This is a genomic window from Proteus sp. Marseille-Q3619 (assembly GCF_965283115.1).
Genome location: NZ_CBDIMP010000001.1, coordinates 922747 through 980417, shown reverse-complemented (window position 1 = coordinate 980417; position 57671 = coordinate 922747). Strand labels below are relative to the sequence as shown.

55 protein-coding genes, 1 other RNA gene and 1 pseudogene (2 of these 57 only partly in view) are annotated in these 57671 nt (G+C 36.3%); 33 read left to right on the top strand and 24 right to left on the bottom strand.

Annotated features, from left to right (window positions below):
• The 7 genes from galM to ACWPWK_RS04580 form a co-directional block, all read left to right on the top strand.
• Positions 1 to 729: the 3' portion of a galactose-1-epimerase gene (gene galM / locus ACWPWK_RS04610; protein ID WP_109371030.1), read on the top strand. It extends 342 nt beyond the left edge of the window; only the last 729 of its 1071 coding nucleotides appear in the window; its start codon lies off the left edge, out of view; its stop codon occupies positions 727 to 729.
• Positions 730 to 912: 183 nt separating this feature from the next.
• Positions 913 to 1923, top strand: a complete 1011-nt coding sequence (locus ACWPWK_RS04605; protein ID WP_109371028.1) for a substrate-binding domain-containing protein — start codon at positions 913 to 915, stop codon at positions 1921 to 1923.
• Positions 1924 to 2245: 322 nt separating this feature from the next.
• A complete protein-coding gene (locus ACWPWK_RS04600; RefSeq protein ID WP_109371026.1) occupies positions 2246 to 3880 on the top strand; it encodes a sodium/sugar symporter in 1635 nt (544 codons plus the stop codon).
• A gap of 257 nt (positions 3881 to 4137) precedes the next feature.
• Positions 4138 to 6174: an IreA family TonB-dependent siderophore receptor gene (locus ACWPWK_RS04595; RefSeq protein WP_109371024.1), complete on the top strand. Its 2037-nt coding sequence runs from the start codon at positions 4138 to 4140 to the stop codon at positions 6172 to 6174.
• A 114-nt stretch (positions 6175 to 6288) separates the two neighbouring features.
• Positions 6289 to 7146, top strand: coding sequence for an alpha/beta hydrolase (locus ACWPWK_RS04590; protein WP_244184990.1), 858 nt, complete (start codon positions 6289 to 6291; stop codon positions 7144 to 7146).
• Positions 7147 to 7544: 398 nt separating this feature from the next.
• Positions 7545 to 8711 carry an MFS transporter gene (locus ACWPWK_RS04585; protein WP_109371020.1) on the top strand — a complete coding sequence of 389 codons (1167 nt, stop codon included), beginning with the start codon at positions 7545 to 7547 and terminating at the stop codon, positions 8709 to 8711.
• A 224-nt stretch (positions 8712 to 8935) separates the two neighbouring features.
• Entirely contained in the window at positions 8936 to 9517 is a 582-nt protein-coding gene (locus ACWPWK_RS04580) for a DUF1287 domain-containing protein (protein ID WP_406588764.1), read from the top strand.
• Between the two features lie 475 nt (positions 9518 to 9992).
• Here ACWPWK_RS04580 and ACWPWK_RS04575 read toward each other — a convergent pair whose 3' ends face one another.
• Together ACWPWK_RS04575 and ACWPWK_RS04570 are read right to left on the bottom strand one after the other, a co-directional pair.
• Complete coding sequence (locus tag ACWPWK_RS04575; RefSeq protein WP_109371014.1) at positions 9993 to 10376, bottom strand: YkgJ family cysteine cluster protein; 384 nt, start codon at positions 10374 to 10376, stop codon at positions 9993 to 9995.
• Between the two features lie 406 nt (positions 10377 to 10782).
• Positions 10783 to 11127, bottom strand: a complete 345-nt coding sequence (locus tag ACWPWK_RS04570; protein WP_075670926.1) for a DMT family protein — start codon at positions 11125 to 11127, stop codon at positions 10783 to 10785.
• Positions 11128 to 11524: 397 nt separating this feature from the next.
• Between ACWPWK_RS04570 and umoC the strand changes: the two genes are divergently transcribed.
• Positions 11525 to 11929 (top strand): lysozyme inhibitor LprI family protein, encoded by a 405-nt coding sequence (gene umoC, locus ACWPWK_RS04565; protein ID WP_109371012.1) that lies wholly within the window; start codon positions 11525 to 11527, stop codon positions 11927 to 11929.
• A gap of 123 nt (positions 11930 to 12052) precedes the next feature.
• On the opposite strand, the gene ACWPWK_RS04560 is transcribed toward umoC, so the two are convergent.
• The 5 genes from ACWPWK_RS04560 to ACWPWK_RS04540 all read right to left on the bottom strand — a co-directional run bounded on the left by ACWPWK_RS04560 (position 12053) and on the right by ACWPWK_RS04540 (position 18746).
• Positions 12053 to 12757 (bottom strand): LutC/YkgG family protein, encoded by a 705-nt coding sequence (locus tag ACWPWK_RS04560; RefSeq protein WP_109371010.1) that lies wholly within the window; start codon positions 12755 to 12757, stop codon positions 12053 to 12055.
• A gap of 1 nt (position 12758) precedes the next feature.
• Positions 12759 to 14180 carry a LutB/LldF family L-lactate oxidation iron-sulfur protein gene (locus ACWPWK_RS04555; RefSeq protein ID WP_075670932.1) on the bottom strand — a complete coding sequence of 474 codons (1422 nt, stop codon included), beginning with the start codon at positions 14178 to 14180 and terminating at the stop codon, positions 12759 to 12761.
• A gap of 12 nt (positions 14181 to 14192) precedes the next feature.
• The gene (locus ACWPWK_RS04550; protein WP_099659343.1) at positions 14193 to 14912 is read right to left on the bottom strand and encodes a (Fe-S)-binding protein; all 720 of its coding nucleotides are present in this window, start codon (positions 14910 to 14912) and stop codon (positions 14193 to 14195) included.
• A gap of 119 nt (positions 14913 to 15031) precedes the next feature.
• Positions 15032 to 16558 (bottom strand): L-lactate permease, encoded by a 1527-nt coding sequence (locus ACWPWK_RS04545; RefSeq protein ID WP_109371008.1) that lies wholly within the window; start codon positions 16556 to 16558, stop codon positions 15032 to 15034.
• Positions 16559 to 18317: 1759 nt separating this feature from the next.
• The gene (locus ACWPWK_RS04540; protein ID WP_109371007.1) at positions 18318 to 18746 is read right to left on the bottom strand and encodes an MFS transporter; all 429 of its coding nucleotides are present in this window, start codon (positions 18744 to 18746) and stop codon (positions 18318 to 18320) included.
• A 114-nt stretch (positions 18747 to 18860) separates the two neighbouring features.
• Here ACWPWK_RS04540 and ACWPWK_RS04535 point away from each other — a divergent pair, with 114 nt between their 5' ends.
• The 3 genes from ACWPWK_RS04535 to ACWPWK_RS04525 all read left to right on the top strand — a co-directional run bounded on the left by ACWPWK_RS04535 (position 18861) and on the right by ACWPWK_RS04525 (position 21232).
• The gene (locus ACWPWK_RS04535; protein WP_109371006.1) at positions 18861 to 19151 is read left to right on the top strand and encodes a putative quinol monooxygenase; all 291 of its coding nucleotides are present in this window, start codon (positions 18861 to 18863) and stop codon (positions 19149 to 19151) included.
• A gap of 245 nt (positions 19152 to 19396) precedes the next feature.
• Positions 19397 to 20296 carry a DNA-binding transcriptional regulator YafC gene (gene yafC / locus ACWPWK_RS04530; protein ID WP_109371005.1) on the top strand — a complete coding sequence of 300 codons (900 nt, stop codon included), beginning with the start codon at positions 19397 to 19399 and terminating at the stop codon, positions 20294 to 20296.
• Positions 20297 to 20653: 357 nt separating this feature from the next.
• Positions 20654 to 21232, top strand: a complete 579-nt coding sequence (locus ACWPWK_RS04525) for an NAD(P)H-dependent oxidoreductase (RefSeq protein ID WP_109371004.1) — start codon at positions 20654 to 20656, stop codon at positions 21230 to 21232.
• Positions 21233 to 21341: 109 nt separating this feature from the next.
• Here ACWPWK_RS04525 and ACWPWK_RS04520 read toward each other — a convergent pair whose 3' ends face one another.
• Entirely contained in the window at positions 21342 to 22892 is a 1551-nt protein-coding gene (locus ACWPWK_RS04520) for a methyl-accepting chemotaxis protein (protein ID WP_109371003.1), read from the bottom strand.
• A gap of 505 nt (positions 22893 to 23397) precedes the next feature.
• On the opposite strand from ACWPWK_RS04520, the gene ACWPWK_RS04515 reads away from it, so the two are divergent.
• From ACWPWK_RS04515 to ACWPWK_RS04500, 4 genes and pseudogenes are all read left to right on the top strand, one after another.
• Positions 23398 to 23979 (top strand): histidine phosphatase family protein, encoded by a 582-nt coding sequence (locus ACWPWK_RS04515; RefSeq protein ID WP_109371002.1) that lies wholly within the window; start codon positions 23398 to 23400, stop codon positions 23977 to 23979.
• 67 nt (positions 23980 to 24046) lie between these two features.
• Positions 24047 to 24934 (top strand): PhzF family phenazine biosynthesis protein, encoded by an 888-nt coding sequence (locus tag ACWPWK_RS04510; RefSeq protein WP_109371001.1) that lies wholly within the window; start codon positions 24047 to 24049, stop codon positions 24932 to 24934.
• Between the two features lie 769 nt (positions 24935 to 25703).
• A pseudogene (locus tag ACWPWK_RS04505) lies at positions 25704 to 25793 on the top strand (hypothetical protein); the annotation flags it as partial.
• Positions 25794 to 26049: 256 nt separating this feature from the next.
• Positions 26050 to 28206, top strand: coding sequence for a TonB-dependent hemoglobin/transferrin/lactoferrin family receptor (locus tag ACWPWK_RS04500; protein ID WP_454208402.1), 2157 nt, complete (start codon positions 26050 to 26052; stop codon positions 28204 to 28206).
• A 113-nt stretch (positions 28207 to 28319) separates the two neighbouring features.
• Here ACWPWK_RS04500 and ACWPWK_RS04495 read toward each other — a convergent pair whose 3' ends face one another.
• The 6 genes from ACWPWK_RS04495 to smpB form a co-directional block, all read right to left on the bottom strand.
• Positions 28320 to 28931, bottom strand: a complete 612-nt coding sequence (locus ACWPWK_RS04495; RefSeq protein WP_109370999.1) for a protein-methionine-sulfoxide reductase heme-binding subunit MsrQ — start codon at positions 28929 to 28931, stop codon at positions 28320 to 28322.
• A complete protein-coding gene (gene msrP, locus ACWPWK_RS04490; RefSeq protein WP_109370998.1) occupies positions 28931 to 29941 on the bottom strand; it encodes a protein-methionine-sulfoxide reductase catalytic subunit MsrP in 1011 nt (336 codons plus the stop codon). Before msrP ends, ACWPWK_RS04495 begins: the two co-directional genes overlap by 1 nt.
• Before the next feature lie 108 nt (positions 29942 to 30049).
• On the bottom strand, positions 30050 to 31408 hold the full coding sequence (locus ACWPWK_RS04485) for a heavy metal sensor histidine kinase (protein WP_109370997.1): 1359 nt from the start codon (positions 31406 to 31408) through the stop codon (positions 30050 to 30052).
• A complete protein-coding gene (gene hprR / locus ACWPWK_RS04480; protein ID WP_099074890.1) occupies positions 31383 to 32075 on the bottom strand; it encodes a response regulator transcription factor HprR in 693 nt (230 codons plus the stop codon). Before hprR ends, ACWPWK_RS04485 begins: the two co-directional genes overlap by 26 nt.
• Positions 32076 to 32577: 502 nt before the next feature.
• Positions 32578 to 32944, bottom strand: a transfer-messenger RNA (tmRNA) gene (gene ssrA, locus ACWPWK_RS04475).
• A 59-nt stretch (positions 32945 to 33003) separates the two neighbouring features.
• Entirely contained in the window at positions 33004 to 33486 is a 483-nt protein-coding gene (gene smpB, locus ACWPWK_RS04470) for an SsrA-binding protein SmpB (protein WP_109370996.1), read from the bottom strand.
• A 155-nt stretch (positions 33487 to 33641) separates the two neighbouring features.
• On the opposite strand from smpB, the gene ACWPWK_RS04465 reads away from it, so the two are divergent.
• The gene (locus ACWPWK_RS04465; protein WP_006533588.1) at positions 33642 to 34076 is read left to right on the top strand and encodes an SRPBCC family protein; all 435 of its coding nucleotides are present in this window, start codon (positions 33642 to 33644) and stop codon (positions 34074 to 34076) included.
• Positions 34066 to 34362 (top strand): RnfH family protein, encoded by a 297-nt coding sequence (locus ACWPWK_RS04460; RefSeq protein WP_406588818.1) that lies wholly within the window; start codon positions 34066 to 34068, stop codon positions 34360 to 34362. Before ACWPWK_RS04465 ends, ACWPWK_RS04460 begins: the two co-directional genes overlap by 11 nt.
• A 206-nt stretch (positions 34363 to 34568) precedes the next feature.
• On the opposite strand, the gene bamE is transcribed toward ACWPWK_RS04460, so the two are convergent.
• From bamE to nadK, 3 genes are all read right to left on the bottom strand, one after another.
• Entirely contained in the window at positions 34569 to 34931 is a 363-nt protein-coding gene (gene bamE / locus ACWPWK_RS04455; RefSeq protein WP_023581587.1) for an outer membrane protein assembly factor BamE, read from the bottom strand.
• Positions 34932 to 35044: 113 nt separating this feature from the next.
• Positions 35045 to 36706: a DNA repair protein RecN gene (gene recN, locus ACWPWK_RS04450; protein WP_109370994.1), complete on the bottom strand. Its 1662-nt coding sequence runs from the start codon at positions 36704 to 36706 to the stop codon at positions 35045 to 35047.
• Between the two features lie 87 nt (positions 36707 to 36793).
• Positions 36794 to 37693: an NAD(+) kinase gene (gene nadK, locus ACWPWK_RS04445; protein ID WP_109370993.1), complete on the bottom strand. Its 900-nt coding sequence runs from the start codon at positions 37691 to 37693 to the stop codon at positions 36794 to 36796.
• Positions 37694 to 37793: 100 nt separating this feature from the next.
• On the opposite strand from nadK, the gene grpE reads away from it, so the two are divergent.
• Positions 37794 to 38405 (top strand): nucleotide exchange factor GrpE, encoded by a 612-nt coding sequence (gene grpE, locus ACWPWK_RS04440; protein WP_109370992.1) that lies wholly within the window; start codon positions 37794 to 37796, stop codon positions 38403 to 38405.
• 118 nt (positions 38406 to 38523) lie between these two features.
• Here grpE and ung read toward each other — a convergent pair whose 3' ends face one another.
• A complete protein-coding gene (gene ung, locus ACWPWK_RS04435) occupies positions 38524 to 39204 on the bottom strand; it encodes a uracil-DNA glycosylase (RefSeq protein WP_109370991.1) in 681 nt (226 codons plus the stop codon).
• A 334-nt stretch (positions 39205 to 39538) separates the two neighbouring features.
• Between ung and grcA the strand changes: the two genes are divergently transcribed.
• The gene (gene grcA, locus ACWPWK_RS04430) at positions 39539 to 39922 is read left to right on the top strand and encodes an autonomous glycyl radical cofactor GrcA (RefSeq protein WP_023581591.1); all 384 of its coding nucleotides are present in this window, start codon (positions 39539 to 39541) and stop codon (positions 39920 to 39922) included.
• Positions 39923 to 40058: 136 nt separating this feature from the next.
• Here grcA and srmB read toward each other — a convergent pair whose 3' ends face one another.
• Entirely contained in the window at positions 40059 to 41423 is a 1365-nt protein-coding gene (srmB, locus tag ACWPWK_RS04425) for an ATP-dependent RNA helicase SrmB (protein WP_109370989.1), read from the bottom strand.
• Positions 41424 to 41687: 264 nt separating this feature from the next.
• Here srmB and trmN point away from each other — a divergent pair, with 264 nt between their 5' ends.
• The 12 genes from trmN (at position 41688) to acpS (ending at position 52272) form a co-directional block, all read left to right on the top strand.
• Positions 41688 to 42443, top strand: a complete 756-nt coding sequence (trmN, locus tag ACWPWK_RS04420; RefSeq protein ID WP_109370988.1) for a tRNA(1)(Val) (adenine(37)-N(6))-methyltransferase TrmN — start codon at positions 41688 to 41690, stop codon at positions 42441 to 42443.
• A 296-nt stretch (positions 42444 to 42739) separates the two neighbouring features.
• The gene (gene rpoE, locus ACWPWK_RS04415; RefSeq protein ID WP_006533574.1) at positions 42740 to 43318 is read left to right on the top strand and encodes an RNA polymerase sigma factor RpoE; all 579 of its coding nucleotides are present in this window, start codon (positions 42740 to 42742) and stop codon (positions 43316 to 43318) included.
• Between the two features lie 38 nt (positions 43319 to 43356).
• Entirely contained in the window at positions 43357 to 43983 is a 627-nt protein-coding gene (rseA, locus tag ACWPWK_RS04410; RefSeq protein WP_244184989.1) for an anti-sigma-E factor RseA, read from the top strand.
• Between the two features lie 47 nt (positions 43984 to 44030).
• Positions 44031 to 44999 (top strand): sigma-E factor regulatory protein RseB, encoded by a 969-nt coding sequence (gene rseB / locus ACWPWK_RS04405; RefSeq protein WP_109370986.1) that lies wholly within the window; start codon positions 44031 to 44033, stop codon positions 44997 to 44999.
• 13 nt (positions 45000 to 45012) lie between these two features.
• Positions 45013 to 45477 carry a SoxR-reducing system protein RseC gene (rseC, locus tag ACWPWK_RS04400; RefSeq protein WP_109370985.1) on the top strand — a complete coding sequence of 155 codons (465 nt, stop codon included), beginning with the start codon at positions 45013 to 45015 and terminating at the stop codon, positions 45475 to 45477.
• Positions 45478 to 45778: 301 nt separating this feature from the next.
• Positions 45779 to 47575, top strand: coding sequence for a translation elongation factor 4 (gene lepA, locus ACWPWK_RS04395; RefSeq protein ID WP_109370984.1), 1797 nt, complete (start codon positions 45779 to 45781; stop codon positions 47573 to 47575).
• Positions 47576 to 47589: 14 nt separating this feature from the next.
• Entirely contained in the window at positions 47590 to 48561 is a 972-nt protein-coding gene (gene lepB, locus ACWPWK_RS04390; RefSeq protein ID WP_109370983.1) for a signal peptidase I, read from the top strand.
• 194 nt (positions 48562 to 48755) lie between these two features.
• Positions 48756 to 49436 carry a ribonuclease III gene (rnc, locus tag ACWPWK_RS04385; protein ID WP_075673668.1) on the top strand — a complete coding sequence of 227 codons (681 nt, stop codon included), beginning with the start codon at positions 48756 to 48758 and terminating at the stop codon, positions 49434 to 49436.
• Positions 49433 to 50341 carry a GTPase Era gene (gene era / locus ACWPWK_RS04380; RefSeq protein WP_023581601.1) on the top strand — a complete coding sequence of 303 codons (909 nt, stop codon included), beginning with the start codon at positions 49433 to 49435 and terminating at the stop codon, positions 50339 to 50341. Before rnc ends, era begins: the two co-directional genes overlap by 4 nt.
• 9 nt (positions 50342 to 50350) lie before the next feature.
• Positions 50351 to 51091 carry a DNA repair protein RecO gene (gene recO / locus ACWPWK_RS04375; protein WP_109370982.1) on the top strand — a complete coding sequence of 247 codons (741 nt, stop codon included), beginning with the start codon at positions 50351 to 50353 and terminating at the stop codon, positions 51089 to 51091.
• Between the two features lie 69 nt (positions 51092 to 51160).
• A complete protein-coding gene (gene pdxJ, locus ACWPWK_RS04370) occupies positions 51161 to 51892 on the top strand; it encodes a pyridoxine 5'-phosphate synthase (RefSeq protein ID WP_075673670.1) in 732 nt (243 codons plus the stop codon).
• Positions 51892 to 52272, top strand: a complete 381-nt coding sequence (acpS, locus tag ACWPWK_RS04365) for a holo-ACP synthase (protein ID WP_109370981.1) — start codon at positions 51892 to 51894, stop codon at positions 52270 to 52272. The genes pdxJ and acpS overlap by 1 nt, the downstream gene beginning before the upstream one ends.
• Before the next feature lie 40 nt (positions 52273 to 52312).
• Here acpS and ACWPWK_RS04360 read toward each other — a convergent pair whose 3' ends face one another.
• Positions 52313 to 52573 (bottom strand): YfhL family 4Fe-4S dicluster ferredoxin, encoded by a 261-nt coding sequence (locus ACWPWK_RS04360; RefSeq protein WP_109370980.1) that lies wholly within the window; start codon positions 52571 to 52573, stop codon positions 52313 to 52315.
• Between the two features lie 330 nt (positions 52574 to 52903).
• Here ACWPWK_RS04360 and ACWPWK_RS04355 point away from each other — a divergent pair, with 330 nt between their 5' ends.
• Both ACWPWK_RS04355 and tadA read left to right on the top strand, forming a co-directional pair.
• A complete protein-coding gene (locus ACWPWK_RS04355; protein WP_109370979.1) occupies positions 52904 to 53539 on the top strand; it encodes a LysE family translocator in 636 nt (211 codons plus the stop codon).
• A gap of 107 nt (positions 53540 to 53646) precedes the next feature.
• Positions 53647 to 54177 carry a tRNA adenosine(34) deaminase TadA gene (tadA, locus tag ACWPWK_RS04350; protein ID WP_109370978.1) on the top strand — a complete coding sequence of 177 codons (531 nt, stop codon included), beginning with the start codon at positions 53647 to 53649 and terminating at the stop codon, positions 54175 to 54177.
• Between the two features lie 7 nt (positions 54178 to 54184).
• Here the strand turns inward: tadA and ACWPWK_RS04345 are convergent, their stop codons facing one another.
• The 4 genes in view from ACWPWK_RS04345 to ACWPWK_RS04330 are tightly spaced (at most 30 nt apart) and all read right to left on the bottom strand, a layout consistent with a single transcriptional unit that may run on beyond the window.
• A complete protein-coding gene (locus ACWPWK_RS04345) occupies positions 54185 to 54733 on the bottom strand; it encodes a fimbrial protein (protein WP_109370977.1) in 549 nt (182 codons plus the stop codon).
• The gene (locus ACWPWK_RS04340) at positions 54733 to 55803 is read right to left on the bottom strand and encodes a fimbrial protein (RefSeq protein WP_109370976.1); all 1071 of its coding nucleotides are present in this window, start codon (positions 55801 to 55803) and stop codon (positions 54733 to 54735) included. The genes ACWPWK_RS04345 and ACWPWK_RS04340 overlap by 1 nt, the downstream gene beginning before the upstream one ends.
• A gap of 25 nt (positions 55804 to 55828) precedes the next feature.
• Positions 55829 to 56593 (bottom strand): fimbrial biogenesis chaperone, encoded by a 765-nt coding sequence (locus ACWPWK_RS04335; RefSeq protein ID WP_109370975.1) that lies wholly within the window; start codon positions 56591 to 56593, stop codon positions 55829 to 55831.
• Between the two features lie 30 nt (positions 56594 to 56623).
• Positions 56624 to 57671, bottom strand: partial view of a fimbria/pilus outer membrane usher protein gene (locus ACWPWK_RS04330; protein WP_109370974.1) — the final stretch only. The gene runs 1439 nt beyond the window's last position; only the last 1048 of its 2487 coding nucleotides appear in the window; the start codon falls outside the window, past its right edge — the gene reads right to left on this strand; the stop codon is at positions 56624 to 56626.

The window sequence follows — 57671 nt, the reverse complement described above, 5'->3', positions numbered from 1 at the left end:
GGTAAGCAAAACTTTAGCCATCTTCGCTGGGGGATCACCGCGCAATCTTCTCAATCCGTCACTTTTTCACTAATTTCAAATGATGGTGACCAAGGTTTTCCTGGTACTGTAAAAGTAAGCGTGACCTATACACTGACAGATAATAATGAAGTGTGTATTGATTATCAGGCGATGAGTGATAAAACGACACCATTAAGTTTAACTAATCATGCTTATTTCAATCTTGCGGGTGAACATACTGCGCGCACTGCACTTGAGCATGATTTAAAAATTTGTGCGACTCATTATTTAAAAAATGGTAAAGGCAATATTCCTACAGGGGAGTTTGCAAGCGTAATAGGGACAGGGTTTGATTTTCGTAAATTAAAGCGTGTAGGTCTTGATTTTATGGCAGATGAGTGCCAAAAAGCCGCAAATGGTTACGATCATGCGTTTATTTTAGATAAGAAAGCGATTGATGATAAAACTCCTATTGCGACGGTGATTGCTCCTGAAGGCGAACTTAAAATGGATGTTTTTACAACCATGCCTTCTGTACAGTTCTATACAGGTAACTTTCTGGTAGGAACAAGAGGAAAGAGTCGTCATTACGGCAATTACTCAGGGTTGGCATTAGAAACACAATATTTCCCAGATGGCCCTAATCATCCAGAATGGCATGAAAACCAAGGTATTTTACCTGCAAATACCGCGTGGAATAGCCAAACAATCTATAAGTTTTACTCGTAACAACAAAAGGAAAGTGTAAACGCTTTCCTTTTCACTATTTATTTGATCTTTTTACTTTTTAAATTTTCCTTCTTCGCTGATAATCAAGCCACTTAAATTCTATTACTCTCTTTTTTCTTTGTTTGTAGATTAACGGTTCGTTATTTCTTAACCATGAATAAAGGTGATCCATAAGGGGTGGATATGGCGACTATCAAAGATGTAGCGAAAGAAGCGGGGGTTTCTGTCGCGACTGTATCTAGAGTCATTAATAACTCGCCGAAAGCAAGTCAGACATCTATTGAAACCGTTAATGCTGCGATGCAAAAGCTAGGCTATCGACCTAATGCAGCAGCAAGGGCTTTGGTTAGCCAAAGTACGCAAACTTTGGGTGTTTTAGTGCATGACGTTTCGGATCCCTTTTTTGGTACACTCGTTAAAGCGGTTGATAACGTTGCAAGACAATCAGGGAAACACATCTTGGTCTGTAATGGTTATCATGATGCTCAAGATGAGCGACAATCTATCGAGTTATTGATTAATAGTCGCTGTGATGGTCTGGTGATCCATTCAAAAGCACTCTCTGATGAAGAGTTGCTGGCTTATGCTCAAGAAGTTAAAAGCATGGTATTGATTAACCGTTTTATTCCTGAAATTGCCGAACGTTGTGTCGCTTTAGATAATTATAAAGGGGCATGGATGGCAACAGAGCATCTTATTCGTCAAGGTCATACTAAAATCGCATATATTTCATCTACTCATCATATTGAAGATACAACTCAGCGTCTTGCTGGTTATAAAGCTGCTTTAGAAGCTAATAATATCTCATTGCCAGAAAGCTATATTGAGTATGGTGAGCCTGAAGGTGAAGGCGGTGAAAAAGCAATGATGCATCTGCTAACGAAATCTATCGATTTTACAGCCGTAGTGACTTACAACGATTTTATGGCCGCTGGGGCTTTATCTGTTCTTGATGAAAATGAAATCCCTGTGCCTGAAAAAATCTCAGTTATTGGCTTTGATGACGTATTAATTGCACGCTATATTCACCCTCGTTTAACCACGGTGCGTTATCCCGTACAAATGATGGCAGAACAAGCCGCAACACTCGCTATCAGGCTTTCTAAAGGTGAAGTGCTTGAACAAAAACAACGTATTTTTTCGCCAACATTAGTTCAACGTAATTCCGTTTTTAATCTTAGTCACCTCTCTTAATTACCTAATTTTCTTTTTAATTTAATCGATCCTCTTAATGGTTTTTACATTAAGAGGCCATACTTAATTAATTTGTGTAATCGTTATCATTTGTAGGGCTTTTTCAACGATTATTTTAATATCTGAAATTTATAAAATAAAACTATCATCGTATTTTAAGCTTAAATTTTGCTTTACTCGTCATGCTAATTGTTTGTTTTCCTGTTTTATGATCCATTTACGTAACATAAGCGATAAATTTGTGAACAGAGTAACGGAAAAAGATTGTGAAAACGTTTACATTAAAATCCTATTCTCTCTATGGGTCTGAAAGGAAAATATTATGCATACAGAAGGTGTTGGGTTAAGCACAATAGACTATGCAATTTTTGCCCTCTATGTCGTCATCATTATTAGTCTAGGATTATGGGTTTCTCGTTCAAAGGATGGTGAGAAAAAAGGAACAAAGGACTATTTCTTAGCAGGTAAAACCCTTCCTTGGTGGGCAATTGGTTCTTCGCTTATTGCTGCTAATATTTCAGCAGAACAATTCATTGGTATGTCTGGTTCTGGTTTTTCCATTGGTCTTGCTATCGCTTCTTATGAATGGATGGCTGCACTGACATTAATTATTGTTGCTAAATACTTTTTACCTGTTTTTATCGAAAAAGGTATTTATACCATTCCAGAATTTGTCGAGAATCGTTTTAAAAGCCGTAACTTAAAAACCATTCTTGCCGTATTCTGGCTGGCATTATTTATCTTTGTTAACTTAACATCGGTACTATATTTAGGTTCATTGGCATTAGAAACCATCCTTGGTGTACCAATGATGTATGCCATTATTGGTTTAGCATTATTTGCTGTTGTCTATTCACTCTATGGCGGACTCTCTGCTGTTGCGTGGACAGACGTGGTACAAGTATTTTTCCTTATCCTTGGTGGCTTATTTACCACTGTATTAGCAGTCAGCTATATCGGTGGAGATGGCGGGATTATGGAAGGTTTGAGCAAAATGACACAAGCCGCACCTGATCACTTTAAAATGATCTTAGAAAAAGATAATCCGCAGTTTATGAACTTGCCGGGTATCGCGGTGCTGATTGGTGGGTTGTGGGTGGCTAACCTTTATTATTGGGGCTTTAACCAATACATTATTCAGCGTGCTTTAGCAGCTAAATCCATCAATGAAGCACAAAAAGGGTTAGTGTTTGCTGCATTCTTAAAACTGATAGTGCCTGTTCTTGTGGTTGTGCCGGGTATTGCTGCATTTGTTATTACGACTAACCCTGAATTAATGGCAGGTTTAGGTACAATGGCACAACAGCATATTCCAACTTTATCACAAGCAGATAAAGCTTATCCTTGGTTAACTCAGTTCTTACCAGTAGGTGCAAAAGGTGTTGTTTTTGCTGCACTTGCCGCTGCAATAGTTTCATCTTTGGCATCTATGCTTAACTCTATCGCGACTATTTTCACGATGGATATCTATAAAGAATATATTGGGCCAAAAGCTTCTGAAACCCGTTTAGTGAACGTGGGTCGTATTAGTGCAGTTGTTGCTTTAATTATTGCTTGCTTTATTGCACCATTATTAGGTGGTATCGATCAGGCATTCCAATATATTCAAGAATATACAGGCTTAGTCAGCCCAGGAATTTTAGCGGTATTCCTGTTAGGTTTATTCTGGAAAAAAACGAATGCAAAAGGCGCAATCATTGGTGTGGTTTTATCTATACCGTTTGCATTATTTCTAAAATTAATGCCATTAGGTATGCCATTCCTTGATCAAATGATGTACACCTTTATTTTTACTACTGTTGTGATTGCTTTAGTGAGTTTAACCTCGACTAAAACTGATGACAGTGTAGGAGCGATTGCATTAACAGATAAAACCTTTAAAACACAAAGCGGATTCAATATTGCTTCTTATGCCATTATGGTCATCTTGTGTGTGCTTTATGCCGTATTCTGGTAATAGCAAGATTGTAATTTGTTAATTTTCTAAATCTAAAAATACTCTACAAAACGATAAAAAGCAGATGGTTATGCCATCTGCTTTTTTTGTGCTCAAGATCCGCTATTTCTGTACTTAATCGGAATAGCACTAATTTGCTTTGATGCAGATTAAAAAAAAACACTAAATATGAAAAGAAAATCATTCTCATGAATATTTGATTAAGATAATATTAATCATTCTCATTACTATAACCGTTATTAATTCAGGGAACTGCTATGAACTTTAAAATGGGTGTTTTAACAGCCTGTATTTTATCTGCCTCTTATCCGCTGTATGCACAAGAAAACAAAGAAGAAAAACTTGTAGTATCAGCATCAGGGTTTGCTCAACAAATTACAGATGCACCAGCAAGTATTACCGTGATCAGCAAAGAACAACTCGCTAAAAAGCCCGTTCATGATTTAGCCGACGCCGTAAAAGGTGTTGAAGGTGTTAGCATTAATGGTAATGCTAATAAACAAGAAATCACCATGCGTGGTTTACCGGGTGACTACACCCTTATTCTTGTTGATGGTCGTCGCCAAAATAGCCGTGAGTCACGTCCTAATGGGAGTGGTGGCTATGAAGGTGGTTTTATTCCACCAGCAGAGGCGATTGAACGCATAGAAGTTATTCGTGGACCAATGTCATCTCTGTATGGTTCAGATGCAATGGGTGGTGTTATCAATATCATCACGAAACCAGTAACAAAAGAGTGGCATGGCTCTGTTGCACTTGGCGGTACATTGCAACATAACCGTGATGCAGGCGATTCCATTAATGGTGATTTTTATCTTTCAGGACCTTTAATTGAAGATAAATTAGGCTTACAGCTTTATGGCAGTAGCTATTTACGTGCTGAAGATAAAATCACTTATGGCCAAGGTCGTAATGACAATAAAAATATTACGGCAAAATTGGCATTCACACCGACTGATAATCAAACCATTTTATTAGAAGCGGGTCGCAATACGTTACAACGTACAACGACACCGGGTAAATCCATGAGCGAATTTACTATCCGTGGTGGAAAAGCGGATGAAAATAAAATGCTGGAAACCAATAATGACCGTAATCACTGGGCATTAACCTATAAAAATCAGTTTGATATTCTGCATTCAGAATTAAGTGTTTATCAAGAACAGACTAAACGCATCACCAAAACAGAAATGATTGATAAGGTGACAAAAGAGCGCGAGAAGTATTATGAAGATCGCCGCCCTGAAATTACCAATACTGTTTTTGATGCGAAATTTACTGCATTCTTGCCTGATAACGTGATGACTTTTGGCGGCCAATATCAATATTCACGTTTAAAAGATGAATCATCCACTGGCTCTGGTGTTAAACAATCCACCATTACCGCTGATCAAAAAGCGTTATTCCTTGAAGATGAATATAGCGTAACAGACAACCTCGCGTTAACTGGCGGTGTGCGTCTTGATGATCACGAATATTACGGTAATCACTGGAGCCCAAGAGCGTATGCCGTTTATCATTTAACGGATGAATTCACTTTAAAAGGTGGTGTGGCTAAAGCCTTTAAAGCACCAAGCTTACGTGAAATTAGCCCAGAATATGGCACTTCAACAGAGAAAGGTCGCGCGATTATGTACGGTAATCGTGATTTAAAACCTGAAACATCAGTTAGCCAAGAAATTGGTATTGGCTATGATAATGGAGATGGTGTTACTGCAAGTGTGACGTTCTTTAATACTGATTTTAAAGATAAGCTAACTAACTACGACACAGGTGAAATAGACCCAATTACAGGTTTAAAACTGTATCAATACGATAATGTCGGTAAAGCGAATATTAAAGGGATTGAAACCGCGGTTGGTTTCCCAATTACGGAAAGTTGGCATGTCAATGCAAACTACACCTATATCGATTCAGAACGTAAAAGTGATGATGAAAAATTAGCATCAGGTGAATCCTTAAAAGGCTATCCATTAGATTTAACACCAAAACATAGCGCCAATGCACGAGTTGATTGGCAGTTTGACGAAGCAACCAGTTTTTATGCCAATACCGCTTATACCGGTAAGCAAGTTTGGGCGGCACAACGTAATGGTTACACTGGGGCACGTTATCGTAGTGGGTACACAACCTTTGATTTAGGAATGACCTACAACTTTAATAAAAACACGATGTTTAATTTTGCAGTATTAAATATTACAGATGAAACAGGTCCTGCTGTAAATGATAAAGGCGGTAACTGGGTTGTCGATGAAGGTCGTCGTTATTGGGCGAATATTAAATATAGCTTCTAATCGAGCCTAAATTTAAATAAACCCCGTATAAGTATGGGGTTTATTTTTTTATGCCTCTCTATTATTTTCATCTTAATGGCTCACTTTTTAAATTACCGACAGAGTATCTGATTTATGCGAATACTAATGTTATGTGGAATGATTATGTTATCTGCGGTGGCTCAAGCTAGACCTAACCAAGAAGTTCCTGAAGTTGAGTCTCAGGTTCACTTTTATTATCAAATTACAAATAAAGAAGTGGCATATGAAGGAAAACAATATCGCCTCTTTCTTGCTATTCCTAAAAACACCACTAAGACAACGCTAATTTATAGCGTTGATGGAAATGCCCAGTTTCCGTTGATGATAAACGAAGCCATAAAGCAGAAAGACAAGCCGTTGCCTGCGATTATCAGTGTGGGATATGTGGGTGATAAAGCTTATTATATTACAGAGAGAACGCATGACTACACGCCGAGTGTAAAAGGAGATGCATTTAGCCGAGGTGGAAATGCAGAAAATTTTTATCAATTTTTCTTAACGCAAGTAAGGCCTTATGCGTTAGAGCAACTCGCTAAAGAACACGTTTCGATCACTCAGCAATCTCTGTTTGGTCACTCCTTTGGTGGCGTGTTTACCCTCTATGTTTTATTCAATCATCCAGAAACATTTCAACGTTATATCGCAGCAAGCCCATCATTATGGTGGGGAAAAGGCGAATGGGTGAAACAAGAGCAATGGCAAGCTATTCCTAATGATATTTCTATTGCAATAACCTTGGGTGAAAAAGAAGAAAACCCAGATTTAAGCCAATTAAGTGAAGAACAACAGAAAAATTATCAAGAGCGTAGTAGCTGGTTAACGCAACGTCAGTTATGTCAATATTTATCGGAAGCGGGAAAACAGTGTGAGTTTTATCTGTTTGAGGGCAAAGGTCACGGTGGTTCAATTCCTGATGCCATTAAAATTGCTTTAGAGAAAAGTGTGGAATAAACAAAAGTATCTCTTCATTTTTAGCTATCCTATCGAGTAACGATAGGATAGTAATGAATGTTTATTATTTTTATTTTATTTAGCACGTATTTACTCATAGTTTTCTTAATAAAAAATACTTATCATTTAATAAAAATAAATATTAGATTAGCGCTATTTCTTTTTGGTGGAAAAAGACGATAATCATGATTGATATAAATAAAATTGTTTTCTGACATTAGATTTTATAATTTTATTTATCATCATTTAAACGCTATATTCGCGTCTCCTGAATTTAGGGACGCCATCCACTGTTTTCACCTTTGTTTCTTTTATCTTTCCTAGATAAAAGAACCGCCTCTATCAGGCATCGAGAAAACAGCGCATCATCAACCGTTTTGACTGTGGAGACGAGGGTAGTGAAACAGAACACTACTTTGGTACGCAAAGGCGACAGTACATTAGTACCTGTGGCTGGGTTAACGGTATTTGCTATCGCGTCAGGCTATTTAATGAGTTTAATTCCACTCTCTATGAGCAGTTTTGGAATGGATACGCTCTATGCCAGTTGGTTAGCAAGTATTTATTTTATTGGATTATTAATAGGTTCAGTCATGATAGAACCTATTATTGCAAGAATAGGGCACAGTCTTTCTTTCGTTGTATTTTTATTATTGTTGGCAGTGACTGTCGGTGTGTTGCCTTTAATGCCTTATTTATCAGCATGGATGGTTTTCCGTTTTATTGGTGGTATGGCGGTTGCTGGTATATTTGTTGTTGTCGAGTCATGGCTATTAATTGGCGATAATCCTAAAGAGCGAGCTAAACGCTTAGGCTTTTATATGACCTCGCTTTATGGCGGCACAACATTAGGGCAATTGGCGATTGGTGCAATTGGTACGCAAGGCGCTATCCCGTTTATGGCGATATTAGTTTTATTACTCATTGCCGTATTACCGCCTCTGCTTTTTAAACAAGGGCAACCACAAGGGCACTCTCATAAAAGTTTATCACTCAAACAGATGAGCCGATTAAATAAAGCCGCTTTAGTGGGCTGTATGGTGTCTGGCGTTGTGATGGGTAGTATTTATGGCATGATGCCATTGGCTTTAAATCAAGGGCAATTTACAACAGACCAAATAGGTGTGTTGATGGCAGCAATTATTTTAGGCGGAATGGTGATCCAGCCTATTATTAGCAAATTGTCTGTGATGATCAGCAAGACACTGTTATTAGCGATGATGTGTTTAGTGGGCGTTTTTGCCATGGGACTGACTTATCTTTCTAGCGATTATATGGTGCTTATTATTGCACTAGCGTTATTGGGAATGTCTTCTTTTGCACTTTATCCTATCGCTATTACATTGGCATGCGATCATGTGAATGCGAGTTACATTGTCGCTATTACACAAGTGATGCTATTAAGTTATAGCATTGGCTCTGCTATTGGGCCTTTAGGGGCAGGAATGTTTATGGCGCAAGCCAATAACGGCATTATGAATTTCTTCTTTGTGGTGTTATTAGTGACGGCAGTTTACATGCTGTTTGCAAGTTTACGCCGTAAAAGTCATATTGTGTTGAACTAAACTGTATTCTCTTACTTTTTCTCTTTCTTATTTTTTCCCTTATTTATCAGCCGAGCTTACCCTAAAGGTGGCTCGGTTTTTTTATCTCTACTCTAAAAGCGAATCTAAAAACGAATTAAGACTTCCCTGATATTTTTATGCTGTGCTTTATCAGTATAAACAGATAACGTTATTTCTTTCTTAAATAATGGATTTAACTTTTTCATGGAGAACATACAGTGAAAATAATGGGAATTACTGTTTTACTCTTACTCATTACTCCCTTTTCAAGTGCACAAGCGCTAACTTCAGAACAAAATAAAAAGCTGGTGGAGTATGCGGCTGACTTACCAAGAGCCGTATTTTACGACTCTGATTATCGTAAAATAGACTACCCAATGGGGGACGTGCCTGCTTATAAAGGAGTCTGTAGTGATGTGATTATTCGTAGTTATCGTGGGATTGATATCGATTTACAAAAATTATTACATGAAGATATTAAAGCAAATTTTTCCGCTTACCCAAGTAAACGAATGTGGGGATTGAATAAACCCGATACGAATATTGATCACCGTAGAGTTCCCAATTTAGAGGTCTTTTTCACACGAAAAGGAAAAGTAAAACCAATTACAAAAAATGCCGAAGATTATGTGCCAGGCGATATTGTTAGCTGGCGTTTAGATAATGGGCGCCCTCATATTGGCATTGTAGTAAATAAGAAAAGCGGGGATAACCAACGTTATCTAGTTATGCATAATATTGGGTTTGGACAAGTCGCTGAGGATGTCTTATTTTCATGGAAAATAACGGGGCATTTCACTTACTAAATAGATAAACAAGGAAAATTTGGGTATCTGATTTTTTATAAAAAATAGAATAAAAATAATAACAGGAAAAATAAATCTAGAATTTAAACGACAAGTAAAATAATGCCCATACTGATTTTATATAAAGTATGGGCATTATTTCTGGGGAAGAATATTTTCATCAGAAATATTCATAATCATTCCTCTAAGCCACCGAGTAACATACTAACAACAGCAGTAGAACAGATAAAAGAAAGGAAAAGGATAAAAAAAGAGCTACTGATCATAATACCCTCCAAATATATCGCTATTTTTAAATAAAAAACCTCACTAAACACACGTTATTAATTCATTACCTTATATACTAGGTTATTTAAAAATAAAGTCAAACTAACGTATTATTTAATAATGATTTTTTGCGCTGTTATTTTATTTTTTATAAAAAGCGTGTTGGGTATTACTCAATGATCAGGAGGGGCTTAACCCCTCTGATGTCTTACGCGCTGTGCGGTAAGGTGATATGAGTTAATGGAGGTAAACCATAAGCCGCTCTCGCACGATCACAAGCTTCATTAGGAATGCCATTTACCCAAGATTGTTGAAACTCACGACAAGGAGAAGGACGTTGTTCGTAGATAGAACAGCTTACACACTCTCCAACTTCACCAATCAGTTTGTCACAGCGTGGTTTTTTAGAATTTGTTCCTTTCATGCAAGAGAGAAAAGGCGTTAATGGTTCTGTTAATTCATCTGGAACCACACCTCCACCACTTACCATTTCAGCCCAATAGAACGAAACTCTAAAATAGGCGCAACAAGCACCACAATGCATACAGGGATTATCCTGCATATAAATAAAATCGTTAGAATGTTTGCTCATACCAGATACCATTTTATCTGACGTTAAAGTGACAAAACGCACGTTTTAAGGGTGCGGTAGTTTAAGAGAGGCAAAAAAAAGACAGAGAAACGATGCTTCTCTTAGAGCAATCATTATGCGCCGAATGAAAAATATTTTTCAAGAGAAATGTTTCTATATATATATATTTTTATTACAAAACAGACTATTATTTTGGAAAAAAATTCTGAGTAGACTATATAACTTAATGGTAAGTGATGATGTTATTTAATCCTCCGTAAAAACCACACTATAAAGAGTATTAAAAGTAATCAGAAAATGAGATTTCGAATAAAAAAAGCCTTATCAGTTTTGATAAGGCGATAACAAAATAAGCGTAGATAACATGCTGTAAAAATGAGCTAATGATATCTACTAATCGATTTTTCTAAAAAGGGCCTTTAAAAATAAATAAAGCACCTGCACCAATTAAAAGAAAACCAATAAAATGATTTAATGTAAAATTTTCTCCCAAGTAAGTGACAGAAAAAATAGCGAAAATAGTTAATGTGATCACTTCTTGTATGGTTTTTAATTCTGCTGCACTGTAATAATTATGACCAATGCGATTTGCGGGTACAGCAAAGCAGTATTCAACAAATGCAATCAACCAGCTTAAAATAATGACAACAATAAGGGGTTTATTGCCATATTTTAGATGTCCATACCAAGCAAATGTCATAAAAACGTTGGAAATTATAAGAAGAATAATAGGGGTAAATTTGTAGAACATATTAGTGATACCACGGGTCGTTTTTAGGCAAAAATTGCCAATAAGAATAGTATGAGATTACTGCAAAAAAAGAGGGTTTTCTATTGCTATGCTAAGAAAAAAATAGTGAAAACTAAAATGGCAGACTTTTTTCGGTATAAGAAAGTTTGTTATTTTATCAATTAAATGCAAAGTTAAAGTAGGAAATGGCTATTTTTAAAATTATTGGTTGAATTTCAATCTATTGATATTGTGTTAAATAATATTTTCTTATTATTAATCGATTGAAATTTAAATTTATCAAGTAAGATGCGATATGTCCTAAAATGAAGCTATTCGCACTAATAGATATGATATTAGTTATTTTATACATTATGTTAAACATAAATTTTATTATAAATATCTATAAGGAATTCGCGTGAAGATAAGTTTATTTCTGATCTCTTGTAGTTTACTTACAGTGAGCTTTTTTTCTTCAGCACAAGGTAAATACGATCCTTTAGCGAAATGTTATGAAGTGACCGCAAACGAGCCAAGAACCGCTGTGCAAGCTTGTTTATTGGATGAGTTAAAACTGACAGAACAGCAAATGAATGTCATTTATGATAAAAGTAAGAGTGATCTTGAAGATATTGATTCTGTTGCAGCGAAAAGTGCCATTGATGCATTAGCCAGTTCTCAGCAGCATTTTATTCAATTTAGAAGCGCTGAATGTCAACGACAATCAGCATTATTAATGGGCGGTTCTGGGGCAGGGGATGTTTTACTCGCATGTGAAATAAAATTAAATCAATGGAGAGCAAAAGTTTTATTAAATAATTAATTGGTAAATAATAGAGAAAAACCCAAAAGCCATTAACTTATCTTTTGGGTTTGATTTAGGCGTCGATGATCGACTCTGACTGTTAGCTATTTTGTTATCGTTTTAACGTTATTTTATCTTGAATTAGCAATCTTCAATAATAAGATAAGCTGCATGAACAGGGCCATGAACCCCCCATACTTTAATCAATTCAATGTCAGCAGTAGAACTTGCACCACCAATTAAATTGATACAAGACGGCATTCTCACACCTTCTTGAGCCATCTTATGTAAACGCTCAGCAATTTGAGCTACACGAGGCAAAATATCGCTTTTACGTAGGATCACAATTGAGGTTTCAGGTAATAAACTCACGGCACGTCCTTTCTCTGGAGACGAAAATAAAACAATTCCACCAGATTCCGTTAATCCCGCTTCAGCAAAAACAATTCCGATTTGAGAGCGTTCAGCATGAACAATATTTTCACGCCCAAGTGTAGGGTTCCAAATATAAGTTTCGTATTTTTCGCTAACCGCTTTTGTGATGCCAAGTGCATCTAAACGCTCATCACCACTTATTACCACTGAGCCTTTACAATCATAACTTTCACATAGCTCAATTAGGCTATTAATAACTTCATCTGGTTTGCTAACAACACATTTCACCATTTGAGTCTGTGCAAAGTCCGTAAACTCTTTGCACAGTTCATCTTGAGTTAAATTAGTTAAGCGTGTTTTCGCTAAATCATTCACTGGTGTAGGCTGCGGCTGTGGCTTATGCGCAATAGGACGTCCTAATTTTTCAGCAATAGTTTGCAGAAATTCATTACGATTTTGTTCGTTTAACATATTATTTTTTTCCTTCTGCTTTATGGCGTTTAAACCAACTACGGAAGCTATAACCATCTGGTTTAGGGAGATCTCGCGATTCCATCCAATCATTAAGAACACTGATTTTGATTGGTGTAGAACCATTTTTGATCATTAATCCCGCCATTTTTGCACCGACATTCATACCCACTTTCCAAAGGGCAGGGTGTGAATTGAGGTAGTTAAACATACCTGTAACTCGACGTTCTGCTTTTGGTGTAAGGCCTGTTTCTGCCATCACACGGCGATGTTTTAAAATCAGTTGTGCTAAAGGAATTTTGACTGGACAAACTACATTACAAGCGTTACATAGCGAACATGCATAAGGGAGATCGTGGAAATCTTTATAACCCCCTAATAATGGTGAAATTACCGCACCAATTGGACCAGGATAAATTGATCCATAAGCATGACCACCAATATTACGATAAGCAGGGCATGTATTTAGGCAAGCACCACAACGAATACAACGTAAAATATCTTTAAATTGTGAGCCTAAAATTTCAGAACGACCATTATCGACAATCACTAAATGGAACTCTTCAGGGCCATCAACATTACCTGCTTCGCGTGGGCCCGTCACCCAAGTGTTATAACTGGTTAAACGTGAGCCAACGGCACTACGACATAACATGGTTATCAACGGATCAACTTCTTCAAAGGTAGGAGCCACACGTTCCATACCCATAACCGCTATATGGGTTTTAGGTAATGTTGTGGTCATTCTTGCATTACCTTCATTGGTGACTAAACAGACAGTACCTGTTTCAGCCACGGCAAAGTTACAGCCAGTGACACCAATATCAGCAGAAAGGAAATCTTGTCTTATACGTTGTCTAATGAAAAGCGTCATATCTTCGGGCGTTTCGCTGCCTTCATAATTGAGTTTTTCATTTAAGACTTTGCGAATTTGATAACGATCTTTGTGGATCGCTGGAACCACGATATGAGACGGTGGATCATTATCTAATTGAAGAATATATTCACCAAGGTCAGTTTCGATGATCTCAATGCCTTCATTTTGTAAGGCTTTATTCATTCCAATTTCTTCGGTGACCATTGATTTAGATTTTACAATCTTCTTCGCATTTTTCTTTTTGGCAACTTCACAAATATAACGAGAGGCATCTTCTGCTGTTTTAGCAAAATAAACATGGCCTCCGTTTTCAGTCACTTTTTCGGATAATTGATAGAGATAAGCATCTAAGTTTTCAAGAACATGGTTACGGATTTGTTCAGCGCGATCACGCCACTCTTCCCAATTACCTAGCTCCTTCACCATGATTTGACGGTTAGCCCCAATGCGTTCTTGCGCCATAACAACCGCATTACGCATGATTGTGTCTTTCATTTCATGTTCTAGACGAGGTCTGAAATCTATATCACTGGTTTTGATAGACATAAGCAGGCTCCCTTATTGGCTCATTAAAACTTGTGCAATATGCAACACTTTTACAGGACGTTTTTCACGACTTAAACGACCTTGAATGTTGATTAAGCAGCTTGTATCGGCACCAATGACATAATCAGGACTCACATCCATAATATGTTTGACTTTCTCAGTCACCATTTCGCCTGAAATTTCAGACATCTTCACGGAGAAAGTTCCCCCAAAGCCACAGCAGGTTTCTGAGTTTGCAAAAGGTAACATTTCAAGACCTTCAACATGTTTTAACAGCGTTAAAGGCTCACTTACGACACCTAATTTTCTGGTTAAACTGCAAGATGGGTGATAAACCGCTTTACCTGGCAGACGAGCCCCAACATCGACAACACCAAGGGTGTTAACAATAAAGCTGGTTAAATCAATAAGGCGATCGGCAACACCTTGTGCCCGTAATGCCCATTGTGGTTCATCAGCAAGATAAGTTGGATAACCTTTAATGGCGTAAGTACAGGAGCCTGCGGGTGAAATAATGGGATAGTCGTTCACTTCCAACGTTTCAATTAACGATTTCATGGCGGGTTTTGCGTTATTTACATAACCGCTATTAAGCGCAGGCTGACCACAGCAACCTTGGCGTTCTTGAAATAAGACTTCGCAGCCTAATTTTTCAAGTAACAAGACGGTGTCTCGGGCTGAATCTGCTTTCAGCACATCACCAAGACAGGTCGCATAAAAATTAACTTTCATTAATCGAACTCCAAAACATCGCTCAGATGTTATTATTTTTACTAAAGATAAAATTCTTTTATTGCTTCGTTATAAGAGGAGAAGTGAATGAAATAAACACGCTCACTTCTCCTTATTAATTAGTTCATTAGATGATAAATAATACCGATCTTCGCCCCAAGAATAACGATGTAGGCGATACAGTATTTTAAGGTTTCACGCATAATGGCACTGCTTTGGCCATCCATTTTTGTCGCTGAAACAGCAATGGCGATGCTTTGAGGTGAAATCATTTTACCGCCCGTTGCACCAGAGGTATTGGCAGCGGCCAGAATGAATGGGTCAATATTAAGTTTAGCTGCTGCACTGGTTTGTAACTTACCAAACAGTACGTTAGAGTTGGTGTCACTACCTGTTACGAACGTTCCTAACGCACCGATCACTGGGGCAATAAAGATAAATCCTGCGCCTGTGAAATCGACTAAGGTTTCAGCGATACTGCCAATCATGCCACTGAAATCCATGACAGTTGCCATCGCTACGATTGCTGTGATGGCAATAATAGAGTTTTTCAGTTGGATAGTCGTTTTAACCAGAACAGAGATAAGTGTTGAAACACTTGCACCTTGAATGGTTCCCCCCACAAAGCTGGCGAGAATAATTAATACCCCCGGTGTACTTAACCAAGCAATGGTTTGATATTCCGTTTGTGTTTCACTTAATACAAATGGGATCTTTGTGGAAATCGCACTCGCCATACTTTGGAGCGTAGGGAATAAAGGTGAACACGCTAAAATAAAGATAAAAGTAAACAGATAAATAGAACTTGCTACTAACAACTCTTTGCCAGTATGTTTTTTGACATTTTTTTGTTTATCACCACTATTTTTCATGCGTTTAGCAAGGAAAATAACCACAATTAAGCTGACTAAGCTACCTGCAAACGCTGGTAATTCAGCACCTAAATTAGCTGCAACGATATATTGAGGGATCAGTGTACTGATACCACACATTAAGGTAATAAATCCGACACCTTTAATCGCTTTAATTCCGCCACCAGCAATGGCAACGATGACAAAAGGCAATACGATATTAAATAATCCCAACTGAATAATAATCGTTTTACTCAGTACTAATACATCAAGCCCAGTATTTTGCGCCAAAATTGAAACTGGAATACCGACTGCACCAAAAGCAGTAGGAACTGTATTGGCAACTAAAGAGGCAACTGCTGCTTTAAAAGGATCAAATCCAAGTGCAATTAAAATGCCGATAGGAATGGCAACCGCAGTACCATAACCCGCAACAGCTTCAAGAAAGCCACCAAAACACCATGAGATAAGCAGAACTTGCACTCGCTTATCATCACTTATGCCAGCCAGTACATCTTTAAGGACATCCATGCCACCTGTTTTTAGCATTAAGTTATAGCTATAAATAGCAGCAAGAATAACGATGATGATTGGCCACAATCCTTTAACTGCACCATAAAGGACAGAGACTGAAGCAAATTGAATGGTGTTGTTCCAATGGAAAATAGCAAGTGCAACAGTTATCACTAAAGATACAAGTACGGCATGGTGAACGGCTGATTTCATTTTTAAAATCATAAAAATCAAAACCGCTAAAGGCACAATGCCTAATAAGAATGATAGATAGTCTGACATGATTATTTTTATCCTTAAGTTTGCAATTGTTATCGTTTATAACTGCGTTGGCAAACCTATAAGTTGGTCATTATATAATTGTGTAGGGTACTAGGTTTTATTAATGCTCTACTTTGCTGAAACGATAAATCATAAATAAAAAAAGATAGTTACTAACCTAAACAATGAAAGATATCATCACTTAGGAAATTGTCAGGTTAGATTAGTTGGCTATTGTAGGGAATATTTATTGATATGTAATAGAATAAAATCAATTGTGTGACAAATATAAAAAAATTCCTTTTTTCTCATTATTTGCTTGTTAATTGTCGTGTTTTTTGACGCCCATCAATGTAATTGTATTGCTAATGTTGTTGCAAAATTTGTTTTTGATGAAAAAAAGAACGATATTGATGGTTTTAGCTATGTAATAAAAAGATAAATTGAAGTCTAAAATGCCATTTTTAGGGTAAAAAAAGACCATCAATCCCCAAAATAAATATTAATTAAATTAATGAATTGCTTTTTTGCTTATTTTATTAACAATAAACTAAAAATTTTTTATTTCGATATTTTATTGTTATAAATTTTATTGTCTTAATAATTTAAATTATCGTTTTTTTATTTTTATAACACTCTCTTTCATTATCAATGATATTTTATTTTGTATTTTTAATATTTTATTTTGTTTTTTTATATCTTGTTTTAATGTTTATTGTTTTCTTTCTTTTGTTTTTTTATTTCTTGCCTATTCTTTACGTGTTTTTTATTTATTAAAATATATTTATTTTTTTATTTCTAATTTATATCTATTTTTATCTAGTGTGAAAATAAATTATTATCATTGATTTGTTTTTATTTATCCTTAATATAATAATTTTAATTATACAAAGTTAATATTATTATATTAACTGTTTAAATGGACTTTAATATGATTCTCTCATCAATGATTAACTTCTTTTTGTATCCAGAGTCGCACAATTACTCGCTTTCAAACTAGATTTAATTGTAATACAAATCAGTGGGATAATGAATTTATGATAAGCAAAGTAAATAATAAATGAGAATGGTTCTTCCTAACGTTTCTCAATTAAAGATATGATTGACGTGATCTTGATCGTATTGATAAAAGTAAAAAGTCTATTTTTCTTATTCTTTATAAATGAGAAAGTACGAAATAAATTCTATTTGATAATAGGAAAATATTTATTTAAGGGGATTTCTTACCTTTTTAAAAGTGTTTAAGTTGACTGTTATAGAACAAAGATAAGATATGAAATATTTTTGAAGTAATAGTCTCATTTTTAGGTGAAATATTAATTTCATCTAGATAATTGTCATACAAATATTCAAGGTAAAAAAGGTGATTGAAAAGTGAGTTTACAGATAATTATTTTCGATTCAGCTACGTAATAATCTCTAACGGAATATTTTCTTTAGTGTGTAAATGTGTTGCTGCCTGTTTTAGCTCTATAAGCTTATCTCACAATAAGTGACATTATCCTGAGATTATTATGGGAGTATTAATAGTGAAAAGATTATTTTCATCATTAAATAGCGCTGTTTTGATAACGGAAATCAGCGATTATGTTAGCGATGTTTTAGGATTTAACATTTGACGCCATCCATAAACGTTGAAATAAGTTGGCAAAAACAAACAGTTTGTCTGATATTGGTAAAATTGTTTACATTTTATTGTCGACGTTGTTACACATGAAAAAAAAGAACCAAAGTGTGAACTAGGTTCATTTTTTAGTGAGTATGAATAGGGCGTTAAAGACTAAGCCAAGCTTCTTTGTGGTTCTCTTTTCACTTTATATTGAGCAAAAACCAGTAATAAACCAATGATCCCAACTAAGGCCGCACTTAAAGGGACAATGTTGCAACTGTATTTTAAAGCAACTCCGCCAATAACGGCTCCAATAGCGTTGCCTAAATTAAATGCACCGATATTTACTGATGAAACTAAACCCGGTGCATCATGGGCTATCTGCATTGTTTTTATTTGCAGTGGTGGAACAAGGGCGAAGCTCGCCACACTCCAAATAAAAAGAGTGATAATCGTTAAGAACAAATGATTTGAAACTAAGGGTAAAAGGATCATTGATAAAATCAGTAATATAAAAAACATCACTAATGTTCTATCAATTCCTTTTGCCGATAACTTACCCCCTAAGAAATTACCTACGGTAAATCCTAATCCAATCACAACAAGTAGCTATTTTTGCCTAAATGTAAATAATGAAATAAAGAATTATGCTAGAGTAATTTCAGGTTGTTATTTATTTGTCATTTACACTTATGTTGGAATATAGGATTTCATATGAATAATGTCAGATTAATTGCCACGATTGTGGCAAAAGAAAATCATGAAAATGAAGTGTTATCTGCTTGCAAAGCAATGATAAAACCAAGCCATAAAGATGAAGGATGTATCCAGTATGAACTTCATAAGGATACCACTCAACCAAGAACCTTTATTTTCTTTGAAATATGGGAAAACCAGAGCGCTATCGATAAACACAATGAAACGGCACATATGAAAGCGTTTGTTGAAAACCTAAAAGATAAAATTGAATTATTAGATATCAAATTTGTTGAAAAATTAGCCTAATTTTATTTACCCTCCGTTAATGTATCTTATTATTTTAAATAAAAATTTTATGTTTAAACCATGATTTAAGCAGATGTACATTATGTATATCTGCTTATTTTTTAAGTAGTCACGCTTATTTATACCATTCACACTATTTACAATAACTCACTATTCTCCCTTGACTATTAACTTAATTGCAATAATAAAAAATGTCCGTATCCTTAAATCCCAATATACTACCTGATAGCACTGGGACTTATTGTATGAAAGCAACGTCAGAAGAAGCGAGAGTATTCGTTGAAGTTGTGGAACATAAAAGCTTTACAAAAGCAGCTGATAAACTGAATCTGGCTAACTCAGCCGTTAGCCGAACAGTGAAGAAATTAGAAGATAAATTAGGTGTTAATTTACTGAATAGAACGACCCGCCAAATTGATCTTACCGTAGAAGGTGAACTTTATTTTCAGCGAATGAAAGTTATTTTGCAGGAAATGCAAGCCGCTGAAAATGAGTTATATGGCACACAAAATTCACCTAAAGGTTTACTGCGTATCGATGCGGCTACCCCTGTTGTATTACATATGTTGATCCCTTTTATTTCTATTTTTCGCCAACAATACCCTGATATTATTTTGTCATTAGTCTCATCAGAAACTTTTGTGAATTTAATTGAGCGTAAAGTGGATGTGGCCATACGAGTTGGCCATTTAACAGACTCAAGTTTACGTGCTCGCCCTTTATTTAATAGCTATCGTAAAATTATTGCTTCACCAAAATATATAGAGCGAAAAGGAATTCCGACAACAGCGCAAGCATTGAGCGAACATACTTGTTTAACATTTACTGAGCCTGTTTCATTAAATACATGGCCTTTAGAAATCGAAAAAAATGCATTAATTACGGTAACAGAAGGGATATCTTCAAACAGTGGCGAAACATTAAGGCAATTATGCGTGAGTGGTGAAGGGATTGCTTGTTTATCTGATTTTATGGTGAATAAAGATATTCAAGAAGGCAAACTAGTTGAGCTATTTAGCGATAAATTACAATCTATACCATTACCTTTTCATGCTGTTTATTATAGTGATCGCGTGGTGAGCCAACGTATCCGCGTTTTTATTGATAGTTTAACTCAATATTTATCTGACACATTAAAGCTGTAACTTTTAGCACACTAATGTCCTTAATTTCTTACAGTTTATCTTAGTGTGATAGTAAGACGATCCTATCAGATTAGAAGATATTCTTATTAATGTTATAACAGCCAACGGTTTAAAAAAATAGCCTGAGCAACAATAGACTTTTGCCTAAAAAGCAATAATCTCTATTATTAATATACCTAATCGTAGAAGTGGTTTATTTCAGTTTTTTATTCTTAATTATCTTTGTTAATTTTTAATGATAAGAAAATAATCCTGAATTTTAATTTTTTATAGATTTTGGTGTTGTGTGCGAATTTTTTTATTTCCTGTTAAATTAACTCTATTAAACGTATCGCAAGAGAAAATTTAGGAGTTGGCATGAATATTTTATTGATTAATGGTGGTCAAAACTTCGGTCATTCTGCTGGTCAATTAAACCGTACACTACATGATGTTGCTGCTGAGCATTTAGTTACATTAGGTCATAGCGTTAAAGAAACTCAAATAGAAGATGGCTATGATATTGACGACGAAATCGAGAAATTTCTATGGGCAGACACCATTATTTATCAAATGCCTGGCTGGTGGATGATGATGCCGTGGAAAGTAAAAAAATATATGGATGATGTGTATACATTTGGTCATGGCAAGTTATATGAGAACGATGGGCGTACGCGTCGTGATCCTAAAAAGCAATACGGTACAGGGGGGCTGTTACAAGGTAAGAAATACATGATCTCTGTAACGTGGAATGCGCCTGTTGAAGCCTTTAATGAATTTGGTAATTTTTTTGATGGCAGAGGTGTTGATGGTGTTTATTTCGCTTTCCACAAGTCACAACAATTTTTAGGATTATCTCAATTACCGACTTTTATGGTCAATGATGTTATTAAAGAGCCAACGGTTGATAATGATATTGCTGAATATAAAGCACATTTAACTCACGTCTTTGGTTGAGTTTATTTATTCGTATAGCCGTTTGGAACATACATAAAACACGTTTAAAGGTCACTATGATAGAAGACTAGTGACCTTTATTTTTTCAATAAACTTATTCAACTAAATATTAGATACTTTTAATCTGAAAGTAATTCACTAATTTATTCAGATTAAGTGCTTGTTCATTAAGTGAACTTGCAGCAGCTACCGATTCCTCAACTAATCCCGCATTCTGTTGAGTTGTTGAATCAAGCTGACTTATAGCGTTATTGATTTGCGATATACCATCACTTTGTTCATTACTTGCCTGTCCAATTTCACGCAATAGCGCACTGATCTCTTCGACATCAGCGATCATTTTTTGGATTTGTGAACCGGCTTGTTCAACTAATTCCATTCCTTCTTGTGTTTGAGTTGATGAATTATCGATAAGAGTGCGTATATCATTAGCGGAGTCTGCACTTTTTTGTGCCAGTAGTCTGACTTCACCAGCAACAACCGCAAAACCTTTACCATGTTCGCCCGCTCTAGCGGCTTCAACAGCGGCATTTAGTGCAAGAATATTAGTTTGGAATGCAATGGCATTAATTAAGTTAATAATATCTGTCATTTGAGATGATGAGCTATTAATGGTTCTCATTTTTTCAGTTATCTGAAGCATCATTTCGCCATTATGATGTACGGCGATTTCAGTTTTTTCAGCAACATTAATCGCATCATGAGTGTGATCTGCGGTGTTTTTAACAGTTGATGTCATTTGCTCCATTGAGCTTGCCGTTTCTTCTACTGATGTTGCTTGTTCTTCTGTTCTTGCTGCTAAATTTTGGCTACCAGCTGTAATTTGCTCTGCTGCCGACGAAATATTTTCAGCGCTGTTTTGTACATTTTGCACAACTTCTAATAGGTGCGTTTTCATTTCAGCAAGGGCTTGTAATAGTATTCCTGCATCATCATGATAATCAATATTCACTTCTTGTGTTAAATCACCATTGGCAATCGCTTTAGCAAAATTTATTGCCTTCTCTAATGGAAGTGTAATGCCTTTAGTAATAAACCATCCTAAAATACTGCCCACAATAATACTGACTAGGGTTAATAATACTAAAAATATTCTTTTCTCAATGAAATCACGTTCAACAGCGTTACCTGCCTCTGCCATTTTTTTGTCTTGTAATTCGATAAACTCTAATATTTTATCGCGATACTTTAACTGAATAGCGGAAGTTTTTGTGATCAGTTCATTGACTGCTGCGTGTTTGTTATTTTCATTAAATGCCTTCACCACAAAGTTTTGAGAGTTTATATATTGCTGACGGATCTCATAAACCTCAGCTAAGATTTTTTTTGATTCAGCATCGTGTGTTGTTTCGTCTAATTCTTTCAGCAATTGCGCAACTTTAGCGGTGATCTCTGCTTTTTTGCTCTCTTGCTCAGCCGCTAAACTTCCTTGCTCATCAAGCATAGTAAGTTGCTGAAATATGATAAATTCATTGAAATTATTAATCAGTAAGTTGGCTCTGACTGTGGCTGGATAGATATCATCAACGACATCATGAATATCTTTATTCGCACTATTTAAACCCATTAATGCGAAACTGGAACCCAACATAATTAGCATCACAAAAGTTGTAAATGCGATGGTTAACTTTGTACGAATTTTAAAGTTTTTAAAGAACATGCTTAACCCTGGATAAATAATAATTAATAAGTATTGGTAACTTATTTAAGAACAAACAGTATCGGTAAGCAGTGGCAGAACTTTAGTCATTAAACTAAATAAAGGGAGATAAAAAGGCTTACATTGATTTTTAACATATTATTTTTATTGTAAAAAAGAGATCTCCTCCATTTTTTTATCTAAATGTGCTGAGTATTTAAGTTTCATTTAGCTTTATAAATTTGGATGTAAAGTAATAAAAAATTAAAAAACTCTTTATTTTCTGTTAACAATTGTTTGGTCTATTTTAATTTTGTTAATTAATTTTGGGGCGTTTAGAAGGTAGAATAAAGATCAACAGAGTATAAAAATGGTTAAATATGCGCTATCAAAAACTTGCTCACCGCTGAAACACTTTTGGCTATGATAGACTGAGTGGCTTAAACTCGGTGAGTCTATGGTTAATATTAGATGTGTTTTGACTTCCCATATTTCTTATACTCAATTGACTTAAAGGTAACGCTGTATGCGCAGTGTATTGATATTTTTGAGCGTATTTATTTTAGGATTTAGTCATATGGCGTATTCCGATCAAACACTGGTTTTTATAAGACATGGTGAAAAACCTGATAATGATAGTGGGCAACTGACCTGTAAAGGGTTAAATAGAGCATTAGCCCTACCCGATGTGCTTATAAATCAATTTGGCAAACCTGATGCATTATTCGCCGCGGCACCTAAACAGAGTAAGTTAGGGAATTCATTGCGTTCACTCCAAACGATTTCACCTATCGCTATTAAAACCTCATTGCCTATTCATCTTCAATATCATGCTAAAGAGATAAAAGCATTACGTGAGGAACTGTTAAGTCAACAGTATGAAAATTCGGTTATTTTTATTGCATGGGAGCATGATAATTTAACCAAGGTTGCGCGAGATATTATGAAACAAGAGGGAGGCGATCCTAAATTAATTCCTAAATGGAAAAGTAGTGATTTTGATAGTATTTATATCTTAAAAATTATCCGAGAAGGGGATAAAAAAAGCGTCGTATTTGAACAAAGACAACAAGGGCTAGATGGCGTGTCAGAAGTTTGCCCTAATTAATGCGTATTTTATAACACTCTATTTTTATACACAGATTTAATGCTATTCGAAGCAATGCGGGAAATATATGCAAAATGAAGCTATACGCTCAGTAGAGCACGAGATCAAAGTACACCTTGTAAACTCATTTACTCGAAATAATAAAGGTGGCAATCCTGCTGGCGTGGTACTTAATCCTCCTAAATTAAGTGATGAGCAGAAAATTGCTATCGCGAAAGAAGTTGGGTTTTCTGAAACAGCTTTTGTTTATCAAGGTGAAGAGACGGATTTTAAGGTTGATTTTTTCACTCCTGAAGGTGAGGTCGATTTTTGCGGTCATGCGACATTAGCGGTATTTTTCACTTTATCTTCACTCAACTTATTGGCTTCTGGTCATTACACACAAAAAACGAAAGCAGGTATTTTAAGCGTCGCAATTGATGATGAAAATGTCGTTATGGAGCAAACACTGCCAGTTTCACGACAAGCTCCAAATATTGATGCTGTGGCTGCTGCACTGGGAATAAATAGTGAAATTATTTCAGCAACAGGCTTACCTATTGAGATATTTTCAACGGGATTACCCGATATTCTGATCCCCGTACAATTTGGGCAATTAGATACGCTAAAACCTAATTTTGAAGCAATTGCAAACTTAAGTCGTGAATTTAATACTATTGGTTTTCATGTTTTTGAGTTTAGCCAAGATAAAGAAATCACTGCTCATTGTCGTAACTTTGCGCCTTTATATGGCATCAATGAAGAGTCTGCAACAGGGAGTTCTAGTGGCGCTTTAGGCTGCTATCTTGTTAAGCATGTTTTCCCTCATCAAACACATTTTTTATTAGAGCAAGGGCGTGCAATGCAATGTTCCTCTCTTATTCACGTTATTATTGATTCAACAGAAAATACAATTAGTCGAGTCAGAGTGGGTGGAAAAGCGACAATGATAGGCACGAAGATTATTACTCTTTAGAGAAAATAAAAGATTTTTAATTTCGAAAACTTATTTAAAATTGAAATCCGATTTGATCCTAGCTATAAAATAAATCCAGTGTATCTATCCTAAAATAGGAAGAACCACTGGAAAATTATTTTTATAGTCGAGAATAAATATATAATTAATTAATTTTTATATAAAAACAATACATCCATTATTTCTTAATTTGTTTATTATTGATGGTTCTTTGGTGAAGTTGTTCCAACGTAAATCTAGTTTGGTGAGTTGTGTTAAATTAATCATACTAAATCAAACTCGTTTGGGGAAAAAATTGCCCGAGTATTACTTCCTGTGACATTAGCTTTAGATGTCGTTACATTACCTTTGCAGTACCTATTTTTCTACCATAAAGAAATATCATTGTGGGTATTTTGATATTCAAACTGAATATGAGATCACATCACCGGGCTTTAGCACTAACCAATTTGGCCGATGTGACTACGGTATATGGATAAAAAAATTTCTACAGAACGGTGGAAATTACTTTGTATTAGCAATTCAAAATCGAAAACCAAGGAACAGTATGGGTAACAGTAAAAACAGGGGCTATGGGGGTATATATTGTTGATTACCAGTTCTCTCCTTTTCGCAAGTAATGAGATTGATGGTTTCAATGATGGTGATAGAGTGTTGTTCGATAATAAGCCCGTTTATCAGACATATCTTGACGTTTGTAATAGGCTTACCAGTGATTTTCATAAAACAACATAAACAGATAGTTAAAAGTAATGGCGATATATAATGGCTACGCCATATGAGGTGGAGTGAATTAGCTGATTTAATTATTAAAGGTATGGAAGAGGCAATTGAGGTTAAGACTGCAGCTTATGATTTTGTGTTTTTTTATTCTTAAAGAATGCATTTAAATTAATATATGTAAACATAAATATAATTAATTTGTTATTAATTAGATAAAACAACTAAATTTTCAATTGTATTACAATTCCTTTTATTGAAATTGAATGATAATGATTATAATTATCATTCAATAACTTAATTAAGGAGTGTTTATTAAAAAAACGTTACTCTATCTAGTTGTTACCTCGATAGTTTTTTTTAATAATAAAGCTATATCTGAAGATGTTCTTTATGTGATTGAAAAAAAAGAAGAAAAAATTAATGAAAAAACATTAAATTCAGAACAATTGGAAAAAAATTTAATATTTAGCATGGAAGATATTGTTCGCCATCTTCCTGGTGTCGGTGTCTCATCCGAAGGACGTTTTGGTAATAATGGATATGCAATAAGAGGTGTTGATAAAGATCGTGTTGCTATACAGGTTGATGATATCCCTCAAGCAGAAACCTTCGATAATACCATTTATAAAGGTTATGGTTATTTTAATGGAAGTATGAATGATATCGAAACAGAACATTTAAAGTCTGTAATTATATCTAAGGGTGCTGATTCTATATTTTCAGGTAGTGGAGCATTAGGAGGGGCTGTAAAATACGTTACTAAAGATCCTGCTGATTTGATTAGTGAAGGTAATTGGGGATTTGTTTCTCGTAGTGTTTATACTTCTAAAAATAATGAAAAAATGCAAACGATAGGTATTGCAACTTCCCAACAAGATGTAGAAGGGATGCTCTTATATGTTTATCGTAATGGGCATGAAACTAATAATTATAAACATGAAAATGATATATTCGGTTCTGCTAGGGGAACACCAGATCCTCAAGAAAAAACGCGTCATTCTTTACTATCAAAAATTAATCTATTAGGTATTCAAAACCATAAAATAGGTGCTACTTTTGAATACAGTGAGGGTAAAACATATACAGATGAAAAATCTTGGTACTTATTTTCTTCCTATTATCGTACTGGTGATGATTTATCAAAAAGAATTAGATATACACTCTCTGATACGTGGACTCCAGAAAGATATATTGACAGTATGACGACAAGCTTTAATTGGCAAAAAATAGAACAAAAAGCATTTAGCTCTACGTTTGATGAACATTATAATGGTCATTATTATGATATTTTTGAAGAAAATAGTAGGAATATCATTCAATATGGTAGGTTTATTAATAATGAAATAGTATTAATGCCATTATCTTTATTTAATACAACGCACTCATTAGCACTACGAACTTCATATTCTACAAAAACAATTAACAATAAAAATATAGATACTAAATATCTAGGAAAGCCTAAAGTTCCTTATCAATCTAATTATAGCATCATCAGACCTGTATATACTCAAGATATTAGTATTGCTTTTGTTGATGAAATAAAAATGTTTGATGACAAATTAAATGTAGTTTTAGGCAGTAGATATGATAATGTTTCTCATCATACAGATAATGCTAAATTATCTTTAGCGAAAGATAGCGATCTCACTGATAATCATTATCAGGCTTTATCTTTGGCATTATCAACCAGTTATAACATAACACCAAATTATACTTTCCAATATAAAATTGGGCAGGGTTTTCGTATTCCAACAGCTCAAGAGCTTTATTTTGATTATGGAGGTAATGATGCTCGTAATCGCTTAGAGCCTAACCCTAATTTAAAGCAAGAAAAAGGATTAAGTAATGAAATATCATTAAGTTATAATAATGATAAATTATTTAATAAAGTAAATGTATATTATACTAAATACAATAACTTTATTGATCTTAAGCAGAGCGAAAAACAAGTTCCTAATCCGTGGTATGATCCTAATATGGGCGATAGTTATTGGAATAAGCCAACATTACCACAAAATCATCTTCAATATAGTAATGTTGCCTCAGCATACGTTTATGGTTTTGAGCTAACGAATGAAATTCGGCTTTCTAAAATATTCGGCTTAGATAATACATATATATTGCGTAATACATTTAATTATACACGCGGAAAAGATGCTTCTGGAGATTCATTACTTTCTGTACAACCTTTTAAATGGGTTTCTTCCTTATCTTATGATAATGCGGATAAAAAATATGGTGCAGGGATATTTATGACTTATTCAGCACGAAAAGAAGGTAATCAAGCAATACGGAATGGTCGTGAATGGCCATATCTTAGTGATTCTTATACTATATTTGACACAACAGCTTACTATAATGTAAATAAAAATATTGTATTACGTGCTGGGGTTTTTAATTTATTTAATAGAAAATATAGTACTTGGGATGCATTAAGAAGTCTGCCAGAATTTGGTACAACAAATCAAATAGATCGTGATCGTCTTGGTTTACAACGTTTTACTGCTCCTGGGCGTAATTTTTCTATGGATATATCATTGTATTTCTAATACTGAATTGATAGGCAACTATTTAGTTTATTACAATTTGTTAAAGCCTCTTAAATGAGGCTTTAACAAGATCATTTATATAATATTAGAATTAAATTGGTGGGTAGGTTATTTTATATATTAGTTGATTTATTTTTTTTCTGTTGCCAAAAGCGAAAAAGGTAAGTTAATCCAGTAATAATTAGATAAATAATAGGCTCTGGTGTTGGCGATTTTAATGATAAAAAATAATGAATACAGACTAATAATAAGAGTGGATAAAACAGACTATGTATTCTTTTCCATTCTTGATTAAATTTATTTTTTAACCAATCAAATGAACTTATAGCCATCAATAATAAAATTATCCAACATAAAGCGCCTATAATAAGATAAATACGGGAAAAAACTTCGCTAAAAAAGAAAGTAATATTTTCCCAACCTATTTCAAGTAGCAGATAACTTGCTAAATGTAAATTAGCCCAAAAAAAACACCATAATCCTAATAGTTTTCTTACTTGAAATAATGTGTTTAATTTTAAGTAAAAGGCAACCATAGGGATCAGAGCTAATATAATTAATAAACGTAACGTTGTAATTCCAGTAAAATGCTGAATATCTTTTGAAGGATCTGCGCTGAAATTTTGCGTATAAATTGTATAAATAAGCCAAGTGAAAGCCAATAAACCAATAAGATGGAATATGGTTTTTAATAACTTAACTTTTATTCCATATATTGGTTGCATTAAAAATTTCTCCGCAAATCTAAATCTTTATATAAATGTGCGACTTGGTCGCCATAGCCATTGAACAATAATGTTGGTTGTCTTGTAACTTGACCTAATCCACCTGTGCCTATAAAGCGTTCTGTTGCTTGTGACCAACGAGGATGGCTAACATCTGGATTAACATTTGCATAAAAACCATATTCATGCGGTGCTGAAAGATTCCACGTTGTTGGTGGGATTGACTCAGTTAAACGAATTTTGACAATGGATTTGATCCCCTTAAATCCATATTTCCACGGAACAACAAGGCGAATAGGTGCACCATTTTGGTTTGGCAAGGATTTTCCATATACCCCTGTCGCCAATAATGTGAGTGGATTCATCGCTTCATCGAGTCTTAATCCCTCGATATACGGGTATTGCAAACCGCCGCCAATGAAGCGACTATCTTGTCCGCGCATCTCCTGTGGTGCATAACGCGTTTCAAAGGCAACATATTTTGCACGACTATTGGGTTCAACTAAAGAAAGTAAGCTCGCTAATGGAAAACCGACCCAGGGAATGACCATCGACCATGCTTCAACACAACGCATACGATAGATACGTTCTTCTAATTGAAATTTATGATTAATATCGTCTAAGTTTAAAGTAAGTGGGCGATTAACTTCACCATCAATAGTTAATGTCCATTCTTCTGTTTTCATTGTGTGTGCATACTTAGCAGGATCGGATTTATTAAGGCCAAATTCATAGAAATTGTTATATCCGATTACCTTATCTTCATGAGTTAATTGTAATGAAGATTGATATTCTTCAGGTTGAATAAATTGTAATTCTTTACGGGATGATTTTGGTGTTGTTGGTTTGTTATCTTCAGTAAGCCATGAAAATAAATCGGCTTTTACAGTGGATGAAACCGCTATTCCAGCAGCGCCGATGCCTAATAATTTTAGTAAATTACGTCGTTTCATCATAAAAACAGATTCAGGTGTAATTTCTGATAGGTTGTTTTTCCTGTTTTTTTTCATGATGTTACCTCTACATAATTAAGAAGATATTTGATTGATAAATTAATTATGCAGAGATGTTTTATAAAAAAGCTGACAAAAAGATGACAATTTTGTCATATCGCGTAATTAGCATGGAAAGGTTAAAATAAATACATTATGTTTTCCAATACGCTCGTAACTGACTTTACCCTCATGTAATGTCATAATCGCTTGTACAATTGATAAGCCTAAGCCATTTCCATCTGTTGTTCTTGCATTATCACCACGCCAAAAACGAGTAAATATTTGTTCATGTTGATTCAATTCATCACCAATATTACTGATACAAATCAGTAACTGATTTTTTTCTTTTTTACATTGAGTGACGACTTGTGTATTAGCGGGAGAATATTTAATTGCATTTGATATGAGGTTCATTAATATGCGAGTAAAAAGTAAGTGATCTGCACTAACTGTTAATGTTGTAGGCTCTTTTAATAAGGTAATCTGTTTTTCTTCTGCATAAAATGAAAATAGGTTATAAATTTCATCAATTAGATCCGATAAATCCAAGCTTTCTCTATTTAAAATGATATTTTTATTTTCAGCACGAGCGATAAATAAAATATTTTCAATTATTTTTGCAAGTTTATCCAATTCTTCAATATTGCTAATAATAATTGATTCATATTCTTCTACGCTACGAGAGCGTTGTAACATAATTTCATTTTGAACTTTTATAGCGTTAATGGGGGTTCTGAGCTCATGAGCCAAGTCATCGGCTAATTGAGTTAGCTTTACAAAATCATTTTTTAACCTTTTTCTCATTATATTTAATGAGTCACCTAAACTTTTCAGTTCATTGGGAAGTTGTGAGATATTTATGGTTTGGCTAAGAGTATGTATGTCTGTTTTAGCCGTAATTTGGCTAAGAAAACGGATATCTCTCAATCCATGTTTAATTAACCAAAAACTTAATATTCCCATAAATAAAATAGAAGCTAATGAGATAATCAATATTTTACTTAAATATTCGCTTAGCATACTGATGCGCACAAAGGATGCTTTGGCGATCACTACATTTAATACGCCTATTGGTGATTCTATTGTAAAGTTAATAGCCGAAACAGGAACACCTGATTCTGTTTCCCAGGAGGTAATCATGTTTAAATCTATATTCTTTGTATCAGTGGTTTTTAGATGATCTGCAAATAAAATATCTGAATTAGTATCAACTAAAATTTTATTATTAGCATCCGTAATATAAATAATATCTTGTTGCATATCCATCATACGTTGAAAATAGATAGGTAATGTTTTGATATCAATTCCACTATTAATTAACTTTACTAATTGGTCTGCACGATTTACAAGTAAGTTATTATCACGAGATATTAATTCATTTTTAAGCGATTGATAAAGCGTTAAAGACATAAAACCTGCATTTGCAATCATCAATATGATAAATAAAAAGATAATTTTAAATCTCAGTGATTTTGTTTTCATTATTGACTCCATTTAACCTATATCCCATTCCTCTAACCGTTTCGATTAATTTGATTTCAAATCCATCATCAATTTTTTTTCGTAAACGACGGATAGCAACATCTACAATATTAGTATCACTATCAAAGTTAATTCCCCAAATCTCGCTTGCAATTAATGTCCTTGGTAATATTTCATTAATATGTAAAGCAAAAAAAAGTAATAAAGAATATTCTTGGCGAGTCATTGGGATCTGTATATTATTACGCTCCACTTCATGACGAGATAAATTGATTTTTAAGTCAGCAATTTCAATAATTGTTGAAATATTTTTTTGAACTCTTAATTGATTTTTGACCCTTGCCAATAATTCTGAAAATGAGAAAGGTTTTACTAAATAATCGTTTGCACCTAATTCTAATCCTTTAACTCGGTCATCTATAGCATCCCTTGCTGTTAAACAAATCACAGGGACTGACTTTGATGTGCGTAATATTTTTAAAATATTCCAACCGTTCATTCCGGGAAGCATGATATCAAGAATAATCAATTTGTAATCATTTTCTAATGCTAAATAGAGGCCATCACGACCATCATTCGTAATATCAATAGTATATCCAGCTTCTTCTAGCCCTTTTTTAACCCAATTGGCTGTTTTTTCGTGATCTTCAATTAAGAGTATTTTCATTATGATCCTCTTAAACTCTTTAGAATAGGTATTTTGTATTATTTTAAACCAGTCATATATAGGATTAATAGAGCTAATTAAATATGATAGTTTTTACTAAAAATGACCTTGTAATAATAGATTTTAGAGACTCATAACATTGTTATTAAATAGCTTTTATGTAAAAGAGTAAGTAACTAATTTTATTCCAGAAATTTTTTATGACAGTAGATTCACTCGTTTTTGTATTTTCATTCTTAAGAAAAAATTGTAAAACTTATATGTATGCGGCTAGGGTTTAGCAATAATTTATGATGAATATGCTATAAAAGTTGAAGAGGAAGAATGTATTTGCTTGGTCATTGAAACTAAAAAAGCCCACCGAAGTGAGCTTTTCTAAACTTTAAAATGCACGTGCATTGGGCGTGCACTTTAAAGTCTTTTTATTGTCAGTGTGTAGTCTTGTCGATTTCGCTAACTTCTTGTTTTTGAAGCCGTTGTCCTATCACTGACCCATCAAATTTGGTGGAGCTGGCGGGAGTTGAACCCGCGTCCGAAATTTCTACATCCTCGGTACTACATGCTTAGTCTATCTTTAATTTCACTTACCCACTGCGGACAGACGCGCCATGAATAAGCTAGCTTGATTAAGTTTAACGCTTCAACCCCAAGCTAGGCATCCACGCGATCTCTTTTGGGTTTGACCTCTCTTTATCCCCGTCTTAAGAGCGGAAGCTAGGGAGAGAGGGCTCAAAGCAGGTTATTAAGCTGCTAGTGCTTTATATTGATTGTCGTTTGCGACTATCTTTTTTGCGGCTTTTTACGAGGCCAACCGCCCCTCGGCATGCACCTTGGGTTTCGCAAATCCCGTCGAATCCAGAATCAGCCCCAAGTTGTTGACAGCGAGTATATCAGAAAAATACTTGTCATTGCTAGTACTTAACGCAATTTAGCGGTTAGCATTTTTCATAATACGTGCTTTGTCTAATTTCCACTCACGATCTTTAATGGTTTCACGTTTATCGTGATCTTTTTTACCTTTTGCAACGCCAATTTTGATTTTGCACCAAGCGTTTTTCCAATAAAGAGAAAGTGCAACAACGGTATAACCATCACGGTTGATTTGACCATAAAGGTTATCAAGTTCACGCTGTTTTAATAATAGTTTACGGGTACGTGTCGGATCACAAACGACATGGCTTGATGCAACATTTAAAGGCGTAATCGTTGCACCAAAAAGATAAGCTTCGCCATCACGCATGATAACATAGCTATCACTGATGTTTGCTTTACCGGCTCGCAGTGATTTAACTTCCCAGCCTTGGAGCGCCAAGCCCGCTTCTATCTCATCTTCGATGAAATATTCATGGCGAGCGCGTTTGTTTAACGCAATGGTCGCAGAACCAGGTTTGTGTGATTTTTTCTTTGTCATAATGTCCACATTATACTGTATGAGCAATAGAAAGAAATCATTTAACCGACTGTTTTCTTTTCAATTGCATAAAACTTAAGCTATATTCCATTAGATTTTTAATTAGTCACTGTTCAATGATATGATCCGCACAGTGTTGTCGTACAGGAATAACTATGCCTCAGATTAGTCGATCTGCTCTTGTCCCTTTTAGTACAGAGCAAATGTTTAAACTGGTTAATGATGTTCTTACTTATCCTGATTTTCTACCAGGATGCGTTGGAAGTAAACTGATCAAAAGCACACCAGAAGAAATGATTGCATCAATAAATGTCTCTAAAGCGGGGATCAGTAAAACATTTACTACCCATAATTTTTTAAAGACAAATGAACGTGTGGATATGCGTCTTGTTGATGGTCCCTTTCGTAAATTAACTGGGGGATGGGTGTTTACCGCACTTGATGATAATGCGTGTAAGATAGAGTTTCAGCTAGACTTTGAGTTCACCAATAAATTAATTGAGTTAGCCTTTGGTCGTATTTTTAAGGATTTAACGAACAATATGGTGCAGGCGTTTACTCACAGAGCGAAAGAGATCTATCGTGACTAAAATATGGGTAGAGGTAACCTATGCGTTACCTGACAAACAGTATCTTATCCCTGTGGAACTAACATTAGGGGATACTGTTGAACAAGCCATTATTGCTTCAAATATCTTAACGATTTGTAATGATATTGATTTGACTAAGAATAAAGTGGGTATTTATAGTCGACCAGCAAAGTTAAGCGATAATGTGCGAGACGGTGATAGAATTGAAATTTATCGACCTTTAATTGCCGATCCTAAAGAAATGCGTCGTAAACGTGCTGAGAAAGCACGACAAAAAGCGGATTAATATTATGCTTTTTGCCCAATAGGGGGGAGCATCATATATTGCATTGATAGGCCGTTTGATTACAGACAGATATAATAAAAGACAACACTGTTATAAAGCAATTTCTCTTTATAAAAACACACCCCAACGTCAAATCTAACGTATGGGGTGCAATTCACTTTTGCCAATCTTATACAAAACTAAGCTTTCTTAGCACTGTAATCGCATTACGATTTTGTTGCAGGTGCTGAGAAGTTAGGCATATTGCCTTGTTTATCAATCTTAGTCAGTATGCCATTGCTATCAAAAGTCAGGGTAAGAGTCTCTTGACGTACTTTCTGATGACCAGGCTCTTCACGGAAAACATAATACCAAGTCTGGCTTCCGAAAGGATCTTTTAGCATTGGCGTACCAAGGGCAAATTGAACTTGCTGCTGTGTCATTCCTTGCTGAACTTTTGCGACTTCGGCTGGCGTTAAATAATTTCCCTGATTGATATCTGGGTGATAAACCAGTCTCTCGAACATAGAGCAACCTGAAGTCATTACGACTAAAGATAAGGCGGCAACTTTTAACAGTTTAAAACGCATGGTTATTACATTCCTTTTAGGGTCATAGTGACGATGATAATCGACAACGCAGCAATTGAAAACCTTTCACACTCTGCCTATGACCCTAAATATCAATAAAAGTTTGTTAATCGTTATGCAGCCAACAAATCTTTCGCATTTGCTAAGGTATTTTTAGTGACTTCACTGCCTGCTAACAAACGAGCGAGCTCTTGTAGACGTTCTTTTTTCGATAGTAGTTTCATGGTTGTTTCAGTTTCTTCACCATTTGTCTCTTTATTGACAAAATAGTGTTGATGACCACAACCCGCGACTTGAGGTAAGTGAGTGACACACATTACTTGAGTTGATTCACCCAATTCGCGTAATAATTTACCCACAATAGCTGCTGTTGGGCCACTGATACCTACATCGACTTCATCGAAAATAAGAGCAGGTGTATCCATTTTCTTCGCCGTGATCACTTGGATTGCAAGTGCAATACGCGATAATTCACCACCAGAAGCAACTTTAGAAAGGGCTTGATGCGGTTGTCCTGGGTTTGTAGTGACATTAAATTCAACTTTTGTGGCACCATCGATTTGCAGTGAGCTATCATCAAAATGAGTATCAACAGTAAAATAGCCATGAGGCATTGATAATTGATGCATACTATTGGTGATAAGCTGGCTTAATTCATTCGCATACTGCTGGCGAACCTGATGTAACTGTTTTGCGACATCTAATGCAATTAAATGGTCAGCTTTAACTTGTTCGATTAACGCATCACAATCATCATTTTGACGAAGTAGGGCATTTTTTTCTTCAATTAATTGCTGATGAAGATCGTATAATTCTTCAGGTGCGACACGATGTTTGCGTGACAAACTGATGTACTTAGACATGCGTTTTTCTACTTCAAATAAGCGATTAGGGTCCATCTCTAGGCGATCGCTATAATGACGAAGTTCATCACTCACTTCACTAATTTGAATCGTTGCTTCTTCTAACATTTCTAGTAGTGAATTGAACTGACTTTCCATAGAGGTCAGTTCAGCAATTTCATGTTTAGCCACATTGAGCATACTTAAAATATTTTGCTCTTCGTTATCGCTTAAAATTTGTAAGCTATTTTGGCTTAAAGTCAAAAATTGCCCACAGTTAGAAAGACGTTTATATTCTTGATCTAATTCTGGGTATTCACCTTGTACTGGCTGAAACTCATTGAGTTCTTTTAAATGGTAATCAACCAGTTGCTGCCTAGCTTCTCGTTCTAAAGAGAGTTGTTGAAAAGCGGCTAAAGTTTGGCAACTTTGATGCCATGTTTGATAAGCCGACTTCATGCTTTTTAATAAAGCCGGTTCATGGGCATAGATATCAAGCAGTTGTTTTTGATAACGAGGCTCTAGAAGTTGTTGGTGAGCATGTTGTCCATGGATCTGGATAAGTAAAGAACCAAGCTCTCTTAATTGTGAAAGTGGTACGGAAGTGCCGTTGATAAAACCACGAGAACGCCCATCAGCAGAGATAGTTCTTCTTAATAGGCATTCGTTATGATCATCAAGATGATGTTCTTCAAGCCAACGTTGTGCTGATGGCGTGTCAGAGAGTGAGAATCGTGCACATAAATCGGCTCTAGTTGCACCTGGGCGCACCATATTGGCATCACCACGGTTACCTAAACATAAACCTAGTGCATCAATTGCAATAGACTTACCTGCGCCAGTTTCGCCTGTAATGGTGGTCATGCCACCAGAAAAATCGATTTCAAGTTCACGGACTATGGCAAAATGACTAATGGTTAATTGAGTCAGCATAGTGCCTCTCCTGTGTATAAAAACATATCTGTAATTACATACAGTATAAACTGGTTTTTTATACAGTAAAGTAGTGAGGCACAAAAATTAGAACATTTTTTTCGACCAACCTAATTTTGAGCTGAGCGTATTAAAATAATTGTAATCAGTCGGATGAACTAAATTGAGCTTTTGACGACTTCTCTTAATAATAACTTCATCACCTTCTTTAATGGGTAACACTAATTGGCTATCGCAACTGACTTCATAATCGATATTTGTTTGTGAGAATTTTAAGCGAATTTGGCTATCACTGCTGATAACTAAAGGGCGTGCTGACAAGGTATGTGGAAACATAGGTACAAGCGCAATAGCATCAAGATTGGGTGTTAAAATAGGACCACCGGCAGAGAGTGAATAGGCTGTTGATCCTGTTGGTGTTGCGATAATTAAGCCATCAGAACGTTGAGAGAAAGCAAAACGATCATCAATGTAAACTTCAAACTCGATCATATGAGCAACTTTGCCAGGATGAAGCACGACTTCATTGATTGCTGTACCAATGCGATTTCTTTGACCTTCAGCATAGACGCGTGCTTCAAGTAAAAAACGCTTTTCTTCATGATAGTGCCCAGCTAACACATTGGTTAATTGCTGTAAGGCATTATCAGGGTCGAGATCGGTAAGGAAACCTAAATTACCTCGGTTAACGCCAATTACTTTAATGTTATAGCGAGATAAAACGCGCGCAGCACCAAGCATATTGCCATCACCACCAACAACAATGACAAGGTCAGCAACTTTGCCCACTTGTGTTAAATCACCTGTTTGTGCATTTTCTAGTTTTAGTTCTTGTGCAACTTGTGTATCAATAATAACGTCATAACCTTGAGCCAATAGCCAATGATAGAGCATTTCATGCGTTGAAATTGCTTCAGGATGACGGGGATGGCCGACAATGCCAATGCATTTAAAGTGTTTTTCTTCTGTTACGGTATTATCTGGCATTTTTTTACCCTCGTTTTGCGCCAATTCCTTGAAACCCGTTTATTGATCCCCATAATAAACTAAATATGAAGATGAATACCAAAACTACGCGGAGATGTTCATGAGTAGTAAAGAACAAAATGTACATGAAGAGCAAGCCTCAAAAGAAAAAGAAGGAATGGGATCTGCAATGAATGAGTCTCAAGAGCCAACAATGACCGAAGAAGCACAAGCGGACTTTAATGCTCAAGCTGAATTAGTGGAAGCATTAGCGCGTGTTGGTTCTCTCGAAAAACAACTTGAGCAATCTCAAAAAACAGAGCGTGAAGCAATGATCCGCGCTCAAGCTGAAGTTGAGAACATTCGTCGCCGTACTCAACAAGATGTTGAGAAAGCACATAAATTTGCGCTTGAGAAATTTTCTAATGAGTTACTGCCTGTACTCGATAATTTAGAGCGTGCTTTATCTGCAGCTGATCATGAAAATGAATCGCTAAAACCTATGATTGAAGGGTTAGAGTTAACGCTGAAATCATTCTTAGATGCTGTTCATAAATTTGGCATTGAAGTGGTTGAAGAAAAAAATGTGGTATTCAACCCTGAAGTTCACCAAGCGATGACATTAATTGATAGCCCAGCACATGACTCTAATCATGTTGTGGATGTTATGCAAAAAGGATACACCTTAAACGGTCGTTTATTGCGCCCAGCTATGGTTATCGTTTCTAAGTAATATTGATTAAAACATTCGTTATCACATGAGTTATTACATGTAGATAAAGTAAACCGCACAATACGAAGATTATTCAATATTCTTGTTATTGTGCGGTTTTATGTTTTATAGGGGAATTTTATTCAATGGGAGCAAGATGCCAATTGATTGGTTTGCGACCTTGCTGCTGTAAAATATCGTTGGCTTGTTTAAAATGACCACAACCTAAAAAGCCTCTATGAGCAGAAAGCGGGGATGGATGAGGTGCTTTTAAAATAACGTGTTTATTTGTATCAATAAAACGTCCTTTTTTCTGAGCATGAGCGCCCCAAAGTAAGAAAATAACTCCATCTCTACGCTGATTGATCTGTTCGATTACTGCGTCAGTAAAGATTTCCCAACCATAGTTAGCGTGAGAATGTGCTTGGCCTTTCTCTACCGTCAATACTGTATTAAGTAATAAAACGCCTTGTTTTGCCCAGCTTTCTAAATAGCCGTGATTCGGGCGTTTAAAATCAGGATATTCTTTTTCAAGCTCTTTATACATATTAACTAATGAAGGTGGTGCTGGCACGCCTGGTCGCACTGAAAAAGAGAGTCCATGTGCTTGGTTAGGGCCGTGATAAGGATCTTGCCCCAAAATAACTACATTCACATTATCAAAAGGCGTAAAACGAAAAGCATTAAAAATATCTTCTTGAGGAGGATAAACAATTTTACCTGCGGCTCTTTGTTGTGCGACTTGAAACATAATTTGATGAAAGTAAGGCTTTTCTTTTTCAGCGCCTATCACATCATGCCAAGTTAATGGTGTAGTCATAACCTAAAATCCTTGTTGATATCTTATAGTGTCTAAGCTTACCGATTTCATCAAGGGAATGAAAATATTACGGGCTAAAAATAAAAATTAATTGAGTTCTCAACTTTTATTTGAAAATTCACAAAAAAAATTGCAAATCAGTGATAAATGATTGTTGATTTAAAACAACACTTTGCACCTTCTGGGATAAAGTGCTTATGAATTTTATTGATATTTATCAAAGAATGGCGCCATTTATACTGGTATATAAGTAGACAGAAACATTGGTTAGACCAAATACCCAAGTTCTGATATGAGATTGGAATTTGATTTTGCGCCCAAATTGGAGGTCGAAATGATTACTGGTATCCAAATTACTAAAGCTGATAACGACGATTTATTACACTCTTTCTGGTTATTAGATGATGAAAACGGCGAAGCTCGTTGCATCTGTGCTAAAAAAGGTTTTGAAGAAGGCCAAGTGATTAACCGTAAAGAGTTAGGCAATATCGAATATCGTGAAGTGCCTGTAGAATCTAAACCGGTTGTTCGTGTAGAAGGTGGTCAACACCTTAACGTTAACGTATTAAGCCGTGAAACACTGGAAGATGCTGTTAACAATCCTGAGAAATATCCTCAATTAACTATTCGTGTTTCTGGTTATGCTGTGCGTTTTAACTCACTGACTCCAGAACAACAACGTGATGTTATTACTCGTACTTTCACAGAAAGCCTGTAATTTTCACTAAAGTAATAAGTTAATAATAAGCTCGATATGAAAATATCGGGCTTTTTTTCCATACAAAAGAAAAAATAAAAAACCGTAACTATATTATATAGCTACGGTTTTTTTATAAGTTCAGAAAGAGTATAGATTATTCGTTATCAGTATTTGTTTCTTTTGCTGGTGCAGTAGGCGCAACATTTTTTTCTGTATGTTCAGCAACTGCTTTGCGACGTTTACCAATATTTTTACGATCGCGAGTTCGCACTTTTTCTTTAACTGCTTTTTTCTCTTCTTCTTTTTTCGCTTTGCGTTTAGCAAGTACTTTTTTAGAAGGTTTGAATGTTGCTTTCAGGCTTGGTGCTTTGGTTTCTGGACGTAGTTCAGCAACAACACGATATTTAATTGGCTCTTGAACGTAACGGCCAATTTTCCCTAATAATGGGTGATCGTGAGCTTCAACTAATGAAATTGCGATACCTTTACGGCCCGCACGTCCTGTACGACCAATACGATGCAAGTAAACATCCGCAGTACGAGGCAAGTCAAAGTTGAAAACGTGTGTGATATCATCTAGATCAAGACCACGAGAAGCAACGTCTGTGGCAACAAGCACATTCATTTTGCCTGATTCTAAACGTCTGATTGCATCGTTACGCTGTGTTTGCGCCATTTCACCTTCAAGGTAGCTGCATTTAATACCTTGTTTTTCTAACGCAGTGACAAGCTCTCTTACACGCTCTCTTTTACGAACAAAGACAATCGATTTTTTAACATCGTCTTGCTTAAGTAATGCAGCAAGCAACGCTGTTTTATGTTCAAGATTATCAGCATGATAATAGAACTGCTGAATTTTTTTACGTTCACGGCGAGAAGGATCGGCATTAAGCTCAACAGGTTCGTTGAGGATGCGCTGTGCAAAATCAATAACCGCATTACCTTCCAGTGTTGCAGAGAACAGTAATGTCTGTTTGCGCCAGCGAGTTTCGCCTGCAATAGTTTCGATATCGTTAGCGAAACCCATATCTAACATGCGGTCTGCTTCATCTAAAATCAGCATTTCCACTGCGCGGCAGTCAAAGTTTTCTTCTTTGATGTACTGTAATAAACGACCTGTTGTCGCAACAACGATATCTTGGTTCTCACTGAAGACTTCAGCGTGATTCATATAAGCAACACCGCCCGTGATTGTGGCGATATCTAAATGTGTGTGCGCACATAATTCTTTTGCCTGCTCGGCAACTTGCATAGCAAGTTCGCGTGTTGGTGTCAGGATAAGAATACGCGGTGGGCCTGATTTTTTACGTGGATAATCAAGCAAGTGTTGAATTGCCGGAAGCAAAAAGGCCGCAGTTTTCCCTGTGCCTGTTGGCGCAGAGCCTAAAATATCGCGTCCATCCATTGCAGCAGGAATTGCATCTGCTTGAATAGCTGTAGGACGTTGATATCCTTTTTCTTCTAATGCGGTCAATAAACTTTCATCAAGTTCAAGACTGGAAAATGTCGTGGCTGTCATTGTATACCTCTGTTTAGGGCGCGGATTTTGACATTATCCCCCGCTAAAAGCCAGAGGATTTACCGCTATCACATTATATATTACCGATAGACGAAGGTATTCGTTGTTTTTAAGCTTAATCTAAATAAGCGTGCATCGTATACAAATAGTTTAATGTTAAGATAGGGGTTGTAGAAACGTTATCTTATCATATATCTCTTTTTCCGTGACATGCTTGATAAGCAATAAAAAAGAGATTGCTGTACAAATCAATAGAGCCAATAGATGAATCAAAAGAAAGTAAAAAAAGCAGGATTACGCAAAGGTGGTTTTACATTTAAACAATTTTTTGTTGCTCATGATAAGTGTGAAATGAAAGTGGGTACAGATGGTGTTTTATTAGGGGCTTGGGCACCTATCGATAAGGTAAGAAGAGCACTTGATATTGGTACGGGAAGTGGACTAATTGCATTAATGCTAGCTCAACGAGCGACTAAAATTGAGTGTATTGATGGCATTGAACTTGATGAGAAAGCCGCATTACAAGCGACGGAAAATGCTCAGGAGTCACAATGGCATTCATTTATTCATATCCATCATAGTGATATTCATCATTATGCAGAGCAAGCGCAAAATAAGTATGATTTGATTGTCAGTAATCCTCCTTATTTTGAGCCAGCAATTGCTTGTCGTAATGATGTTCGTGAGCAAGCGCGTTATACCAAAACTTTAACGCATGAGGGATTGCTGGATAGTGCGCAATCACTTATCACCGAAGATGGTTTGTTCTGTGTTGTATTACCTTATTCTATTGGGGAGCAATTTATTGAAATTGCAGAAAAAAAAGAGTGGAATGTTGCGAAACGCGTTAATATTAAAGACAGTGCAGATAAACCTTATCATCGAATTTTGTTAGCATTTCAAAGACAAAATCAAGGCAGTGTTGCATGTAGTATAGATGAACTTATTATTCGTAATAATGAAGGGCACTATACCGACAAGTTCCAATCTTGGGTGACTGACTTTTATTTATATTATTAAATCTATATTTAATAATATCTTGTTTAAGATAATATATATTGTTGTAAGTAATCGTATATATTCAAATAATATCATTGTGTTATCGTTTTTTTATTGGCAGATTGCATTTGGGTTGGGTGATCACCATGATGATTTTTTTGTGATTCATCTCTTAAAATAATGATTGAATTGAACTTCATACTATTTTTGCGCTCTAAGTCTTGTAGCTCATAAAAACGAGAAGGAATAACGAGAGTAAATATGACGGAGTCATTTAAAAATAGTGCGAAGCTTGACTTCGGGAGAGTCCATCTCTAATGAGCGAGCAGTTAACGGACCAAATGTTGGTTGAAAAGGTACAAAATGGTGACCAGAAAGCCTTTAATTTGCTGGTTATCCGCTATCAACACAAGGTAGCAAGCCTGATTTCCCGTTATGTACCACAGGGCGATGTACCAGATGTTTCGCAAGAAGCCTTTATTAAAGCTTATCGTGCCATCGGTTCTTTCCGTGGAGATAGTGCTTTTTATACATGGCTTTATCGCATTGCTGTGAATACAGCAAAAAATTATCTGGTCGCACAGGGGCGACGTCCGCCTTCGAATGATTTAGATGCGAGTGATGTTGAAAATTTCGAATCACCCAATGCACTAAAAGAAATTTCGAACCCTGAGAATTTAATGTTGTCTGAAGAGTTACGGAGAGTGGTTTTTCACACCATAGAGTCATTACCTGAAGATTTAAGGGTTGCTATTACACTTCGGGAACTTGACGGGCTAAGCTATGAAGAGATAGCGGTCATTATGGATTGCCCTGTCGGAACAGTACGTTCACGTATTTTTAGGGCGCGAGAAGCTATTGATAATAAGGTTCAACCATTAATACAAGAGTTTTAATTGTGGGTGAACCATCATTGACTGAAGGGTACTTTTACATGCAAAAAGAAAAACTTTCTGCATTTATGGATGGCGAAGTTCTTGATAAAGAATTAATGGGTACAATTGCTCGTGATGACTCCATGAAAGAGACATGGCAACGCTACCATTTAATTCGTGACACAATGCGTGGTGATGTAGGTGAAGTAGTCCACTTCGATATCGCAAGTCGCGTTGCGCTCGCTTTAGAGAATGAACCTGTTCGCATAAGTCCTGAACAACAACAAGAGCAGCAACCTGCGCCATCACAATGGCGTCAGCACTCTTTCTTACAAACGTTACGTCCTTGGGCAAGTCAGTTAACTCAAATCGGTGTCGCGGCTTGTGTTTCATTAGCTGTTATTGTTGGTGTTCAGCAATATAATGGAAAAAGTGGTTCTGAAGATTTTCAAGTAGATACACCTGTATTTAATACTCAACCTATTATGGGGTCAGGTTCACCAGTAAGCTTAAATCTTCAAAATGATACTTTAGGTAAAGACCAGCAAACACGTTTACAAGAGCGTAATCAGCGCCTTGGATTAATGTTGCAACAGTATGAGTTAGATCGCCGCATCTATAATGCACCACAAAACGAAGCGCCAGTTAACGCTAAAGGTGAAACTCAACCTGCAGTAGCACAGTAATAATAAATGTTAATGTATAAATAACGTGTGGGAATGAAACAGTCGTAATGAAAAAATCATGGTTATCCACCTTATTGCTGGTGGGCAGCCTGTCAATGCCGATACAAGCCTTGGCACAACCTCAAACAGGTAGTGTCGAGGCTTTGTTGCAAAAGATGGGTCAGACAAGTCAAAGCTCTACCTATGAATTATCTTTTATCAATATCAATTCTCAAGGTATTGTTCCTATTCGCTACCGTCACACTCTTATCGATGGCAAACCGCTTGCACAATTAATGCAAATGGATAGTACTCGCCGTGAAATCGTTCAACGTGGTGATGAAATCAGCTATTTTGAGCCAGGCTTAGATGCTTTCAGCTTAAGAAATGATCATATCGTTGATTATATCCCTTCTATTATTTACCAAGATTTCAATGAATTATCAGGTTATTATAATTTTATTGATGCAGGTAGAACGCATATTGGTGATATTCCAAGCCGAGTTGTTCGCGTGCTATCAAAAAATAATGACCGTTATGATTATGTCTTGTTTATAGATGAAGAAAGATATCTACCTTTAAGAGTCGATCTACTAGATAAGAATAATGACATCATTGAACAATTTCGAGTGATTACAGTTAATGAAGGGAGTGAAGTCGGAGCAGAACTTAATTCGTTACGTACCGTCAATATGCCTCCTTTATTACTTGTACCAAAAGCTAAACCTTTGGTTTATAACTGGTCGGTTAGTCAATTGCCTGAAGGTTTTAAAGAGGTAAAACGCAGTAATCATCAAATTTCTGAAACTGAGTTTAGTCAGTCTATTTTATTTAGTGATGGTTTATTTGATTTCTCTATTTATGTTAATAAAAGTGGTCAACAGGTTAATTCGCCCGAACGCGATAAAATGTTGAGGTATGGTCGTAATACAATTTATACCTATGACAAAGAAGGTAATGAAATTACCTTTATTGGTCAGCTACCATTTTCTACGGCACAAGCAATAGTTAATAGTGTTGTATTTACGAAAAAGTAAAAGGGTATAAGTTATGGTTAAAGAGTGGGCAACAGTTATACATTGGCATGAAGGACGGGCGTTATTACGCTACGGATCTTCTTCTGGCTGTGGTAGTTGCCAAGCTCGCGCTGCGTGTGGCTCTTATTTATTAAATAAAATAGGGCCTGAGACAGTTCATCAACTCGAACTTCCCGTTGCACAACCTTTAGTTGAAGGGCAAAAAGTGGAAGTAGGTATTCCTGAAAATAATCTACTTCTTTCCGCAATGCTAGTGTATTTAACGCCACTTATTGGCTTATTTATTGTCGCAGGCATTGCGAGCTTTTGGCTTTCGAGTGAATTTGCTATTTTTTGCAGTGGACTTGTGGGTGGTGCTCTTGGTTTTTTATTTGCCAAAAAAGTGGCGACTTGGTGGAGCAAAGATGAAGGTTTTGAGCCTATTGTATTGCAAATAGGGCTTCCACCTCATGAACTTAAAGTTCAATTTCAAGAATAATGAGTTGATTAAAATAATGGGGCATCTGCCCCATTATTCTTGTCATGCTGCTTTTGTAATAATATCTATCTTAAATTAACACGTTTCTATATCTGGAAATTACCCGCAAAAAATTACAAATAAATGCAAGTCTTAGCATAAATGTTTGTGTTTGATGAACGTTTCTTTGAGTATAATGTCTCTAGTGTGTAGAATGCGTCATCAATAATAACTCCTGCAATATAGAGTTTTCGCTTTGTGTCCATGAATGACGCCAAAGCCAGATTTATAGAGCAAAGCAATAGAGAAAAATAATTTCAGAATGAAAAACATACGTAACTTTTCCATTATCGCACATATTGACCACGGTAAATCGACGTTATCAGATCGAATTATTCAAATTTGTGGTGGCTTATCAGATCGTGAAATGGCTGCGCAGGTTCTTGATTCTATGGATCTTGAGCGTGAACGTGGTATTACAATCAAAGCGCAAAGCGTAACCTTGAATTACACCGCTGATGACGGTGAAGTTTATCAGCTTAACTTTATCGATACCCCAGGACACGTTGACTTCTCTTATGAAGTATCTCGTTCACTCGCTGCGTGTGAAGGCGCGTTATTGGTCGTAGATGCTGGGCAAGGGGTTGAAGCGCAAACATTAGCAAACTGCTATACCGCGATGGATATGGATCTCACCGTCGTTCCTGTTTTAAATAAAATAGACTTACCAGCAGCAGAGCCTGAGCGTGTTGCTGAAGAGATTGAAGACATTGTGGGCATCGATGCCACAGATGCAGTGCGTTGCTCTGCAAAAACAGGTATTGGTGTCAAAGAAGTTATCGAACGTCTTGTTAAAGAAATTCCAGCACCTGAAGGTGATGCAGACGCTCCATTACAAGCACTGATTATTGACTCTTGGTTTGATAATTACCTTGGTGTTGTTTCATTGATCCGTGTGAAAAATGGTAAAGTCAGCAAAAACGATAAAATCAAGGTAATGAGTACGGGACAGGTTTATAACATTGACCGTATTGGTATTTTTACACCAAAACAAATTGATACAACCACGCTAAATTGTGGTGAAGTAGGCTGGGTTGTTTGTGGTATTAAAGATATTTTAGGTGCACCTGTTGGGGATACTTTAACAGCAGCGCAAAAACCAGCAGATAAGCCATTGCCTGGCTTTAAAAAAGTTAAGCCACAAGTTTATGCGGGTTTATTCCCAATTAGCTCTGACGACTATGAATCATTCCGTGATGCATTAGGCAAATTAAGCCTGAACGATGCTTCATTATTCTATGAGCCAGAAAGCTCAACAGCGTTAGGTTTCGGTTTCCGTTGTGGTTTCTTGGGTCTTCTTCATATGGAGATTATTCAAGAACGTTTAGAACGTGAATATGACCTCGACCTGATCACAACAGCTCCAACCGTAGTTTATGAAGTTGAAATGACTAACGGTGATATTGTGTTAGTGGATAGCCCGTCTAAATTACCACCACTGAATAATATCGAAGAAATCAGAGAACCTATTGCTGAATGTCATATGTTATTACCGCAAGAATACTTAGGTAACGTAATTACTTTATGTATCGAAAAACGCGGCGTTCAAACCAATATGGTCTATCATGGTAATCAGGTTTCATTGACTTATGAAATTCCGATGGCTGAAGTGGTATTAGATTTCTTTGACCGTTTAAAATCAACATCACGCGGTTATGCTTCTTTAGACTATAACTTTATTCGTTTCCAAGGCTCTAACATGGTACGTGTAGATGTCTTGATTAATGGTGATCGCGTTGATGCTTTAGCATTGATTACACATAACGATAATGCACCTTATCGTGGTCGTGAGCTGGTGGAAAAAATGAAAGAATTTATTCCACGCCAACAGTTTGATATCGCTATCCAAGCGGCAATTGGTAACCATATTATTGCTCGTTCAACTGTTAAACAGTTACGTAAAAACGTATTAGCCAAATGTTATGGCGGTGACGTTAGCCGTAAGAAGAAACTGTTACAGAAACAGAAAGATGGTAAAAAACGTATGAAGCAAATTGGTAACGTAGAGCTACCACAAGAAGCGTTTTTAGCCATTCTTCATGTTGGTAAAGATAAATAATTTAAGGAGAAAACATGGCTAACACGTTTGCCTTGATCCTAACGCTGGCAACGCTAATAACGGGAGTTTTTTGGGGAATTGAGCGCTTTAAACTCAAACCAGCCCGAAAAGCAAAACTAAAGCGTCTTCAAGAGATGACGCAAGGGACCGAGGATCAGCAAGAGTTAGCAAAATCAATTAATAAACCAAGCTGGGCAGAGACATTAGGCTCTTTATTCCCAGTTTTGATTATTGTTTTGGTTCTGCGTTCATTTGTGTATGAGCCGTTTCAAATACCTTCTCGTTCCATGATGCCAACCTTATTGGTTGGCGATTTTATCTTGGTTGAAAAGTTTGCTTATGGATTAAAAGATCCAATTACACAAACCACGTTAATTAATACAGGGAAACCTAAACGAGGTGATATCGCCGTATTTAAATATCCTCGTGATCCTTCTACTGACTTTATTAAACGTGTTATTGGATTACCGGGCGATAAAATTGTTTATGATATGGTGTCGAAAAAACTTCATATCTATCCAAATTGTGATAAAACCATTTGTAATGAAGAAATATCAGTAACTTATGGTACTGCTTATCCAAGTGAATGGACGTTATTATTACAAAATGTACCGGGTGGTCAGCGTATTAATGGTATGAAATCTATTCCAATTGAGGAGCCTATTTCAACAGCAACTCAATTACGTGAAGAAGAAAGAGTAGAAACTATTGATAAAGTCTCTCACCGCATCATGACAATACCCGGTGATATGACGATGCCAGAGTTTATACAACCCGGATTACCTGTTGGTACATGGATTGTTCCTGAAGGTCATTACTTTATGATGGGTGATAATCGAGACGGTAGTTCAGATAGTCGCTTCTGGGGCTTTGTTCCAGAGAAAAACTTAGTAGGTAAAGCGACAACAATTTGGATGAGCTTTGAAAAAGTAGAGAATGAATGGCCAACAGGCGTTCGTTTTAGCCGTATCGGTGGCATTAAGTAATTATTAACAAAATAGCGACAGCATTCCTTCTTATCTAAGTGTAGAATGTGTCGCTTCTTTAAATATGATTGGCTCCTGTTATTGACAGGAGCCAGTGCAAACGCAACAGTTCTGTTATCCAACTCGATAATTTCTCGTTGTCTTAAACAGATTTGTTGCGTGTGCTTCAAATTAAGTTATGGAATTGATCGCACATGAATACTTTATTAATAAACCAGTTACAAAAGAAACTGGGCTATACTTTTACGCAAAATGAATTATTACTACAGGCTTTAACGCATCGCAGTGCCAGCAGTAAACATAATGAACGTTTAGAATTTTTAGGTGATTCAATTCTAAGCTATGTAATTGCTAACGCACTTTATCATCGCTTTCCTCGTGTTGATGAAGGTGATATGAGCCGAATGAGAGCAACACTTGTTCGTGGAAATACACTCGCTGAATTAGCACGTGAATTTGAATTAGGTGAATGTCTACGTTTAGGCCCAGGGGAATTAAAAAGCGGTGGCTTTCGTCGCGAATCAATTTTAGCGGATACGGTGGAAGCTTTAATTGGTGCAATTTTCCTCGATAGTGATATTCAAAATATCGAAAAAATTATTTTAAACTGGTATGAGAATCGTTTGGCTGAAATTAGCCCAGGCGATAAGCAAAAAGATCCTAAAACTCGTTTGCAAGAGTATCTGCAAGGCCGTCATTTACCATTACCTTCTTATATTGTGGTACAGGTTCGTGGCGAAGCCCATGATCAAGAGTTTACGATCCATTGTCAGATAAGCGGTATCGAACAACCTGTCAAAGGGATGGGTACAAGCCGTCGTAAAGCTGAACAGGCCGCTGCTGAACAGGCATTAATACAACTGGAGCTTGAATGAGCGAAGAACAAACCTATTGCGGATTTATTGCGATAGTCGGTCGCCCAAATGTGGGAAAATCAACACTACTGAACCAATTACTGGGGCAGAAAGTTTCTATTACATCACGTAAACCGCAAACTACGCGTCACCGTATCATGGGTATTGATACAGATGGTGCTTACCAAGCGATTTATGTGGATACACCGGGCTTGCATATCGAAGAAAAGCGAGCCATCAACAGACTAATGAACCGTGCAGCAAGCAGTTCAATAGGTGATGTTGAATTGGTTATTTTCGTTGTTGAAGGCACCAATTGGACGCCTGATGACGAAATGGTGTTAAATAAATTAAAATCATTACGCTGCCCTGTTTTATTAGCAATTAATAAAGTGGATAACGTAACTGATAAAACCAAGTTACTTCCACACATTGGCTTTTTAAGCCAACAAATGGATTTTCTTGATGTTGTACCAATCAGTGCTGAAAAAGACATGAATATCGATACGATAGCGAAAATCGTACGTAAATGTTTACCAGAAGCGACTCATCATTTCCCTGAAGATTATATTACTGATCGCTCTCAGCGTTTTATGGCATCAGAAATTATTCGTGAAAAATTGATGCGCTTTTTGGGTGAAGAATTACCTTATTCTGTCACTGTTGAAATTGAGCAATTCGTTACCAATGAGCGTGGTGGCTATGATATCCACGGATTAATTCTGGTTGAACGTGAAGGCCAGAAGAAAATGGTTATTGGTAATAAAGGTGCGAAAATCAAGAAAATTGGTACTGAAGCCCGTATGGATATGGAAGACTTATTTGAAAACAAAGTTCACTTAGAACTTTGGGTGAAAGTCAAAGCGGGCTGGGCTGATGATGAACGTGCTTTACGTAGCCTTGGCTATGTGGACGATTTAAAGTAGGTAACTGAAGTGGATGGCTGGCAACGTGCATTCGTTATCCATGCTCGACCTTACAGTGAAACGAGTTTATTACTCGATTTTTTCACTGAAAATGAAGGGCGAGTACGCATATTGTCAAAAGGTGCGCGAGGCCGTCGTTCACCCTTAAAAGGGGCACTTCAACCTTTTACTCCTTTGCTCATTCGTTGGAGTGGGCGAGGAGAAGTTAAAACACTTCGTGATGCTGAACCTATCTCTTTAGCATTACCACTGACAGGCTCTGTACTATACAGTGGCTTGTATCTTAATGAGTTATTGTCTCGCGTTTTAGAAAATGGTACGTCTTATAGTGTACTTTTTTTTGAATACCTCTCCTGTTTGCAAATTCTTGCTGCTAGCGATATCACACCCGAAGCGGCACTAAGACGCTTTGAACTTGCGTTATTAACACAACTTGGCTATGGCTTAGATTTTCTGCATTGTGCCGGAAGTGGAGAGCCTGTTTCAGATTCGATGACCTATCGTTATCGGGAAGAAAAAGGTTTTATTGCGAGTTTAGTGGTTGATCATAATAGTTTTACGGGATTTGAATTAAAATCCTTAGCCAGTCGCGAATTTCCTACTGTTGAAACATTAAAAGCGGCGAAAAGGTTTACTCGAATGGCATTGAAGCCCTATTTAGGCGGAAAACCATTAAAAAGTAGAGAACTTTTTAGACAATTTGCCATTAAAAAATCCCCAAAGAAAAGAGCATTGATGGCAGAACAGTAATATTGTCTTTTTCTTCTCTATGGAATGTGTAAACTAAGGTAATGCAACGTTATTTTTCAGGAGAAGAGCATGTCTGATATTCTACTTGGCGTTAATATTGACCATATCGCCACCCTTCGTAATGCCCGAGGCACAACGTATCCCGATCCTGTTCAAGCGGCTTTTATTGCAGAACAAGCTGGTGCTGATGGTATTACTATCCATTTACGTGAAGATAGACGTCATATCACTGATCGCGATTTAATGTTGATAAGCCAAACGGTTCAGACAAGATTAAATCTGGAAATGGCAGTTACTGAAGAGATGATTGAGATAGCTTGTCAAACTCAGCCTGATTTTTGCTGCTTAGTACCTGAAAAACGCCAAGAAGTGACAACAGAAGGTGGTTTAGATGTTGTTGGCAATGAAGCAAAAGTTGCTGATGCAATTAAACGCTTATCTTTAGCGGGTATCAAAGTTTCTCTGTTTATTGACCCTGATCATGAGCAAATTAACGCAGCCGATCGTGTTGGTGCACCTTTTATTGAGATCCACACTGGTGCTTATGCTGACGCTGAAGATGAAATGGCTCAAGAAAAAGAGTTTGTCCGTATTCGTGATGCAGTGACTTACGCCGCATCTAAAGGCTTAAAAGTGAATGCGGGACATGGTTTGCATTACCACAACGTACAACGTATTGCCGCATTACCTGAACTTTATGAACTGAATATTGGCCATGCAATTATTGGTAGAGCCGTATTTAGTGGATTAGCACCAGCGGTTGAAGAAATGAAACGCTTAATGCGAGAAGCGCGTCGCTAATGGCTATTGTTGGCTTAGGTATGGATATCGTTGAGATATCGCGTATCGAAGATATTATAGGGCGTTCTGGTGAACGCCTTGCTCGTCGTATTCTTACTGATACCGAATGGGAAATCTATCAATCCCATAAACAGCCAATACGCTTTTTAGCTAAACGGTTTGCAGTAAAAGAGGCGGCGGCAAAAGCATTAGGAACAGGCATCCGTTTAGGATTGGCTTTTAATCATTTTGAAGTGCGTAATGATGAGTTAGGCAAACCTACACTGCATTTTTTAGCGATTGCAAAAGAGATGGCAGAGAAAGCGGGGATAAACTCTATTCACGTAACACTTGCTGATGAACAGCGTTATGCTTGTGCGACAGTTATTTTAGAAAAATAGCTCTCTTAGATTTATCACCCACAAAATCATTGACTAAGGTTTAGAGCTTATCTGCATGGTGGATCAACACAAATTTTTCCCATAATTCATCTTGAGATTCAGTATGAGCAGGATCAGTGATGATCGTGTTAGTAATCGGACAAACCGATTGGCAAGTCGGTTTATCGTAATGTCCTACGCATTCAGTGCAAAGATCAGGATTAATTTCATAAATTTCATCCCCCATTGAAATCGCATCATTTGGGCACTCGGGTTCACACATATCACAGTTGATGCATTTCTTCGTAATTAGTAAAGCCATATCAGTCACTTAATATATAAATTATTAAATTTCAGTAACTTATATCTTGCACTTATATGTTACATGTATAATTATTACTAATACAATTTAGTAATTGTATTTATTTTTATCTTAAATTTCTGCATTGTTAATGATTTTATTTTACCTATTTAATAGGTGTATATTTTGCAGAGTAAAAAACCTCGCAAGAGTAACATTTATCTTATGAGTCGTAAAATATCAGATAGACTATAAAAAAATATTTTTTATTATGGGCATATTTTGTGGTATTCAGCACACCTAATACCCTGTTATTGATGTTAAATAATGCAATAACATAAGGGGTATTTTATGCCAACACTGTTTAATATTTGGACGTTTGCGCTTTTATCTTTGGGATTAGTGTTAACTCCAGGTCCTAATATGATTTACCTGATTTCACGTTCAATCTCTCAAGGGAAAAAAGCCGGATTTATTTCACTAATCGGTGTGGCTGTCGGCTATATTTTTTATATGTTATTAGCGGCATTTGGTATTACAGCCATTTTTATGGCTGTACCTTATGCTTATGATGCATTGAAGATTTGTGGTGCGATTTACCTTTTTTATATAGCTTGGCAATCTATTAAACCTGGTGGGCGTTCTATCTTTCATCCAAAAAAATTGCTTTCAGGCAATACAACAAAGCTCTTTGTTATGGGGTTTGTTACCAATCTATTGAATCCTAAGATTGCATTGATGTATTTATCACTGTTGCCTCAATTTATTAGCATTCAAAATGGCAGCGTTTTAAATCAATCATTAGTATTAGGTAGTATTCAAATTATTATTAGCATCGCAGTAAATGCATTGATTGTTATTGCCGCTGGCTCTATTGCAGGGTTCTTTATGCAAAGGCCTCGTTGGGCACTCATTCAACGTTGGTTTATGGCAACAATCTTAGGGGCTTTAGCTATCAAATTAGCCACAGAAGCGCGCGTAAACTAAAGTTTCATCTTGCTATCTTTGTCATAAAGAATTCAAGACAATCTCTTTAGTTATCAATAGAAAACAGGGTACAATATCCCGCTATATGATCATGAAGAGATATCCTTGTGAATAAAGTTAAAGATGATATTTATTGGATGCATAAAGCGATTGAGCAAGCGCAAAAAGCACAAGAAATCGGTGAAATACCAGTGGGCGCAGTGTTAGTCGTTGATAATAAAATCATTGCTAAAGGATGGAATCATTCAATTATCGATAACGACCCCACTGCACATGCAGAGATTATGGCATTACGCAAAGGGGGAAAGCATTTACAAAATTATCGTCTACTTGATACAACTCTTTATATTACCCTAGAACCTTGTGTGATGTGTGCAGGAGCGATTGTGCATAGTCGGGTAAAACGCGTAGTTTACGGCGCCTCAGATTTAAAAACTGGCGCAGCTGGTTCATTTATTGATATTTTACAGCATCCCGGAATGAACCATAAAGTTGAGATAACATCAGGTGTATTAGGTGAAGAGTGTTCACAGCTTTTAAGCCAATTTTTTAAAATGAGAAGGGCTGAAAAGAAACAACTTAAAAAGCAAAAAAACAGTCCAGTTATAATCAATACTGAACCAGCCATAAAAGAATAATACCTGTTTACTGATAATTAAGGGTATACGTTGCTTGTGCTTGGAATGGGCCAGTGAGCAATGTTTGATTTTTCAGTGCAGAGGGTGACGCCTCAACATATGTCATAAAATTAAACTGAATACGTTTATTATTAAGAAGTCGAGTTGAGCTCGGCTTTTTTAATTGGATAACATTGCGCTGAACATCTGTAAATACAATCCCAATACTTTTAGGATCTTCAGATCCTGTGCCAACAACAGCAAGGTGATCGGGCATTGTAGGATGCTCTTTCCCATCTAACGTAATCGTGACGCTTTTATAAATATCTTGACTGCAATTTTCTAAACTAATACTAAAAGCAACAGGTTCACTTTTTTGAAAAGTATAAAGATCTTTTGCTGATATCTGCTTGAAGTCAATTACTTTATTTTCATCACCAGCAACAATAGTACAACCATGTGCAACCACAACACCTTTAAATTCCATATCACCACCAATAAGCTCGGTCACAGCAAAAGCGGAAGGTGAAAGTAATAATAAAAGAGAAATAGCAGATTTTGTTATTGGGTTTTCCATTACATAAACTCCGCAACTAATGTGGCATGTGCTGAAAATTCACCTTCTGTAATTTTGCTACCTGTTTTTGCAATAGGAGCTGCTGTGACTTCCCAGTTTCCTTTAAAATTATTCAGTTTCCCGACAGAAAAATATTGATTAGGTGGCACAATCGCTCCTGATTTGTCTCTTAAAACAATACCTAAATTAGTTCTATCTACAGGTCCTGTTGTGCCAAGATAATTAGGGTTAAAACTAGCGATACCTGAGCTCCCAGTTTGAATTTTGAACATAATTCTACTGTTAGGATTAGTAAAACTTCCACCTTCACACTTGATGGGAATATTGCGCGTGATCTTGTAGTTTTGACCATTTAAATAGTCAGAGGTATTACCGACATTGCCAAAATCAAAGGTAATTGGAGAGCCATTATTAAATGTACATCTATCTTCCGTGGTTAATATTCCTGAACTAATCACTAATTTTGAAATTGGCTCAGGGCCATATTCTTGATATAAGCCATTACCTACACGTGCATACATTTGAGCTACAGCTTGTCCTGTTAATGAAACCCCATTAATAATCGGTTTTTTCAAGCGAAAGACTAATACACCACTACTTCCTGATGACATGTTGGGTTTTGGTGATTCAGGGACACGGCAACCTTGTTGCCCATTTCGATTGTTCGGTTTTTCAATAAAAGGAACAGTAGGAAGTGATTCAGGACCCCAAATAGAAAACTTGATCTGAACATCGACATATTCATTCAGTTCATAGTAATTATTACCTAAATAGCGTAGGTCAGAATTTGCCATATAATAAGTGCGAGAATTCGGAACTAAGGGATCTTTAGGGCAATAAACCGTTGCTAAGTATCTGTCAGGCAAAGAAAAGTTTACTGTGGCCGTTTCGCCAGGTCGGTTATTAGGAAATGTTGCGTTATTTAATGCAACTCTAAAAATATTAGGGCCTCCAACAGTGCGAACTTCACCATGAATATAAGCAGATGCCACAACTGGAGTACATAACATTGCGCCAGTAAAAAGTAATTTTAGCGTATTGAAATAAAAATTTACTGTTGTTAATTTCATTTTATTCCTACCGGCGTCAAGTTAATTAATATTTGGGTTGTTGTTCTTTAGGTGCTGCTTTACAGCTATTTTGTTGGCAAACAAATTTTAATTCTGGATGTCCGCCGTAATCATTTACATACATCATGTAAAATTGATTTATGTTGCTGGTTTTAACTGGAATTTCCAGTGATGATTTAGGCGCAACCATTAAACCAGGGAAGGTAGTTAACTTATCGCTATCCTCACCATTCAACTTATTAGAAAGCCCGATAATTGTGATGTAATAAGGTGTCGGATTTTCTGCAATAAATTGATTGCCTTGTTTTTTAAACACTAATTGATCTTGCCAAACCATGCCTGGCTTTTCAGGAATAATGGTGGTTGGGCGGTAGAATAATTTAATGCGAGACTGCATTGCCATTTGCAACACGTTAGCTTGTTTTGGTGCTGGTGGAATTTCACGCACATTTAAATAAAACAGTGATTCTCTATCTTGTGGCAAAAGACCAATTTCTGCTGTTTTGGTAATTCTAACCACGCCTTTTTGATCACCATCAAGACGCTGTAAAGGTGGCAATGCTACTAAAGGAGAAGCGATTTTTTGTCCGTGTTCATTTTCAACCCATGATTGCGCTAAGAAAGGAATATCAGGGCTAGTATTTTTTAGGTTTACGCTAGCTGAGTTTTCGTTGCCCATTAGTACAATGCGAGTTCTATCTAATGACACGCCTGCTTGAGTCGTACTCACAATGCTAAGTGCAATTAATGAGCCACAAAAAAGCGTTTTAAGTGTGTTGAATGAGTTCATACAATTATCTCTAGTAATTCATTTTATTCATTAAAATCCCTGACATAATAACAATTCATGTTTTAGTGGATCGTTAATTGCAGCTGGGATTGTAATCGTACACTGGGATTTACCACCCCAGATCACGTTTAATGATTCATTAAGGTTAACACCGGCGATATAAACTAAACCATCTTCCATCACCATTCCCATATTTTCACCGTTTTTATTGGTGATTTCGGCACCAAATGGCGGGTGTTTTTGATCGACTGTTTGTAAGATAGCCATTAGGCGCTCACCTTGGCGAACAGGGAATTTATAGTAGCCAATTGCGCCTTCAGTTAATGTGGCAGAAGTAATGGCTTTGTGTGTTTCAATATCTGAATCCATTTTATCAACATCAATACGAGCATCAACATTGTTATAACTAGTTAAGTCAGTTAATACCCCAATACCGAATAGGTTTGTCGTTGTGCTTTGATTATTAAATGGTACGCCTGCAACGCCATCAGTATCAACCATCATGCGAGCAGTACTTGATGTCATGCTACTGCTATGTAATGCAGCGCCGTGGCGTGTTGCAGTAAATCCGCCTTTAACTGTTGCACCTAGTGCAACATAATTATCTTGTTGATAGCTCGCATTGGCGTTAATTTCTGCATATTGCGAACGGTGTTGATAATAACCATCAGTATTGGCTTTATTGTCTGAGCTTAAACCTGCACGGACACGCCATAGATTATTATAATTGCTATTATCAGAATAAGAGGCCATTTGGTTCACTTTTCCGTTACTGTCTTGCAAGCTATAACCAATGCTTTTACCACTTCCTAATGGAACTGAAATATTAAAAGAAATACTGTCATCAGTATTACCTTTATGCTGAGTACGGAAGGCAGATAAGTTAGTATTAATCTGCTCTATACCCATAATAGAAAAATTACGGCTTACCGTAACACCATACTGTTCTTGTGTCTTTTTATCCCAATAGTTTTGGTGTCGATAAGAGAGATAAAGTGTTGTCGATTTTTCAATATCATCAGCCCAAAAAGTTTTGTTACCTGTAATGGTATACATCTCTTTTTCATAACCATTGTTA

Coding starts and splice junctions, on each gene's coding strand:
- ACWPWK_RS04600 (WP_109371026.1), top strand. CDS start 2,246: ATGCATACAGAAGGTGTTGGGTTAAGCACAATAGACTATGCAATTTTT.
- ACWPWK_RS04555 (WP_075670932.1), bottom strand. CDS start 14,180: ATGTCTATCAAAACCAGTGATATAGATTTCAGACCTCGTCTAGAACAT.
- ACWPWK_RS04355 (WP_109370979.1), top strand. CDS start 52,904: ATGCCAACACTGTTTAATATTTGGACGTTTGCGCTTTTATCTTTGGGA.
- smpB (WP_109370996.1), bottom strand. CDS start 33,486: ATGACAAAGAAAAAATCACACAAACCTGGTTCTGCGACCATTGCGTTA.
- ACWPWK_RS04525 (WP_109371004.1), top strand. CDS start 20,654: ATGAATATTTTATTGATTAATGGTGGTCAAAACTTCGGTCATTCTGCT.
- trmN (WP_109370988.1), top strand. CDS start 41,688: ATGAATCAAAAGAAAGTAAAAAAAGCAGGATTACGCAAAGGTGGTTTT.
- msrP (WP_109370998.1), bottom strand. CDS start 29,941: ATGAAAAAAAACAGGAAAAACAACCTATCAGAAATTACACCTGAATCT.
- ACWPWK_RS04550 (WP_099659343.1), bottom strand. CDS start 14,912: ATGAAAGTTAATTTTTATGCGACCTGTCTTGGTGATGTGCTGAAAGCA.
- ACWPWK_RS04560 (WP_109371010.1), bottom strand. CDS start 12,757: ATGTTAAACGAACAAAATCGTAATGAATTTCTGCAAACTATTGCTGAA.
- ACWPWK_RS04570 (WP_075670926.1), bottom strand. CDS start 11,127: ATGTTCTACAAATTTACCCCTATTATTCTTCTTATAATTTCCAACGTT.
- rpoE (WP_006533574.1), top strand. CDS start 42,740: ATGAGCGAGCAGTTAACGGACCAAATGTTGGTTGAAAAGGTACAAAAT.
- ACWPWK_RS04605 (WP_109371028.1), top strand. CDS start 913: ATGGCGACTATCAAAGATGTAGCGAAAGAAGCGGGGGTTTCTGTCGCG.
- recN (WP_109370994.1), bottom strand. CDS start 36,706: ATGCTGACTCAATTAACCATTAGTCATTTTGCCATAGTCCGTGAACTT.
- lepA (WP_109370984.1), top strand. CDS start 45,779: ATGAAAAACATACGTAACTTTTCCATTATCGCACATATTGACCACGGT.
- rseB (WP_109370986.1), top strand. CDS start 44,031: ATGAAAAAATCATGGTTATCCACCTTATTGCTGGTGGGCAGCCTGTCA.
- ACWPWK_RS04515 (WP_109371002.1), top strand. CDS start 23,398: ATGCGCAGTGTATTGATATTTTTGAGCGTATTTATTTTAGGATTTAGT.
- rseA (WP_244184989.1), top strand. CDS start 43,357: ATGCAAAAAGAAAAACTTTCTGCATTTATGGATGGCGAAGTTCTTGAT.
- ACWPWK_RS04510 (WP_109371001.1), top strand. CDS start 24,047: ATGCAAAATGAAGCTATACGCTCAGTAGAGCACGAGATCAAAGTACAC.
- yafC (WP_109371005.1), top strand. CDS start 19,397: ATGAAAGCAACGTCAGAAGAAGCGAGAGTATTCGTTGAAGTTGTGGAA.
- nadK (WP_109370993.1), bottom strand. CDS start 37,693: ATGCCAGATAATACCGTAACAGAAGAAAAACACTTTAAATGCATTGGC.
- ACWPWK_RS04485 (WP_109370997.1), bottom strand. CDS start 31,408: ATGAAAACAAAATCACTGAGATTTAAAATTATCTTTTTATTTATCATA.
- ACWPWK_RS04520 (WP_109371003.1), bottom strand. CDS start 22,892: ATGTTCTTTAAAAACTTTAAAATTCGTACAAAGTTAACCATCGCATTT.
- ACWPWK_RS04340 (WP_109370976.1), bottom strand. CDS start 55,803: ATGAAATTAACAACAGTAAATTTTTATTTCAATACGCTAAAATTACTT.
- ACWPWK_RS04465 (WP_006533588.1), top strand. CDS start 33,642: ATGCCTCAGATTAGTCGATCTGCTCTTGTCCCTTTTAGTACAGAGCAA.
- era (WP_023581601.1), top strand. CDS start 49,433: ATGAGCGAAGAACAAACCTATTGCGGATTTATTGCGATAGTCGGTCGC.
- ACWPWK_RS04495 (WP_109370999.1), bottom strand. CDS start 28,931: ATGCAACCAATATATGGAATAAAAGTTAAGTTATTAAAAACCATATTC.
- pdxJ (WP_075673670.1), top strand. CDS start 51,161: ATGTCTGATATTCTACTTGGCGTTAATATTGACCATATCGCCACCCTT.
- ACWPWK_RS04575 (WP_109371014.1), bottom strand. CDS start 10,376: ATGAGCAAACATTCTAACGATTTTATTTATATGCAGGATAATCCCTGT.
- ACWPWK_RS04535 (WP_109371006.1), top strand. CDS start 18,861: ATGAATAATGTCAGATTAATTGCCACGATTGTGGCAAAAGAAAATCAT.
- grpE (WP_109370992.1), top strand. CDS start 37,794: ATGAGTAGTAAAGAACAAAATGTACATGAAGAGCAAGCCTCAAAAGAA.
- ACWPWK_RS04595 (WP_109371024.1), top strand. CDS start 4,138: ATGAACTTTAAAATGGGTGTTTTAACAGCCTGTATTTTATCTGCCTCT.
- grcA (WP_023581591.1), top strand. CDS start 39,539: ATGATTACTGGTATCCAAATTACTAAAGCTGATAACGACGATTTATTA.
- lepB (WP_109370983.1), top strand. CDS start 47,590: ATGGCTAACACGTTTGCCTTGATCCTAACGCTGGCAACGCTAATAACG.
- ACWPWK_RS04335 (WP_109370975.1), bottom strand. CDS start 56,593: ATGAACTCATTCAACACACTTAAAACGCTTTTTTGTGGCTCATTAATT.
- ung (WP_109370991.1), bottom strand. CDS start 39,204: ATGACTACACCATTAACTTGGCATGATGTGATAGGCGCTGAAAAAGAA.
- ACWPWK_RS04545 (WP_109371008.1), bottom strand. CDS start 16,558: ATGTCAGACTATCTATCATTCTTATTAGGCATTGTGCCTTTAGCGGTT.
- bamE (WP_023581587.1), bottom strand. CDS start 34,931: ATGCGTTTTAAACTGTTAAAAGTTGCCGCCTTATCTTTAGTCGTAATG.
- rnc (WP_075673668.1), top strand. CDS start 48,756: ATGAATACTTTATTAATAAACCAGTTACAAAAGAAACTGGGCTATACT.
- rseC (WP_109370985.1), top strand. CDS start 45,013: ATGGTTAAAGAGTGGGCAACAGTTATACATTGGCATGAAGGACGGGCG.
- ACWPWK_RS04345 (WP_109370977.1), bottom strand. CDS start 54,733: ATGGAAAACCCAATAACAAAATCTGCTATTTCTCTTTTATTATTACTT.
- ACWPWK_RS04360 (WP_109370980.1), bottom strand. CDS start 52,573: ATGGCTTTACTAATTACGAAGAAATGCATCAACTGTGATATGTGTGAA.
- ACWPWK_RS04590 (WP_244184990.1), top strand. CDS start 6,289: ATGCGAATACTAATGTTATGTGGAATGATTATGTTATCTGCGGTGGCT.
- srmB (WP_109370989.1), bottom strand. CDS start 41,423: ATGACAGCCACGACATTTTCCAGTCTTGAACTTGATGAAAGTTTATTG.
- acpS (WP_109370981.1), top strand. CDS start 51,892: ATGGCTATTGTTGGCTTAGGTATGGATATCGTTGAGATATCGCGTATC.
- hprR (WP_099074890.1), bottom strand. CDS start 32,075: ATGAAAATACTCTTAATTGAAGATCACGAAAAAACAGCCAATTGGGTT.